Annotated in this window: 47 protein-coding genes, 2 tRNA genes, 1 other RNA gene, 1 pseudogene and 1 other annotated feature (1 of these 52 running past the window's edge); of the genes and pseudogenes, 14 read left to right on the top strand and 37 right to left on the bottom strand. The window is 54.3% G+C overall.

The features are described 5' to 3' along the window. Positions 1–115 precede the first annotated feature (115 nt). Positions 116–205 carry a cytochrome bd-I oxidase subunit CydH gene (gene cydH, locus JJB97_RS18700; RefSeq protein ID WP_399197975.1) on the bottom strand — a complete coding sequence of 30 codons (90 nt, stop codon included), beginning with the start codon at positions 203–205 and terminating at the stop codon, positions 116–118. A 288-nt stretch (positions 206–493) separates the two neighbouring features. On the opposite strand from cydH, the gene purR reads away from it, so the two are divergent. Beyond that, positions 494–1,519, top strand: coding sequence for an HTH-type transcriptional repressor PurR (purR, locus tag JJB97_RS02835; RefSeq protein ID WP_238712285.1), 1,026 nt, complete (start codon positions 494–496; stop codon positions 1,517–1,519). A gap of 10 nt (positions 1,520–1,529) precedes the next feature. Here purR and punR read toward each other — a convergent pair whose 3' ends face one another. After that, positions 1,530–2,441: a DNA-binding transcriptional activator PunR gene (gene punR, locus JJB97_RS02830; protein ID WP_238712284.1), complete on the bottom strand. Its 912-nt coding sequence runs from the start codon at positions 2,439–2,441 to the stop codon at positions 1,530–1,532. Positions 2,442–2,546: 105 nt separating this feature from the next. Here punR and punC point away from each other — a divergent pair, with 105 nt between their 5' ends. After that, complete coding sequence (punC, locus tag JJB97_RS02825) at positions 2,547–3,707, top strand: purine nucleoside transporter PunC (RefSeq protein ID WP_238712283.1); 1,161 nt, start codon at positions 2,547–2,549, stop codon at positions 3,705–3,707. A gap of 322 nt (positions 3,708–4,029) precedes the next feature. Next, positions 4,030–5,178 (top strand): cyclopropane fatty acyl phospholipid synthase, encoded by a 1,149-nt coding sequence (gene cfa, locus JJB97_RS02820; RefSeq protein WP_238712282.1) that lies wholly within the window; start codon positions 4,030–4,032, stop codon positions 5,176–5,178. A 260-nt stretch (positions 5,179–5,438) separates the two neighbouring features. On the opposite strand, the gene JJB97_RS02815 is transcribed toward cfa, so the two are convergent. Then, complete coding sequence (locus tag JJB97_RS02815) at positions 5,439–6,101, bottom strand: riboflavin synthase subunit alpha (protein ID WP_238712281.1); 663 nt, start codon at positions 6,099–6,101, stop codon at positions 5,439–5,441. A 213-nt stretch (positions 6,102–6,314) separates the two neighbouring features. On the opposite strand from JJB97_RS02815, the pseudogene mdtK reads away from it, so the two are divergent. From mdtK to JJB97_RS02800, 3 genes and pseudogenes are all read left to right on the top strand, one after another. Further along, positions 6,315–7,688 (top strand): annotated as a pseudogene (gene mdtK / locus JJB97_RS02810) (MdtK family multidrug efflux MATE transporter). Positions 7,689–7,889: 201 nt separating this feature from the next. Further along, positions 7,890–7,966, top strand: a tRNA-Val gene (locus JJB97_RS02805). A 4-nt stretch (positions 7,967–7,970) separates the two neighbouring features. Beyond that, positions 7,971–8,047, top strand: a tRNA-Val gene (locus JJB97_RS02800). A 223-nt stretch (positions 8,048–8,270) separates the two neighbouring features. Here JJB97_RS02800 and JJB97_RS02795 read toward each other — a convergent pair. The 10 genes from JJB97_RS02795 to tssB all read right to left on the bottom strand — a co-directional run bounded on the left by JJB97_RS02795 (position 8,271) and on the right by tssB (position 20,885). Beyond that, on the bottom strand, positions 8,271–9,683 hold the full coding sequence (locus JJB97_RS02795; protein ID WP_238712280.1) for a VasL domain-containing protein: 1,413 nt from the start codon (positions 9,681–9,683) through the stop codon (positions 8,271–8,273). Then, entirely contained in the window at positions 9,680–10,120 is a 441-nt protein-coding gene (tssE, locus tag JJB97_RS02790) for a type VI secretion system baseplate subunit TssE (protein WP_317980781.1), read from the bottom strand. The genes JJB97_RS02795 and tssE overlap by 4 nt, the downstream gene beginning before the upstream one ends. A gap of 18 nt (positions 10,121–10,138) precedes the next feature. Beyond that, a complete protein-coding gene (tssA, locus tag JJB97_RS02785) occupies positions 10,139–11,740 on the bottom strand; it encodes a type VI secretion system protein TssA (RefSeq protein WP_399197969.1) in 1,602 nt (533 codons plus the stop codon). Positions 11,741–11,809: 69 nt separating this feature from the next. Further along, positions 11,810–14,440, bottom strand: a complete 2,631-nt coding sequence (gene tssH / locus JJB97_RS02780) for a type VI secretion system ATPase TssH (protein ID WP_238712279.1) — start codon at positions 14,438–14,440, stop codon at positions 11,810–11,812. Between the two features lie 164 nt (positions 14,441–14,604). Continuing rightward, entirely contained in the window at positions 14,605–15,096 is a 492-nt protein-coding gene (locus tag JJB97_RS02775; protein WP_238712278.1) for an Hcp family type VI secretion system effector, read from the bottom strand. After that, complete coding sequence (locus JJB97_RS02770) at positions 15,097–16,806, bottom strand: OmpA family protein (RefSeq protein ID WP_238712277.1); 1,710 nt, start codon at positions 16,804–16,806, stop codon at positions 15,097–15,099. It abuts the gene before it with no gap. Beyond that, complete coding sequence (tssL, locus tag JJB97_RS02765; RefSeq protein WP_238712276.1) at positions 16,807–17,463, bottom strand: type VI secretion system protein TssL, short form; 657 nt, start codon at positions 17,461–17,463, stop codon at positions 16,807–16,809. Beyond that, positions 17,460–18,797 (bottom strand): type VI secretion system baseplate subunit TssK, encoded by a 1,338-nt coding sequence (tssK, locus tag JJB97_RS02760; protein ID WP_238712275.1) that lies wholly within the window; start codon positions 18,795–18,797, stop codon positions 17,460–17,462. Before tssK ends, tssL begins: the two co-directional genes overlap by 4 nt. Positions 18,798–18,807: 10 nt before the next feature. After that, positions 18,808–20,358 (bottom strand): type VI secretion system contractile sheath large subunit, encoded by a 1,551-nt coding sequence (gene tssC / locus JJB97_RS02755; protein ID WP_238712274.1) that lies wholly within the window; start codon positions 20,356–20,358, stop codon positions 18,808–18,810. Between the two features lie 29 nt (positions 20,359–20,387). Continuing rightward, positions 20,388–20,885: a type VI secretion system contractile sheath small subunit gene (tssB, locus tag JJB97_RS02750; protein ID WP_238712273.1), complete on the bottom strand. Its 498-nt coding sequence runs from the start codon at positions 20,883–20,885 to the stop codon at positions 20,388–20,390. Positions 20,886–21,785: 900 nt separating this feature from the next. Between tssB and pykF the strand changes: the two genes are divergently transcribed. Then, positions 21,786–23,198 carry a pyruvate kinase PykF gene (gene pykF / locus JJB97_RS02745; protein ID WP_238712272.1) on the top strand — a complete coding sequence of 471 codons (1,413 nt, stop codon included), beginning with the start codon at positions 21,786–21,788 and terminating at the stop codon, positions 23,196–23,198. 310 nt (positions 23,199–23,508) lie between these two features. Next, positions 23,509–23,745, top strand: a complete 237-nt coding sequence (locus tag JJB97_RS02740) for a major outer membrane lipoprotein (RefSeq protein ID WP_002908860.1) — start codon at positions 23,509–23,511, stop codon at positions 23,743–23,745. A 57-nt stretch (positions 23,746–23,802) separates the two neighbouring features. On the opposite strand, the gene ldtE is transcribed toward JJB97_RS02740, so the two are convergent. The 10 genes from ldtE to ydiJ all read right to left on the bottom strand — a co-directional run bounded on the left by ldtE (position 23,803) and on the right by ydiJ (position 35,564). Next, positions 23,803–24,837: a L,D-transpeptidase LdtE gene (ldtE, locus tag JJB97_RS02735; RefSeq protein ID WP_238712271.1), complete on the bottom strand. Its 1,035-nt coding sequence runs from the start codon at positions 24,835–24,837 to the stop codon at positions 23,803–23,805. A 140-nt stretch (positions 24,838–24,977) separates the two neighbouring features. After that, positions 24,978–25,403 carry a cysteine desulfuration protein SufE gene (gene sufE / locus JJB97_RS02730; protein WP_238712270.1) on the bottom strand — a complete coding sequence of 142 codons (426 nt, stop codon included), beginning with the start codon at positions 25,401–25,403 and terminating at the stop codon, positions 24,978–24,980. Positions 25,404–25,416: 13 nt separating this feature from the next. Further along, positions 25,417–26,637 (bottom strand): cysteine desulfurase SufS, encoded by a 1,221-nt coding sequence (gene sufS / locus JJB97_RS02725; protein WP_238712269.1) that lies wholly within the window; start codon positions 26,635–26,637, stop codon positions 25,417–25,419. After that, positions 26,634–27,920 carry a Fe-S cluster assembly protein SufD gene (gene sufD / locus JJB97_RS02720; RefSeq protein WP_238712268.1) on the bottom strand — a complete coding sequence of 429 codons (1,287 nt, stop codon included), beginning with the start codon at positions 27,918–27,920 and terminating at the stop codon, positions 26,634–26,636. The genes sufS and sufD overlap by 4 nt, the downstream gene beginning before the upstream one ends. Further along, positions 27,895–28,641: a Fe-S cluster assembly ATPase SufC gene (sufC, locus tag JJB97_RS02715; protein WP_238712267.1), complete on the bottom strand. Its 747-nt coding sequence runs from the start codon at positions 28,639–28,641 to the stop codon at positions 27,895–27,897. Before sufC ends, sufD begins: the two co-directional genes overlap by 26 nt. 22 nt (positions 28,642–28,663) lie before the next feature. Then, entirely contained in the window at positions 28,664–30,145 is a 1,482-nt protein-coding gene (gene sufB / locus JJB97_RS02710) for a Fe-S cluster assembly protein SufB (protein WP_238712266.1), read from the bottom strand. 3 nt (positions 30,146–30,148) lie between these two features. Then, entirely contained in the window at positions 30,149–30,523 is a 375-nt protein-coding gene (sufA, locus tag JJB97_RS02705) for a Fe-S cluster assembly scaffold SufA (RefSeq protein ID WP_238712265.1), read from the bottom strand. A 352-nt stretch (positions 30,524–30,875) separates the two neighbouring features. Further along, positions 30,876–32,066, bottom strand: a complete 1,191-nt coding sequence (locus tag JJB97_RS02700; protein ID WP_238712264.1) for a hypothetical protein — start codon at positions 32,064–32,066, stop codon at positions 30,876–30,878. A gap of 28 nt (positions 32,067–32,094) precedes the next feature. Next, positions 32,095–32,511 (bottom strand): 1,4-dihydroxy-2-naphthoyl-CoA hydrolase, encoded by a 417-nt coding sequence (gene menI / locus JJB97_RS02695; protein WP_238712263.1) that lies wholly within the window; start codon positions 32,509–32,511, stop codon positions 32,095–32,097. Next, positions 32,508–35,564 carry a D-2-hydroxyglutarate dehydrogenase YdiJ gene (gene ydiJ, locus JJB97_RS02690; protein ID WP_238712262.1) on the bottom strand — a complete coding sequence of 1,019 codons (3,057 nt, stop codon included), beginning with the start codon at positions 35,562–35,564 and terminating at the stop codon, positions 32,508–32,510. The genes menI and ydiJ overlap by 4 nt, the downstream gene beginning before the upstream one ends. Positions 35,565–35,778: 214 nt before the next feature. On the opposite strand from ydiJ, the gene ydiK reads away from it, so the two are divergent. Together ydiK and rprA are read left to right on the top strand one after the other, a co-directional pair. Then, on the top strand, positions 35,779–36,882 hold the full coding sequence (gene ydiK, locus JJB97_RS02685; RefSeq protein ID WP_238712261.1) for an AI-2E family transporter YdiK: 1,104 nt from the start codon (positions 35,779–35,781) through the stop codon (positions 36,880–36,882). 181 nt (positions 36,883–37,063) lie between these two features. Then, positions 37,064–37,170, top strand: an RNA gene (gene rprA / locus JJB97_RS02680) — antisense sRNA RprA. 160 nt (positions 37,171–37,330) lie between these two features. On the opposite strand, the gene ppsA is transcribed toward rprA, so the two are convergent. Continuing rightward, positions 37,331–39,709 (bottom strand): phosphoenolpyruvate synthase, encoded by a 2,379-nt coding sequence (ppsA, locus tag JJB97_RS02675; RefSeq protein ID WP_238712260.1) that lies wholly within the window; start codon positions 39,707–39,709, stop codon positions 37,331–37,333. A gap of 330 nt (positions 39,710–40,039) precedes the next feature. On the opposite strand from ppsA, the gene ppsR reads away from it, so the two are divergent. Continuing rightward, the gene (gene ppsR / locus JJB97_RS02670; protein ID WP_238712259.1) at positions 40,040–40,873 is read left to right on the top strand and encodes a posphoenolpyruvate synthetase regulatory kinase/phosphorylase PpsR; all 834 of its coding nucleotides are present in this window, start codon (positions 40,040–40,042) and stop codon (positions 40,871–40,873) included. A 158-nt stretch (positions 40,874–41,031) separates the two neighbouring features. Beyond that, a complete protein-coding gene (locus JJB97_RS02665; RefSeq protein ID WP_238712258.1) occupies positions 41,032–42,084 on the top strand; it encodes a 3-deoxy-7-phosphoheptulonate synthase in 1,053 nt (350 codons plus the stop codon). 470 nt (positions 42,085–42,554) lie between these two features. On the opposite strand, the gene JJB97_RS02660 is transcribed toward JJB97_RS02665, so the two are convergent. The 12 genes from JJB97_RS02660 to thrS all read right to left on the bottom strand — a co-directional run bounded on the left by JJB97_RS02660 (position 42,555) and on the right by thrS (position 52,963). Further along, a complete protein-coding gene (locus JJB97_RS02660) occupies positions 42,555–43,019 on the bottom strand; it encodes a C40 family peptidase (protein WP_238712257.1) in 465 nt (154 codons plus the stop codon). 80 nt (positions 43,020–43,099) lie between these two features. After that, positions 43,100–43,849 (bottom strand): vitamin B12 ABC transporter ATP-binding protein BtuD, encoded by a 750-nt coding sequence (gene btuD, locus JJB97_RS02655; RefSeq protein WP_238712256.1) that lies wholly within the window; start codon positions 43,847–43,849, stop codon positions 43,100–43,102. Between the two features lie 3 nt (positions 43,850–43,852). Further along, positions 43,853–44,401 (bottom strand): glutathione peroxidase, encoded by a 549-nt coding sequence (locus tag JJB97_RS02650; protein ID WP_238712255.1) that lies wholly within the window; start codon positions 44,399–44,401, stop codon positions 43,853–43,855. A 31-nt stretch (positions 44,402–44,432) separates the two neighbouring features. Then, entirely contained in the window at positions 44,433–45,410 is a 978-nt protein-coding gene (gene btuC, locus JJB97_RS02645) for a vitamin B12 ABC transporter permease BtuC (protein WP_238712254.1), read from the bottom strand. 366 nt (positions 45,411–45,776) lie between these two features. Next, entirely contained in the window at positions 45,777–46,076 is a 300-nt protein-coding gene (gene ihfA / locus JJB97_RS02640; protein WP_238712253.1) for an integration host factor subunit alpha, read from the bottom strand. A gap of 4 nt (positions 46,077–46,080) precedes the next feature. After that, positions 46,081–48,468: a phenylalanine--tRNA ligase subunit beta gene (gene pheT / locus JJB97_RS02635; protein ID WP_238712252.1), complete on the bottom strand. Its 2,388-nt coding sequence runs from the start codon at positions 48,466–48,468 to the stop codon at positions 46,081–46,083. Between the two features lie 15 nt (positions 48,469–48,483). Continuing rightward, positions 48,484–49,467 (bottom strand): phenylalanine--tRNA ligase subunit alpha, encoded by a 984-nt coding sequence (gene pheS, locus JJB97_RS02630; RefSeq protein ID WP_238712251.1) that lies wholly within the window; start codon positions 49,465–49,467, stop codon positions 48,484–48,486. A 62-nt stretch (positions 49,468–49,529) separates the two neighbouring features. After that, positions 49,530–49,652 (bottom strand) — a sequence feature (Phe leader region). Further along, on the bottom strand, positions 49,603–49,647 hold the full coding sequence (gene pheM, locus JJB97_RS02625; RefSeq protein WP_106120997.1) for a pheST operon leader peptide PheM: 45 nt from the start codon (positions 49,645–49,647) through the stop codon (positions 49,603–49,605). It overlaps the preceding feature by 45 nt. Positions 49,653–49,791: 139 nt before the next feature. Continuing rightward, positions 49,792–50,148, bottom strand: coding sequence for a 50S ribosomal protein L20 (rplT, locus tag JJB97_RS02620; RefSeq protein ID WP_238712250.1), 357 nt, complete (start codon positions 50,146–50,148; stop codon positions 49,792–49,794). A gap of 47 nt (positions 50,149–50,195) precedes the next feature. Further along, positions 50,196–50,393: a 50S ribosomal protein L35 gene (rpmI, locus tag JJB97_RS02615; protein ID WP_001124225.1), complete on the bottom strand. Its 198-nt coding sequence runs from the start codon at positions 50,391–50,393 to the stop codon at positions 50,196–50,198. Positions 50,394–50,488: 95 nt separating this feature from the next. After that, positions 50,489–51,031: a translation initiation factor IF-3 gene (gene infC, locus JJB97_RS02610; RefSeq protein WP_238712290.1), complete on the bottom strand. Its 543-nt coding sequence runs from the start codon at positions 51,029–51,031 to the stop codon at positions 50,489–50,491. Between the two features lie 3 nt (positions 51,032–51,034). Continuing rightward, entirely contained in the window at positions 51,035–52,963 is a 1,929-nt protein-coding gene (gene thrS / locus JJB97_RS02605; protein ID WP_238712249.1) for a threonine--tRNA ligase, read from the bottom strand. 365 nt (positions 52,964–53,328) lie between these two features. Here thrS and ghoS point away from each other — a divergent pair, with 365 nt between their 5' ends. Together ghoS and JJB97_RS02595 are read left to right on the top strand one after the other, a co-directional pair. Next, complete coding sequence (gene ghoS, locus JJB97_RS02600) at positions 53,329–53,616, top strand: type V toxin-antitoxin system endoribonuclease antitoxin GhoS (protein ID WP_238712248.1); 288 nt, start codon at positions 53,329–53,331, stop codon at positions 53,614–53,616. 104 nt (positions 53,617–53,720) lie between these two features. Beyond that, a complete protein-coding gene (locus JJB97_RS02595; RefSeq protein WP_238712247.1) occupies positions 53,721–54,581 on the top strand; it encodes a fructosamine kinase family protein in 861 nt (286 codons plus the stop codon). An 82-nt stretch (positions 54,582–54,663) separates the two neighbouring features. On the opposite strand, the gene JJB97_RS02590 is transcribed toward JJB97_RS02595, so the two are convergent. Next, positions 54,664–54,713: the end of a YniB family protein gene (locus JJB97_RS02590; RefSeq protein WP_238712246.1), read on the bottom strand. 487 nt of this gene lie beyond the right edge of the window; 50 of the gene's 537 nt are visible here — the last part of the coding sequence; its start codon lies off the right edge, out of view; its stop codon occupies positions 54,664–54,666.

Here is a 54,713-nt window from a genome sequence, read left to right as displayed (position 1 = left end):
ATCAAAAACAGGCAATTACACAATTTTAATTACAGTCTCTTCAACGCCCATATCAAAACCGGTAACTCTCAACCTTTCAAAGCTATGTGTCAGTTCGCGCCGCGCCTGATACAAATTAATGCATTACTGCAGTGAGCGCACCGGTAACGATTACGCCAAGTGCGACTACCGTTGTTATCACAGCATATTTCAGATCAGAGCCCATCATTCTTCTCCTGGTTTTACTTATACAATGTATAGTCAGGTCAGTTTCCCATAAAAACCCGCAAAAATCTTTCCGGAAATGATCCTTCAGACATTTTTCCTCTTTCCCTTTTCGTAAAGATAGGACAGAATCCCCCGCGAATTTATTACGCGCCGCCTGGTTAATCCCTCCGCCGTATGTCGCCCTTCCGTCATTTCAACAACTTTTTCGTTGTGTGGGGAAGTGCGAAGGCAAACGTTTAACCATCGAGTATTCAGGAGATTACGTCATGCTCTGGAGCGAAAGCTAATGGCAACGATTAAAGATGTAGCCAAACGCGCAAACGTTTCCACCACAACTGTTTCACACGTGATTAACAAGACGCGATTTGTGGCGGAAGAAACCCGCAATGCGGTGTGGGCGGCCATTAAAGAGCTGCACTACTCTCCCAGCGCCGTGGCGCGCAGCCTGAAGGTGAATCACACCAAATCTATCGGGCTGCTGGCGACTAACAGCGAGGCCGCTTACTTTGCCGAAATCATCGAATCAGTGGAACAAAGCTGTTTTGAAAAAGGCTATACCCTGATTCTGGGCAACGCCTGGAATAATCTGGAAAAGCAGCGCGCTTATCTGTCGATGATGGCGCAAAAGCGCGTCGACGGGTTGATGGTTATGTGCTCGGAGTATTCAGAGCAGGTTATTGCCATGCTTGAGGAATATCGCCATATTCCTATGGTGGTTATGGACTGGGGCGAAGCCAAAGCCGATTTCACCGACTCGGTTATTGATAACGCCTTTGAAGGCGGCTATATGGCGGGCCGCTACCTGATAGAACGGGGGCACCGCGACATAGGCGCAATCCCAGGCTCGCTGGATCGCAACACCGGCTCAGGCCGCCTGGCGGGTTTCATGAAAGCCATGCAGGAAGCGAAAATCACGGTTAACGACGCATGGGTGGTTCAGGGCGACTTTGAACCGGAATCGGGCTATCGCGCTATGCAACAAATATTGTCTCAGCCCCATCGCCCTACTGCCGTATTCTGCGGTGGGGACATTATGGCAATGGGCGCGCTGTGCGCTATTGATGAAATGGGTCTGCGTGTACCGCAGGATATTTCGCTTATCGGCTACGATAATGTGCGTAACGCGCGTTATTTCACCCCGGCGCTGACCACTATCCATCAGCCAAAAGACTCGCTGGGCCAGACCGCCTTTGAGATGTTGCTTGACCGCATCATCAATAAGCGCGAACAGTCTCAGACTATCGAAATTCATCCACGTCTGATAGAGCGCCGCTCGGTAGCCGACGGCCCGTTTCGCGATTATCGGCGCTAATCCAGCCCGCTCAGGCGGGCTCGCGTAGCCATTCTGCATTCAACGTTTCGCTGTCGCCCAGATAATTGAGCAGCCAGGCCAGCGCGGGCGACGATCCATCCTGCCGCCATGTCAGACAGCAGGCCGCGTCGGGAAAAGGGTTCTCCAGGCGCAGCGCACGCCATTCACCGCTGACGACCCGTGAATGCGCAATGTGCGCCGGCACCATACCTACGCACAGACCGGCACTCAGGCAATCGGCGGCGGTTGCCCAGTCCGGCACAACCATCCGACGCTGATTATCCAAAAGCCAGGTGATGCGCCGCGGCAGAGAACGCGAGGTATCCTCCAGCACCAGCGCAGGCCACGCGCGTAGCCGCTCATCGCTGAGCACGTCTTCTTCATGCGCCAGCGGATGTTGATTTGCCACCACACAATACCAGCGCAGCAGCCCCATATCGCGAAAAGCGTAACGCCCGCTAACGGGGATGGCCTGCGTTGCGCCGATCGCGGCCTCCACGCGTCCGTCACTCAGCGCATCCCATACGCCGTTAAATACCTCCTGCGCAACGCGCAGCTCAACATCCGGAAACTGTCGATAGAAATCGAGTACCAACTGACGGGTACGCTCAGGCTTAACGATATTGTCCACGGCGATGGAAAGATGGCCGCACCAGCCGTTAGCAATCTGCTGGCACTGCTGACGCGTGGCCTGCATTTTTTTGATAACACTACGCCCTTCTTCCAGAAAAAACCTGCCTGCCGCGGTCAGTTCCACGTCTCTGTGTCGCCGCTCAAACAGCGTAACCGCAAGCCACGCCTCAAGCTGACGTACGGTATAACTTATAGCGGAAGGCACCCGATGCAGCTCCTGCGCCGCCGCGCTAAAGCTGCCGTTGCGCGCCACGGCATCCACGACATCAAGCGAATATTCTGACCACATTTTCTGCCTGCAAAATTTTTGAACCCATCCGGCAAATATTAGCGTTTCACAACGATAAACTCACCCTCTACACTCGGCGCGACGTTAAACAAGAGAAAGAAAACTATGCGATCCCCCTTTAACGGCTTTTTACTGTGGCTGGCCGGGCTGAGCGTGCTGGGCTTCCTGGCAACCGATATGTATCTTCCCGCATTTGCGGCAATTCAACAGGATCTTAAGGCCAGCCCCGGAGCCGTTAGCGCCAGTTTGAGCCTTTTTCTTGCCGGTTTTGCGCTGGCGCAACTTGTCTGGGGGCCGCTTTCCGATCGCTTTGGCCGCCGCCCCATTCTGCTGGCCGGGCTTGGGCTGTTTGCAGCAGGCTGTCTGGGTATGATGATGGTTAAGGGGGCCGCCGGGATGCTGGTGCTGCGCTTTGTGCAGGCCGTTGGCGTTTGCGCCGCGACGGTAAGCTGGCAGGCGCTGGTGACCGATAGCTACCCCGCCAGACAGGCCCGGCGAATTTTCGCCACTATTATGCCGCTGGTTAGTCTGTCTCCCGCGCTCGCCCCACTGCTTGGCAGTTGGCTGTTAGCGCATTTCCAGTGGCGGGCTATTTTTCTGGCGCTGTTTGGCATTACGCTTATGCTGATGCTGCCAACGCTTAAGCTCAAGCCCCTTCAGGCTACGCCCTGCGAAGGCAAACGCATTCGTTTTATTACCCTGCTGCATAACCGGGTATATTGCGGCAATGTGCTTATCTACGCCGCCTGCTCCGCCAGCTTTTTTGCGTGGCTTACCGGTTCGCCTTTTCTGCTGCATGACATGGGTTACGGCCCTTCAGCTATCGGCCTGAGTTATATTCCACAAACGCTGGCTTTCCTGGCTGGCGGCTATGGTTGCCGCAGCCTGCTGGAACGCCTCAGCGGCCCGCGTCTGCTGCCGTGGTTATTAGTCGCTTACGCGCTTAGCACGCTGGCGACCTGGGGCGTTGCGCTGTCCGGCTATGCGAACCTGACGCTGCTGTTGATTCCATTTTGCGCGATGGCCCTGGCAAACGGCGCAATTTATCCCATCGTAGTCGCCTCAGCGTTGCTCCCCTTCCCACAGGCAACCGGGCGTGCCGCCGCACTACAAAATGCGCTTCAGCTTGGCTTATGTTTTCTGGCAAGCCTGATTGTGTCCTGGCTTGCCGACACGCCGCTGGAAGCCACTACCAGCGTGATGGCCGGTATGGTTATTCTGGTTTTTGCTGGTTACATCCTGCAAGGCCGTCACCCCGCTAAATAAGCAGATATGCGCGCTTAAAAAATAACGCAGGCAATTATTCACTTAAATGTAGTTAGCTGCCTAACAGTTAACGCTTGAATCGCTTTTTACCCGGGCCTATACTCAATCCAGCTCCGGGTAACTATCATAAAACGAATCAGTAACGGGAGCGCCTGCGCTCCCGTTTTTGCCTGTTCAGGGGTCACCCCCCTTTTTTCATTTTTTCTGTCACTTACACATGGATTACCGTGAGATTTCTCACATTCAAAAAATAGCGTCTACGCTCTTCGGGAACGTTTGCGTTTTAAGTGGATCGGCTCAAAACAGAGATGATGGAGAAGCTATGAGTTCATCGTGTATTGAAGTAGCCAACATACGAGATAATGAATGGTATCGCATTGCTAATGAAATGCTCGAACATGCTGGCATAAAAATAAACGGTTCCGCCCCCTTCGATATTCAGGTCAGACATCCCAATTTTTTCAAACGCGTATTGCAGGAAGGTTCGCTGGGGTTGGGTGAAAGTTATATGGACGGCTGGTGGGAATGTGAACGTCTGGATATGTTTTTTACGCGCGTTTTACGCGCCGGGCTGGAAAAAAAACTTCCTCGCCATTTCAGGGATACCCTGCGTATTCTCACCGCTCGCCTGATGAACCTGCAAAGCCGCAAACGTGCCTGGATCGTTGGCAAAGAGCACTACGACCTCGGCAACGATCTGTTTTCCCGCATGCTCGATCCCTATATGCAATACTCCTGCGGTTACTGGAAAGACGCTGATAACCTGGCGGACGCCCAGCAGGCCAAGCTGAAAATGATCTGTGAAAAACTGCAACTGGCGCCTGGTATGAAATTACTGGATATTGGCTGTGGATGGGGCGGCCTGGCGCAATACGCTGCGCGCCACTATGACGTTTGCGTACACGGCGTCACCATCTCCGCCGAACAGCAGGCGCTGGCGCAGTCGCGCTGTAGCGGGCTGGATGTCACTATTTTGTTGCAGGATTATCGCGATCTCAACGCTCAGTACGATCGCATTGTATCCGTGGGCATGTTTGAGCACGTAGGCCCCAAAAACTATCAGACCTATTTTTCCGTCGTCGCTCGCAATCTGAAGCCCGACGGCCTTTTTCTGCTGCACACTATCGGCTCAAATAAAACGAGTAATAACGTCGATCCGTGGATCGATAAATATATTTTCCCCAATGGCTGTTTACCTTCGGTAAAACATATTGCCGGGGTCAGCGAAAAACACTTTGTGATGGAAGACTGGCATAACTTTGGCACAGACTACGACACAACGCTAATGGCCTGGCACCAGCGTTTCCTACAGGCCTGGCCTGAGATCGCCGGCAATTACAACGAACGCTTCAAACGCATGTTCTCATATTATCTGAACGCCTGCGCCGGGGCCTTTCGGGCCCGCGATATTCAACTCTGGCAGGTAGTCTTTAGCCGCGGTGTTGAAAACGGTTTGCGCGTGCCGCACTAAATGAGTATTCCCCCTACCTGAAGTCCGAAGATAAAGAGGGCTTCGGGTGAACGGGTAAAGCGGCCTGATTTGCACGCGTCTGCGAAAGCCTAAAGGCTGCGTTGCTTCGCGGTGCGTTCGCCGGTTTCAGAGGCCGCCAGCCCCAAACTGTAAGCCTGTTGATCAAATGGCCCGATCGTCCGGGCCTCAGGATGACATAGCGCTTTTGCCTTACAGGAAGCGTCATTCACAGACATGCTTAACTGACGCGAATCGTTTTTTTATTCCTGCCAGGGGCCAGGCTGCTGACCTTTTTGCTCAGCCTGCGCCGGCGTTTCCCGTTTCTCCAGCACACGTTCTACCGTATCGACAATAGCCTGCGTATGCGGATCAATTTCGATATTCACCCGCTGCCCCAGTTTCTTATTACCAAGGGTAGTGCGCTGTAGCGTTTCTGGGATCAGATGCACGCAAAAGCGCGTAGCGGTCACCTCTCCCACCGTCAGACTAATACCGTCAATGCCGATAAACCCTTTATGCAGAATATATTTCATCTGCGCGACGTCAGCAGGTTTAAACCAGATTTGGCGATTGTGCTCAGATGTCAGGATCTTTACAATTTCGGCAGTGGTCATAATATGGCCAGACATCAGATGGCCGCCGATCTCGTCGCCAAACCGTGCCGCACGTTCAATATTAACGATATCGCCGGGGCAAATATCGCCAAGGTTAGTGACACGCAGCGTCTCTTTCATTAAATCGAAACTCACGTAATTTTCGTGGATGCCCGTAACGGTCAGGCAACAGCCGTTGTGCGCCACCGATGCGCCAGTTTCCAGCCCCGGCAATAGCGCATCGGGCATTTGGATAATATGGGTGCGAAAATGGGGGTGTTCATCAACAGATACGACAGTCGCCGTACCCTGCACGATACCAGTAAACATAAAGACTCCTGCATGCCGACGGACGGCGTAAGACATTCTTCCCGCAAGATAACAGTAGAAAAAAAAGGTTGCCAGCGGCAAAGTACAACCAGGTATGATTTCTCCAGCTTTGACGCTACAATAACCGAATAAATCCCCCGATTTCTCTTTTTGCTGCCATTACAGGGCGGCTTCTTTATTTTTCAAATAACAACAACATAGAAAGGTATTCACGTGCAGAAGTATTTTACAGAAGCGCGTCAGCTACTGGCGCTGGCGATTCCGGTCATTCTCGCGCAGATTGCCCAAACGGCGATGGGGTTTGTCGATACGGTAATGGCTGGCGGCTACAGCGCTACCGACATGGCCGCTGTCGCGATCGGCACGTCAATATGGCTACCGGCCATCTTATTTGGTCACGGGCTGTTACTGGCCCTGACGCCCATAGTGGCCCAGCTCAACGGCTCCGGGCGCCGCGATCGTGTGGCGTCCCACGTGCGCCAGGGGTTCTGGCTGGCGGGCGTAGTCAGCGTTATCATTATGATCGTACTGTGGAATGCCGGGTATATTATACGCAGTATGCACAATATTGACCCCGGGATGGCTGACACGGCCGTGGGTTATCTGCGCGCGCTGCTTTGGGGAGCGCCTGGCTATCTGTTTTTTCAGGTTGCGCGCAACCAGTGCGAAGGGCTGGCGAAAACCAAGCCGGGCATGGTGATGGGATTTATCGGCCTGCTGGTAAACATTCCTGTTAACTATATTTTTATTTACGGCCGCTTTGGTATGCCTGAATTAGGCGGCGTAGGCTGCGGGGTTGCAACTGCCGCAGTGTACTGGGTTATGTTTGCCAGCATGCTTGCCTAGATTAAACGCGCCCGTTCAATGCGCGATATCCGCAACCACAGCCGCTTTGGCAAACCTGATTACGCGCTGATACTGCGCCTGACTCAACTGGGATTGCCCATTGCGCTGGCGCTGTTTTTTGAAGTTACGCTATTCGCCGTTGTCGCGCTGTTGGTATCACCGCTGGGCATCATTGACGTCGCCGGACATCAAATTGCGCTCAATTTCAGTTCGCTGATGTTTGTATTGCCGTTATCGCTGGGCGCAGCCGTCACCATTCGCGTGGGTTTTCGCCTGGGCCAGGGCTCAACGCTGGACGCGCGAACCTCGTCATGGACCGGCATCGGCGTGGGCGTTTGCTTCGCGACCCTGACCGCGCTCTTTACCATCGTAATGCGCAAGCCCATAGCCCTGCTCTATAACGACAACCCGGAAGTGGTTACGCTGGCTTCGCAGTTGATGCTGCTGGCGGCGATTTATCAAATTTCAGACTCCATCCAGGTTATCGGCAGCGGTGTATTGCGCGGATACAAAGATACACGTTCTATTTTCTTTATCACTTTTATCGCTTACTGGGTTTTGGGATTGCCTTGCGGCTACGTGCTGGCGCTAACCGATATGATTGCGCCTCGTATGGGGCCGGCAGGCTTCTGGATGGGTTTTATCATCGGTCTGACATCGGCGGCCATTATGATGGCGCTGCGGATTCGCTGGCTCCAGCGCCAGCCGTCTGGCGTAATACTTCAGCGTGCCGCGCGTTAACTGGCCACAGGCCGCTTTCCGGCGGCCAATTTTACAGCATACTGCGCAGATGCTCAGCAATTGCGTGAAATAAGGAAGAAAATTGTCACTTACCCCTTGCCAGCAACCAGTGGTGTCGTTAATATTCGTTCCCGCTGTCACCCGCAGCCGTTGCGTTCANGGTGTCGTTAATATTCGTTCCCGCTGTCACCCGCAGCCGTTGCGTTCATAGCTCAGTTGGTTAGAGCACCACCTTGACATGGTGGGGGTCGTTGGTTCGAGTCCAATTGAACGCACCATAGTGCGTCCGTAGCTCAGTTGGTTAGAGCACCACCTTGACATGGTGGGGGTCGGTGGTTCGAGTCCACTCGGACGCACCATTTTTCCGGGTGCCTTTGCCTCTCTTTTGCAACATATCCCCTGTACCGATACCGCTTTCGCGCCCGCGCTGCATGATGAAATAACGCAGGCCGGCATCACGCCGGGAACGTTCCTTCTCTTCTGCTACAGTATGCAAAGCTGCGGCGCTCTGTATGTTTCATTTCAGGCAAGGGCTGAATAATATTATCGCTTCCAGCCCGCCCCGTTACGGTATGGCAAAATTCATTGTTCTGATAAATCGCGAGGCTGCGCGGGCGCTTTTTCAGTGAGCAGCGCATAGCGGTTCAGTAGTTGTTCAAAGCGATCGTCAATTTGTTTACGTAACGCAACGGCGCTCTCTCCTTGCGCCTGCTGCACCGCCAGTTGCCGAAGTAACTCTTCCAGCGGCGGCGTCTTATCCAGCGCCTGACGGATATCGAAAACCGCCGTTTTTAACTCCGAGCCGGTAAGCCAGCGCCCACGGCGCTCATCCAGCGCGTTAAGCCGCTCAGTTAATCTCGCCAGCCGTTGCTGCGCCAGATTCCAGTTCTCAAGGGCGGCGGCAGGGAGCGCCAGCGATTCACGCCGCTGGCGCTCGCGCGCACGGAGCGTCGCGACAGCGGGAGTATCCGGCCACAGCGCATCGGCCTGTGACAACAGCGCATCCCCTTGAGTCTGCCGCCACAGCGCAGGGAGGCCGGCAAGAAACGTTAGCTTTTTATTGAGCGCCATAAGCCAGTCTTCACGGGCATTTTCCAGCGCTTTCGGCGTAAGCGATTTTTGAAACCGCTGCGCATCAGCGCTACCATTCACTACCGGAAGCAGCGCAACATTATCAAATAAGGCCTGAGCTGGCGCAGGCCGCGCCAGCCACCAGACGGCGGCGCCAGTCGCCGCAGCCAGCAACAACGCACAAATAAAACCGGCCATAAACCCGGCGCGCCGGTTCGGCGCCGGCGCGGCGGCGTCGCCTGCCCGCCCTGCATCCGTCATACTCTTTTTCGTTGGCGCGCGCGCCTTACGCGTTTGAGGCAATATTACCGGGGGCGCCTTTTTCACAATCCCTCTGGCTGAAACAGTATCCACAACGCAGGGCGCTCTTTCTGGCGCCGCTTCCTGCGTAATACCCTTTGAGGCGTCAGTCTGCTCAAGCGTCGCCGCAGCCTGCTGCAGCCAGCTCTGTATTTGCTCAAGTCGACTAAGCTGTTTTAGCTCCAGCAACTCCAGCGCATTGCACAGCCGGGCAACGCATGCTTCAGTACGATAAATTAACGGCAAATCCGCATAGCTCAACGTAAGCGCGCGCAGTCGTTGCAACACACTGCCGGTCAGCCAGCTCAGCAACTCCATCCGGGTATGGGTCTGCTGCGGCCACATTTGCATCCAGTGGCCGCAAACCAGCACATCGATAATGCTCAATCCTTCATGTAACCCGGCCAGACCCGCGCGGTGACCGCGGGCCACCGCGTAAAAAACCGCCGTACGCAGGTCAACGCCATTTTTGCTGAATAAAGCCTGACAGCATTGCTCAACGCGACGCCAGTCCACATCCGGGCGGGCCGGGTGCGTCAGTTTTGCCATTTCATCGCGAATCTGGTCGGTTTCAGCGTAACCGCGCGGGTCGCCTGCGACCGAAATTGTTTGAGCGTCCATCATATACTCCTGGCGTCCATATAGCCCTGTTGCCGGAGATGACGAATGAGCAGACGCCCTTCCGGCAAAAATTCAGTGCCATAGCGCACCAGTCCATACTGATGCAGCTCGGCATCAATGGCATAGCGAAGGTGTCCCGGCTCGGTTTGCGGCAACAGCACAACGTCAATACGCTTAAGGCGCGGTTCATAACGGAGTAAAACATCTGACAGGATGCTCATTAACTGATGCGCCGTACCCGGCATGCCCTGAATAATTTTTGTCATGTCCGGCAAACCATAATCCGGCAAATGTTTAAGACTGCCGGCGCGGGTATTGAGTATTCGCTGCATATTGTCCAGCACCGACAATATCAGTTGATTAGCCTCACTGACCTCATCAAGCGACAGACCGCCTGAAAAACTGCCGGTCAGCATTTCGTAAAGTGAAGGTTGCGGCACGGTTGCCCCCAGTCAAAGTTAATACAGCACGGCGGCCCGCACCGGGTCGAGCGCGGTAAGCTGCGCCAGCAGCGCCTCCATCTGGCGTGCGATTGCGGCTTTGTCGGCTTCGCTGCGCTGGGATCGTATACGCAGTAAACGCAAACGCCTTGCGCGTACCTCAAACAGGCGATCCGGCTCCCAGTCCGCCAGGCTCAGCGCCGTCGCGCTACCGTCCAGTTCCGCCAGTAAATGGAGCGCCATATCGTTCTTGCCAAACTGTTCGCACAGACGCGCCATCAGCAGACGCAACAACCACTGGTTGCGTGCGCCGCTAACGCCCGGTCGCGCCTGGAGCCAGGCCAACGCGCTTTCAATACCGTCGCTGTCGGCCTGCGCCAGCGCTTCGGCCTCCAGCGCAAGAATATCGTCACCGGCGTTTGTCACCGCCTGCGGGGCGATGCCGTCGAGCAAACCGCTTTCATCCTCAAGGACAAAACGCAACAACCACTCGCGCGTGACTTCATCAGCAAAGGGGGTCCCGTCTTCCCACGCCAGTTTTTCCAGTCCCGGCAGCCGCGTTAGCAGAATTTTTAAATCCTCGCGAATAATATCCGCCCAACCGTCGGCCGGCGGTGCGGATTTACTCAGCGCCTGGAACAGATACCACTGTAGATCTAACCAGAAGTGATTGACGCCCTCAGCAAAAATACGATCCGCCTGTTCAAGTAATTCACCCCAGCTTTGCTGACGCCACAGGCGCTTAAGAAGTGCGCGGTTATCGCTGCGCGGCGCGGCAAGGCGGGTTCGCCCGGCGCAATCCTGCGGCGGCAGTTGATGTACGGTATCCCAGCGCACAGCGGTAATAATTCGATGCGCCGCCAGCCATCCCTGCGGCTGCGCCCGCAGATAGTTCGCCAGCGCCCGCGTCTGATCGAGCAATTCACGCCCGGAGCGAATACTTTCAACCGGCGGTGCCGCCCCTGGCGCAGGCTGTGCAGGTGGCGCAATGCCATCATAGCGCGGCGCCACGGCATCCGCGCCGCCAGCCCGCGCCAGGCGCGCTTCCAGCGCTGTACTTAGCGCCCCCAGTTCGGGGCGCGAAGCATCCGGCCAGCTTTCAAATACAGACTCAATTCCCGCAAGAGACGCCAGTATGCGCTCAAACGCCGGCCTGTCCACCTCGGGATAGAGCTGCAGGCTGTCGTGGACTTTCGCCCCGGCAAGCCACTCCAGCGCAAGCCTGCGGCTATTGGCGCGCGAGGGCAGCAGCGCTTCGCCATAGCGCTCCAGCAACCCATATAGCAACGCCAGCCCTTCAGCCAGCCCTTCTTCGCCATCCTGATGCAGGCGCGCCCAGGCGTAATAGGTGACAACGCGCACATCTTTTGCTCGCGTTGTCAACACTGTTTCAGCCAACTGGCAGATAAGCCCTGTATCAATGCCTGACAGTCGGTTGACCTCTTCACGCATGCGCTGAAAATCGTCATCATACCCCGGGTCGTCACCGACCGGCTGCTCCGGCGTCACTGGCAACAGCCATTTTTCCCACAGCGCCGTTTGCTCGCCGGCCAGCACCATTGCGCGTTCACTGCCTTCGCTGAAAAAACGCTGGCAAAGCATCGCTAATGTACCGTTCATAACCTTATCTCCTGGCCCAACAACCGGCGACGGCGCTCTGAAGAAGCGTCAGACGCGTTTTGACTTACGTTATACAAACTCCAGCACAATTCCGTTCTCATCCTCCCAGTCCAGGCGCAGCGAGGCATTACGCAAAGTATCGCGCTGCCGGGAAAGCAACTGCTGGCCAAGTACCGGCAGGATTTGCTGATTCAGCAAACTGTCGATATTACGCGCGCCGGTATCCGGCAGCAGGCAAGCATTGACCAGTGAATCAAACAGGCTATCGGTGAATTGCGCGCGTATGCCGTAGTGGCGCGACAGGCGCTTGCCCACCTGCGCGAGCTTCATCTCAACGATAGCGCGCATTGCCTCGCGGCAAAGCGGGCGATAAATTACCGTCTGGAAGCGGGCCAGCAAGGCAGGCTGGAAGCGATCGCGAAGCATCGGGCGCAGCAGCTCATGCAGCTCAGCGTCGGTCGCGTCCGGTTTTTCTTCCAGTAGCTGCATCAGATGATCGCTGCCAAGGTTAGAGGTCATCAGAATCACGGTGTTACGAAAGTCAATTTCCCGTCCTTCGCCATCGCGCATGAAACCGCGATCAAAAACCTGATAAAAAAGATTCATCACATCACGATGCGCCTTTTCCACTTCATCAAGCAACACCACGCTGTAGGGACGCTTGCGTACCGCCTCCGTAAGCACGCCGCCCTGCCCGTAACCAACGTATCCCGGCGGAGAACCTTTAAGCTGGGAAACGGTATGCGCTTCCTGATATTCCGAAAGATTTATAACAATTAGCGATTTTTCGCCGCCGTATAGCGTATCCGCCAGCGCCAACGCGGTTTCTGTTTTCCCAACGCCGCTCGGCCCTACCAGCAAAAAGACGCCCTGCGCCCCGGATTCCGGCGTCAGGCCCGAACAGGCAGCGCGCAGGCGTTGCGCCACTGCGCTCAGCGCCGCCGGCTGCCCCACAACGCGACGCTCCAGCTCCTTTTCAAGCGTAAGCAGTTCACTCTGCTCATCTTTTAACAGCGAGGACAACGGAACGCCGGTCCAGTCGGCAACCACGCTTGCTACGGTGCGCGCATCAACGTCAAGCATCAGTGACGGTGAAATACCCTGCAGCGTCACCAACTGCTGGCTTAAATCTTTCAATTGCTGGCTTTGCGGTTCGCTCTGACGCAGCGCCAGTATTTTTTCCGCCAGCACCTTTTCCTTCTGGTATTTTTCCTGTAACGCTTCCAGTTCAAGCACAAGCTCGTGGCGACGATCGGAAAGATCAGCCAGACGCTCCTGGCCCGGTGGGATAATAAACTGGCTGTCTTCTTCGATTGCCTGCTGCTCCATTACCAGCGCCGTAATCTGCGCCTGGGTTCCGACGAGTGAGGAAGGTCGGGTATCCAGGCTCATGCGAACGCGCGCGGCGGCGGTATCCAGCAGATCAACCGCCTTATCCGGCAACTGGCGGCCTGTCAGATATCGGCGTGACAACGTCACGGCGGCCTTAACGGCAGAATCGGTGATATGTACGCCATGATGAGCGGCATAGCGTGATTTCAGGCCGCGCAGCATCAGGCAGGCAGCCTCGTCGTTTGGCTCATCCACTTTTACCATCTGGAAACGACGTTCCAGCGCCGCATCCCGCTCGAAATATTGTTTGTATTCGCTCCAGGTTGTAGCAGCAATAGTGCGCAACTCACCGCGCGCGAGCGCGGGTTTAAGCAGATTCGCGGCATCCGCGCCGCCGGCCTGATTACCTGCGCCGATAAGGGTATGCGCCTCATCAATGAATAGCAGAATCGGCTGCGGCGACTGTTGCACCGCAGCAATCACGTTTTTAAGGCGCTGTTCAAATTCGCCTTTGACGCCGGCGCCCGCGGACAACAGCCCAAGGTCAAGGACGCGCACGGCGACCGGTCGTAAACTCTCCGGCACGTCGCCCTCAACAATACGCAACGCCAGGCCCTCTACCAGCGCCGTTTTTCCAACCCCCGGCTCACCGACAAGAATTGGGTTGTTTTTACGCCGGCGAGAGAGAATATCAACCATCTGGCGAATTTCATCATCACGGCCGAATACCGGGTCTACCTGCTGCGCCCGCGCTTTAGCGGTGATATCCTGGGTAAATTTATCCAGCGCGCTCTGTAGCGCCGCACTCAAGCCCGCGCCCGCTTCTGGCGATACCGCGTCAGGCTCCCTGCCGACATCTTCAATCGCCATCGGCGCATCTTCTATTTTTTGCACCTGCGGACGCTCATCGGAAGTGTTGTCCAGCAGTGGGCGCAGGCGTTCAAGCTGAGCCCGGCTCAGGCTCAGCAGCGGCCACAGGCTGTCGCAGGCCAGCAACGCAGGGTTATCGACCAACGCAGCCAGCAGGTGACGGCTGCGAATCTGCGTATCGTTATCCTCAAGTGAAGTCACCAGCCATGCCTGGCGGATTAACGTCATTAGCTGAGCGGAAAGCTGCGGTCGGCTGCGCACCGTTCGCGGCAGCTTTTCCAGCCATTCCAGCAATGCCTGCCACAGGCCGTCCATATCCCAGTCGTACCGACGGGCCAGTACAGTAATATCCCCTTCGCCGTGTTCCAGGAGTTTAAGCAACCAGTGCTCAATACGAATTTCAGCGTGCGCGCGCGTCTGGCACAGGGAAGCGGCAGCTTCCAGCGCGCTGGCGCAAAAAGGATTAAGCCGACGTAATAAAATTGCCTGGTTTTCCATAATATTTCTCTTTCCAGCTTTGTGTTTGCGGCATGATTGTGTGTGTAGTTATAAGTTACAAGGTTGAGCGTTATGCTTATCCATCATTCTTTGTTAAGCGCGCTTGCCGCTTAACAAAAAAGACGAAAAAAGCAGACGCCGGACGTCTGCTTTATAAAACCCACTCAAGCGGTTACGCGTTCATTCCAGGAATCGGAATGAATAATGTTGCCATCTTTATAGGTCCAGGTAATTTTTTCGTAGCGAAGTTCGACTTCTTCCAAATGGTTGTGCTTTTCTTTAGACGGATCTTTTACGTCGTACATAACCGGCGCAACTTTCACCACTTTTACGTTTTCCAGTTTGGTGTTGAAATACTCAACTTCCTGGCCTGCATCATCGATTTTGTACCACTTAAATTCAGCGGCTTTCAGCGTTTGACCTGTGGTAACCGCTTTATAAAGATAGGGGCTGGATGCGTCGATCTCTTTTGTAAATTTAAACGGCGTATGTACTCTTGTGCCCGTCAACTTACCGGTATTGTTATCCGTAGGAATATAAAGATTATGTTGCTGTGCGACGACTTCAACGCTGCCTTCACGATCTTTTACATCAACAGAACCTTTGATATCCGCTCCGCCGTCATCCTTGAGCCAAAGGTAAACAGGAATAGCCATTTATTTCTCCTTGATTAATGTTGAGTCTTCACCTTTTTGCGGTGAAGTAGGTTCAACCCTGTTCTGACAGGCATCCGCCTGCGGCACAAGGCTGATCTCGACGCGGCGGTTAAGCTTACGCCCTTCCGGCGTGTCGTTCGATTCAACGGGACGACTGTCGCCATACCCCTGAACCGCAAAACAACCTGGCGAAACGTCGCTGGTCGCCAGCATCCAGTCGCGCACGGCTTCAGCGCGACGTAGAGAAAGTTGTTGATTCGTTCTGGCATCGCCAGTGTTATCGGTATGTCCGGATACCACAATCAACCAGCCCGGGCGCGCTTTAATATTTATCAGCGCATCAACGAGAATTTTGGTGGAACCCTGAATCAACGTCGATTTGCCTGTATCAAACAGCGCCATACTGTCCAGACGCACGGTGTCAGGCGCCGCCTGGACGATAACCGGCGCAGGCGGTGGCGGCGGCGACCAGCTATTCATGACGCTACGCACCAGCACAAGCAGGCGCCCGCCCTGAAACATGCCCAGCGAATAACTGACCGGCGCGCCTTCGCGCTGCCATTCATCCAGAAGGCGCGCATCGTCGCGCAGTCGGTTTTGCGCCAGTTGTTTCGGTTGCAACATATCCCCCTTCATGCGTTCAAAAAGCTGGATATGATCGCTGACATTGCGAATAAGCCGCTGGTTATTGATGTATGTCGCCAACATCGCAAGGATCAGAAAGCCCCCCAGCAGCAACCCCGCCAGGCCGCACTGGCGCTCGGCGCGGCTCAGGCCTGAACGCGCAGGAAGTACGGACAGCAGAGGATCGGGGAAAGGCAGCTCTCCCCCTTTTTCTTCAGCCTTCGGCGCCAGCGAGGTAATACCCGCCACGCTGCGTTGCCAGTCGTTCCCGGCTTGTACGGCAAAAGAAGAAAGATGCCATATCCACATCCACGGAAGGAGCGGTTTTGCATCGCTACCGGATGTGCTGAATACGGACAATATGCGCGAGGCAGTCCAGGCGACGGCGCCGTTAAGCCACAGCGTCTGGCTTAAGCGCGACTGGCGAGAAATAGGCTGCGCGCCCCAGTCACTTAAAGGGACCCCCACTTTGCAATCGCGCCAGATTTGCATTTCTTTGTAACCCGCAAGCCGCGTAAACCAGCGGGCATCGCTGGAATAATCCGCATCCGGCGGGTTGATATAACAACATCCCCAAACCGGCAAATCGGCCGTCAACCAGTGGCGGCTGAGCGATATTGCCCTGTGCCAGGCATGCATCTGCTGCATAAAGGCATCGCCATCTTTATGCAGCTCAGGCGCAATGGCCATCATTATCGATATCTGCCATAACAGGCCCGGGCGCGTTACGGACAACCTTTGGGCCATCAGTAACAGGTTTTCCGGATCCGAAATGCGCAGATACCAGCCTCGTTGCGTTTCCCGGGTTTTATTTTCGCCAAATAAAAGTTCATCGTCGCCGCAGACCAACACCACCGCCCCGCAAAACGATTCAGGCGGCAGCCAGGCGTCGTCAAGCCCGCAAGCCGCTTTGCGAAGCTTTCGCATATGCTGCCATCGCCAGGCTATCCAGCCGCCGGCAAGCAACAGCGCCAGCGCGCTCAGCGTCCACTGAGAGCCGCGTGATAAGGGCCAGAATCCCCAGAAAAGCAAAAGCGCTAACGCCGCGCTAAAAAACCCCGGCCATACCTGGCTGAGTATTCGCATTTACGCCATCCCTGTTAATTGTGAAACCAGGTCCTGCAATGTTGATGAAAGGAAAAACCACAGCGCCGCGAGTATGATTACGCCGCCAATCCAGCCAAACCACCATCGCGTGCGCCCCGTGCCTTTTTTGGCCGGCGCGGCAATGATGGGGATATCCGTTGTCATAGCAAAAGGGGGAACCTGCTGGCTTAACGCCTGCACTACGTCTTCGCGCCTTTCATCGCCCTGTTCGCGATAACGACCCACAAAACCAAGCGCCAGCGCACGATAAAAACAGGTCAGCGCCGCGATATCCGGCGCCGGAGAACGCAGTTGTACTTTGATACGCTCCCACAGCTCTTCGCCGGCATTCAGCGTGTTAAAATATTTCGCCTGCAGCGGCGATGACAGCCATTTCTCCGAACCGCTGTCATGCTGTTTGCGATTGAGCACGCTTTCATCCAGCAGCGCGCACTGGGTGTAGATCATCTGCTCAATGCTCGCCTCGCTAAAGCCCGCTTCTGCAAGTTCCTGTCGGACTTTGTCAACCCAGCCGCAGGCGCGACGATAAACGGCCTCGCCATCATCGATAGCCTGGCCGTTACGTAATTGACTGACCATCAGCCAGGTCGGCCAGAAGATACGATCGATCTGGGTGGTAATGTTTTTTTCATTCATGTACGCAATACCGCAAACAGTTCCAGCTTAACTTCGCCCAACGATCCCGGAACGTAAAATGCGCAATTTCCGGCGTCCAGCATGCTCTTGCCCGCAGGCGTGGCGATATCCAGCGCAAAATACTGGTTTTCCAGCCGCAGCGGTATCGCTGCGGGAACGTGTGATAGCGGCTTAAGCGGTACGCCGTTTAGCGCCACATTGACCACATCTGCGACCTCTTCGCGGCTGCCTGCTTTACACAACAGCGGAAACTGAGTCTGAAGCAAGTGCGCAGGCATCGACGAGCGCACTGAAAGATAGAAATCGGCTTCCTCACGCAGCCTGGCGTCATGCAGATCGCCGCGCCAGAAGCTTCCTTCACGCAACAGATCAATTGCGATAACGCGCGACGGCAGACAGGTTTCCAGCAAATCAAATAAGAGCGAGATAAGCGGCCCAAAGACCTGTTCCGGCGCATCATGACGGTACAGAGGAATGGCGTCGCCGTCGCGATCGAGCGAAAATGTCAGCAGCCCGCCCGCCAGGCGAGCCAACTCACGCCAAAGCAGTTCAGGATGCCTGCCTGGACTTTGCAGCAATTCCCGCAGCACCGGTTCAGCGCTGTTGAGCGTATTTAGCAGCCAGAAGAGCGAAACATCGGCAACGGCAAAATCAGCCATCCGTTCGTTACTTTCCCGGCGCATATTCATCAACCGCTGGCGACGGGCGCGTATGCGATGCAGCAGTTCGGTTAGCGCATCCAGCAGCCAGGGGCTGGCCTTTAGCGTCATCAGCGGAGGAATAAACGTAGTATCCAGTCCCCACTGCCCCTGGGCATCGCGCGTCAGGCGCGCAACCGGGCAGGTTAACCAGGCGTCATTTTCCTGATGAGCGAAACGCAGCGTTGCCGCCTGGCGCAACACGGCAATTTCAGTACGCTCAAACCCGGCAAGCTCCTGTACGGAAATCCATTCGCGCTTCCAGCGGCGTGGGCGTTCGCCTTCGCTACCTTCGTCGAGATTACCGCCGTTTGCGCTCAATAGCGCCAGCGCCAGTACCACCTCGACGCTCTCCCGATCGCCAGCACCAGCAAGGTCGAGCGTCGGCGGCAAATTATCCGCCTGCTCGCTGTCAAACAATGAACCATCGGGAAACCTGACAACCATTTTTAAGGGGTGCAGGCGCGAAACGGCAAGCGCCCCCGGGTCGAACGCCGCCTCTACCACGCCCCACGGCGATGCTATCGACAGCCTGGCGACGGCGTCCGCAACATAAGCATCCCAGCGCGCTTGCTGCTGGAACTGTTGCGGGGCCAGAAAGGCCCCATCAGTCCATAAGGGACGATAGATTTTCATCCCCGCCTCCCTATGCTTTCGCCTTCGGCATCTGGGAAACAAGCGACAGATTAACGTCCATACCCTCTACCTGGAAGTGCGGAACAGCATACAGCTTCACGCGGAAGAAACCCGGGTTGTCTTCAATATCTTCAACCACAACTCTGGCATCGCGCAATGGGTGTGATGCCTGTAAATCATCCCCCGGATCGGTCATTTCAGTAACCAGCCCACGCACCCAGTTGTTCAGCTCAAGCTCCAGCAGACGGCGATCTTTCGTGGTGCCAATATTTTCACGCTGAATGAGCTTAAGATAGTGCGCAATGCGCGACAGCAGGAAGATATAGGGCAAACGGGCGTTAATACGGCTGTTCGCCGTAGCATCCGGCGTATCGTACAGCGCCGGTTTTTGCGCCGAGTTTGCAGAGAAGAAGCAGGCATAATCACGGTTTTTGTAGTACGACAGCGGAATAAAGCCCAGATTCGCAAATTCGAACTCACGCGTTTCCGGAATCATGACTTCAGACGGAATTTTCACCTGATTGCCGGTACCCAAATCGTAGAGATGGATTGGCAAATCGGTCACAGCGCCGCCGGCCTGAGGACCACGAATCTGTACGCACCAGCCGTTCTTAATAAAGCTACGCACCATATTGGCCGCAAAGGCGAAAGCCGCGTTAGTCCACAGGTATTTCTCGTGGTCAGGCCCTTTCACTTCTTCTATATAATTAAAACTACGCACCGGCACGGTATCCGGCCCATAAGGCAGACGCCCCAGCACACGCGGCATAGTCAGCCCGATATAGCGTGAGTCATCCGTATCGCGAAACGATTTCCACTTAATATATTCCGCCCGATCAAAATAGTTGCCAATATCCTTGATTGCCGAAACCTCTTCCATACTCTCTTTCAGGAAGAATTTCGCGCCAACCGCGCCGACAAACGGCATATGGGCCGCCGCAGAAACTTTGGATATATTGCGCAACAGCGCGACGTCCTGGGCGCTGGCATCAAATTCATAATTTGAAATGACCGCCCCGATAGGCTCGCCGCCTGGCGTGTCATATTCGGCAATATAGGTATGGCGATAGAGGCCGCTTTGGATAATTTCCGGGCAATCTTCAAAATCCTGACGCAAATCTTCTTTAGAAACATCCAGCAGTTCTACTTTTACGTTCGCGCGAAAATCAGTGCGATCCACCAGGAATTTCAGACCGCGCCAGGCCGATTCCACTTTTTGAAACTCGGGATGGTGCATTACGGCATCCAACTGACGGCTGATCTGCTGATCCAGCTCCGCAATATGGTGGTCAAGCAGCGTTTTATCCAACCGTTCGACTTTCTGCCCGGACTGTTTCAGACGTTCAAGGAAAACCTGAACGGCTGCCGTTACGCGCTCATCAGCGCTGGTTTCGGATAGTGCGTTATTATCCTGGAAGGCATTCAGATCGGCCAGCTCGGCAACCGGCGTCAGATTAATTTTATTGAACAGGGATGCATACACGCCATCAGCGGCACCCTTCTCCAGCACGGTCGCACTCTGCCCGGAGGCCATAGTTTCAGTATCGACAGACATCAGCAATCTCTCTCTTCAAAATCCATGTAAAAGAATCAAACTTCTTTTGGCGCGATAGCATTCAGCTCGCGACGCAGTTCGTCGCTTAGCGCCGGGTCTTTGAGGATATTTTCCAGCTCTTTGCGGAAGGTGACGTTATCAAGCAGGTTTGATTTCAGATCGCGCAATAAATTGCGCATTGCCAGCATGGCGCGCAGCTGTGGAAGCTGGCGCGCAACCTGTTCCGGGTGGAAATCCTTCATCGAGGAGAAAGTAAGATTGACGTTAGTTTCGCTGCCGTCTGCGGCAAGGGTATCCGGCACGGCCAGGGTAACAGAGGGGCTAAACTCAGTGAGAACATTATCGAAGTTATTTTTATCAACGTTCACTTTTTCACGCTCGGCCAGCGGGCGTTGTTCCTGGCCGTTGCTAAAGTCGCCGGTGACCAGCAGTTTCAGCGGCAGTTCAACCTTTTTTTGAGCGCCGCCCGTATGCAAATCTAACTTGATATTAACGCGGGCCTTAGGTATTTCGGACTGAAAACTTTGTGACATAGTAGCTATCCCTAACGAAATCTATTTTGATTACATACTATCGCCAGATGGCTGGCGCCTGCTAATAATGCGACACAGGATCATTTCCAAAAAACGGCTAAAAAATTATTATATCCAGTGATAGTACAGAAAATCCCACCCCCAAAAATAAATGCCGTTATTTTCAGAAGTATTGTATGGCGAACCAGAGAATCAGACTTAGCTACACGAATGCGGTAACAATCGGCAACAATGAGCTATTTCAATGGCCTGGATATAAAATACAGATAATTCAAGGCCGCGACAAGCCTTTTAATCGATATTCCCGGCATGAACGACAACAAATGTTTTTACTATTAAAACCGGCAAAAACGTTCTGTTTTTTCTACAAAAAAGATAAAAAGCGTGATTGATAACCAGTAATCAACGTCTCATTAAATTCATTATATAAATATATGCACGTTCTTATATTCACCAAATAAATATATTGATATGCGTAAAATTCTTATAATTTAAACATAGCAGCTAACTTCGCTGAGCGACATTTCACACGCAATTATTTATATTTCACCCATAGACTTGGCTATTTTTCACCCTGCGAATTCGTAGCAAATCTGCGCATCTGAGCACTGAAACACTGTTTTTAATTTCTTTCCCCCTTGAAACTGCTTATACTACGGTCAGTACGGACTTGAATGGTTTCAGCACATTGAATTACGCTTTCCTCCCTCTTTATAACAGAGATGCTCGTCGCCGCGGCGCCCGCCGGGCAAACATTCTTCTGCACGCTTTATCTCTGTCACCTATCCTTGAGGGTGCGGCGCCTCGACTTACTCAATACCGATTCCGGCTTTGGCGCGGCCATCCGGGCGCGCTAAAGCCCAGTTTTCCCAACCTTCACAACTTAAGATTAAGACTGTCATGAAAAAGACGAAAATTGTTTGCACCATCGGCCCGAAAACCGAATCTGAAGAGATGCTGTCCCGGTTAATGGACGCTGGCATGAACGTCATGCGCCTCAACTTTTCCCACGGTGACTATGAAGAGCACGGACAGCGCATCAAAAATCTGCGCAACGTCATGGCGAAAACAGGTAAGAAAGCAGCAATCCTGCTGGATACAAAAGGACCTGAAATTCGCACCATGAAACTTGAAGGCGGAAAGGATGTTTCACTCAAAGCGGGGCAGACTTTCACCTTCACCACGGACAAAACCGTTATCGGTAATGGTGAAAGCGTTGCCGTTACCTATGAAGGCTTTACGAACGATCTTTGCGTAGGCAACACCGTACTGGTGGACGACGGCCTGATCGGTATGGAAGTTACGGCCATCGAAGGCAATAAGGTCGTTTGTAAGGTTTTGAACAACGGCGACCTGGGTGAAAACAAAGGCGTTAACCTGCCGGGTGTTTCCATCGCCCTGCCGGCACTGGCGGAAAAAGATAAAAAAGACCTGATCTTCGGTTGCGAACAGGGTGTGGATTTTGTTGCGGCTTCCTTTATTCGTAAACGTGCCGACGTTGTTGAAATCCGTGAACATCTGAAGGCTAACGGCGGCGAGCACATCCAGATCATCTCTAAAATTGAAAACCAGGAAGGCCTCAATAATTTTGATGAAATCCTTGAGGCATCCGACGGCATCATGGTCGCCCGCGGCGACCTGGGCGTAGAGATTCCGGTTGAAGAAGTGATTTTCGCGCAAAAGATGATGATCGAAAAATGCATCCGTGCGCGCAAAGTCGTCATCACCGCGACCCAGATGCTGGATTCTATGATCAAAAACCCGCGTCCGACCCGCGCTGAAGCCGGCGACGTCGCAAACGCTATCCTCGACGGCACCGACGCGGTTATGTTGTCTGGCGAATCGGCAAAAGGAAAATATCCGCTGGAAGCCGTGACTATCATGGCGACCATTTGCGAGCGCACCGACCGCGTAATGCCAAGCCGTCTGGACTACAACCATGACAATCGCAAACTGCGCATTACTGAAGCCGTATGCCGCGGCGCCGTTGAAACTGCTGAAAAACTGGAAGCGCCGCTTATCGTAGTTGCGACCCAGGGCGGAAAATCGGCTAAATCCGTGCGTAAATACTTCCCTAACGCCACCATTCTGGCGCTGACTACAAATGAAATTACCGCCCGTCAGTTGGTGCTGAGCAAGGGCGTGGTCGCGCAACTGGTAAAAGTAATCGCCTCCACCGATGATTTCTACCGCCAGGGCAAAGAAGCCGCGCTGGCAAGCGGCCTTGCGCGCAAAGGCGATATCGTTGTTATGGTTTCCGGCGCGCTGGTGCCAAGCGGAACAACAAATACCTCTTCCGTTCACGTTCTCTAATAATAATGTAAATAATATTTTTAATTTAAAGGCATCCTGCGGGATGCCTGTTTTATTTTTGCGTAGGCCTTAATGGGTAAAAAAGCAAATTGGTTTTTACTATCCAGGAAAGGCAAAAAGCAAGATTAGTCCGATGAAAGAATACTGTTTTAACAAGGGTTTTTATGCTATTTGCGGCAAGTCGCTGCTTCTTTGAGCGAATGATCAAATTTAAGCTTAATCCCACCAAAAAAATATTCTCAACCTAAAAAAGTTTGTGTAATACTTGTAACGCTACATGGAGATTAACTCAATCTAGAGGGTATTAATAATGAATCGTACTAAACTGGTACTGGGCGCGGTAATCCTGGGTTCTACTCTGCTGGCTGGTTGCTCCAGCAATGCTAAAATCGATCAGCTGTCTTCTGACGTTCAGACTCTGAATGCAAAAGTTGACCAGCTAAGCAACGACGTGAACGCAATGCGTTCTGACGTTCAGGCTGCTAAAGATGACGCAGCTCGCGCTAACCAGCGTCTGGACAACCAGGCTCACTCTTACCGTAAGTAAGCGTTCTGGTAATAAAAATGGCGCATACAGTATGCGCCATTTTTTTATTTCCGTATTTTATTGCACTGATGAATTAACGCTATCACTTATCAGCGCGCCTTCCGATATTTCTTTTTTGTTTTCTGTACGCTTCACATTTTGCAGCAGCGCCGTTGAAGGCGATACGCTCGCCCCCTTATTCACCTGTACCGGATACCCCGCACGCCTGACTAACGCCCTGTCTACCTGCCCCTTGTCACTGTTGGGATGATCGATAAAACGCGCAAAACCTGCGTTAATAGCAACAGGCATGGTCTGCGGATTATCCGCAGTACTGGTGGAAAGCGGCTGATGGATCTCCACATAACGTCTGCCATCCGGCTCAACGGAGAACTTCACCGGTTGATTCACTATTTGTACGCGCGTTCCCCAACTTGTCTGGCTAAACAGCGTTTTTATATCCGCCGCCCGCAGGCGAATACAGCCGGAGCTGACGCGCATGCCTACGCTTCGCGAAACGTTAGTGCCGTGAATCAGGTATTCGCCCCCACCCTGTTCCAGACGCAACGCATAACGCCCCAGCGGATTATTCGGCCCGGCCGGAACCACCGCCGGTAATGTAATTCCCTGCGCCAGCGAACGAGCGCGCATATTTGCCGTTGGCGTCCAGGTGGGATTAGGTATTTTCTGGCTAACGCGCGTCACCATTTCCGGCGTTTCTCGCCCCAACTGACCAATACCAATAGGATAAACTTCAACACGGTTCTGGCCGGGCGGATAATAATAAAGGCGTAGCTCAGCAAGATTAATAACAATACCTTCATGCGGCGTATCGGGTAACAACATCTGGGATGGAATAATTACTTCACTGCCGGGCTTCGGCAAATAGGGATCGACGGTATTATTTGCTTCCAGTAAAAGTAAAATACTGGTGTTAAACTTTGCCGCAATGGACTCCAGATTCTTCCCATTATCCGGTACAATATAGCTTTGATTCTGTCCAATTAGTCGGCCTCCGGCAGGCGGCAATGTATAAGTGACCGCAAGCGCGGCCTGGCTGCCCGCCAGAGCACAGATAATGCTGGTAAGAACAGACGAGAACACGCGTTTCATACTGAACACTCCTGTATTCACCGGCACACCGCCGGAAAGCTGAAAACACGCGGCACGCTCATCGCGCACCGCGCTTAACAGGATAGAAACTGTTCTTTTTAGTTTAGGACGTGTGTGGCAATTAGCCACAGCGCCTGCGATCAGGCGCCGGAAGTAAGCTGGAGGGCTTTTGTACGAATAGCGCGGATCATGGCCTCCAGCCCCTGGGAGCGTGACGGCGTGAGATGGCTGGTTAGCGCCATTTTTTCAAACCACTGACGGACGTCAAATTCAACGATATCGCGCGGCATCATCCGATCAAAAAGAATAAACACGATGGCAATCAAGCCCTTAACAATCGCAGCATCGCTGTCGCCTTTAAGCTGCATCAGGCCGTCAGCGTCCAGACGCATATCTATCCACACCTGACTCTGACAACCCTGGATAAGATTTTCAGGCCGATATTTATCCTTATCAGGCAGCGCAAGCCGCTGACCCAGTTCAATAATATAGAGATACTTCTCTTCCCAGTTAGCGCAACGGGAAAAGTTGCGTAATAGTTTCTCTCTGTCCGGCAGCGCAGCCATCGTTATCTCCTGATTACCCCAGTAAACGGTGGATACGAATCAGGCCGGCAACCAACCTGTCCACCTCTTCTTCGGTGTTGTACATGGCGAAAGAGGCCCGACACATCGCCGGCACGCCATAAAACGCCATGACCGGCATGGCGCAGTGATGGCCGGTTCGCACGGCGATGCCGTAGTTATCAAGAAAGCTGCCAACGTCGTAAGCATGGTGTTTACCGAGGTTGAACGCAATTGTGCCGCGTCTTTCCTGCGGGCCATAAAGCGTCAGCTCAGGCACCGTCTCCAGCGCGTTTAGCGCATAGCGCATCAGCGACGTTTCGTACGCATCGATGTTATCCAGCCCCAGTTGCGTCACATACTCCAGCGCGGCGCCGAAACCGATAATACCGCCGGTATTGGGCGTGCCCGCTTCAAAGCGACCGGGCGCTGGCGCATACGTTGTGCCTTGCGTCAGACTGACGGTCGCAATCATTGATCCGCCGCCTTCCCAGGGCGGCATCGCCTGGAGTATTTCTTCACGCGCCCAGAGTACGCCAATGCCGGTAGGACCATAGATTTTGTGACTGGAAAATACGTAAAAATCACAGTCCAGCGCCTGAACATCCACAGTATGGTGCATGATAGCCTGCGCACCGTCCACTAACACCTTCACCCCAGCCAGGCGCGCGCACGCTATCATCTGCTGTAGCGGATTTTCGGTGCCGAGCACGTTTGATACCTGCGTTATCGCCAGCAGGCGCGTACGCTCATCCATTAAGCGCGGAAAAACGTCGAGCTGGAGCGTGCCGTCCGGTTTTAGCGGAATCACGCGCAACTCAGCGCCGGTACGCTGGCAAAGCATCTGCCAGGGTACGATATTCGCATGGTGCTCCATTTCGCTGATGATAATATTATCTCCGGCCTCAACGTGGCGGTTCCCCCAACTGTTAGCCACCAGGTTAATTCCTTGCGTCGTTCCGCGTACAAATACAATCTCATCCGGCGTGCGTGCGTTAATAAAGCGCGCGGCGGCGACGCGAACGTTTTCCATCTGCGCGGTCGCCTGCGCGCTGAGCGTATGAATGCCGCGATGAACCGCAGCGTAACCCGTGCGATAGAATGTCGCCTCTGCTTCTATAACCCGCTCCGGGCGCTGAGCGCTGGCAGCGCTGTCCAGGTAAGCCAGCGGATGGCCGTTTACCTCCCGGTTCAGGATCGGGAAATCCGCACGAACCTGCTCAACAGAAAAACTCATGCTTCACCTCCCGCAAAGCGCCGGCCAATACGCGCCAGCACCTGTTGCTTCAGGCTCTCATCACAAATAGCGTCCGTAAGCTCGGCAGCAAACGCAAAAATAATCATCCGCTGGGCCGCATCCTGACCAATACCGCGCGAGCGCAGATAGAACATCTGCTCATCATCGATGCGCCCAACAGTGGCGCCGTGACTGCACTTTACATCATCGGCATAAATTTCCAGTTGCGGTTTAGTGTCCACTTCCGCCAGCCTGCCAATCAGCAGGTTGTTATTGGTCATCTGGCCATCTGTTTTAATTGCGCGCTGCGCTACGGTAATCAGGCCGTTGAACACGGCACGGGCGCGATCGCGGACAATAGCTTTATGAAGCTGGCGGCTGTTACAGTAGCCTTTATTATGTTCAAGCCAGGTGCGGCTATCGCAGACTTCGCCGTCCACCGGCAGCGACAGGCTATTGATGCGCAGCGTAGCGTTTTCTCCGTTAAGCCGGGTGCTGGTATTATGCCGCAGCACGCCTGCGCCCAGTAGATAACTGCTGCTGTGCGCCGTTGCGTCCTGGGCAACGCGCAAGTCGTTATGAGCGAAGTGGTAGCAGGCGGCGTTTTCAAACGCCAGTTTATAGTGGTTAAGCGTGGCGTTTGTCCCAACACTTACGGTCAAACGCGCGCCGGTAAAATGGGTAGCGTTATCAAGGCTCACGTAATGCTCAATAACGGTCGCCTGTGCGCCCTGTTCCAGTTCAAGGTGGTGGCGATAATGCGCAGTTTTCATCTCCTCGCCCATACTGCCGCTGGCAATGTGCATCAGCAGCAGCGGCCTGCACGCCCGGGTATTACGCGCCAGGCGAATATGGGTCACGCTGTGACTAAGGCTTTCGGTAAGATGTAAAAAAATCTCCGACTGCACCGGCGGCGCCAGCGCCTGACGCTTGTGATTTATCTCCACGCTAAAGCCGCTGCCGTCCGGGGAGTCACTCAACGTCGGGGCGAAATGGCCGTCCACAAACACCAGCCTTAGCGCATCCACCTCAAGCGCCAGCGCATCGCGCTGCGCCGCTTTTAGCGGCAGTGCTGACGGCGGCATCACAAACCGGTGTGCCAGCAGCTTCTCCAGCGACGTAAAGGTATATTTCCAGTTCTCATGCTTACGTCCGGGCAGACCAAGCTGCAGCAACTGCTGCATATGTTGTCCGGCCTCACTCTGGTATTCGCCGCCCCGGGTTTCAAACAAACGACGCCACTGCGCCAGCGCATCGCTACTGCTGTTCAGTAAGCCAGCCATAGCCCTGCTCCTCCAGTTGTTTGACCAGCGTAAAATCGCCGGATTTAACAATCCGCCCCTGATACAGCACATGCACATAATCAGGCCTGATATACTCCAGTATGCGCTGGTAATGCGTCACGACAATAAACGCGCGATGGCCGTCACGCAGCGTGTTAACGCCTTTAGCGACAATTTTCAACGCGTCGATATCCAGCCCGGAGTCGGTTTCATCAAGTATGCACAGCGCTGGCTCCAGCACCGCCATTTGCAGAATATCGTTACGCTTTTTCTCCCCGCCAGAAAAGCCGACATTGACCGAGCGGGTAAGCAGGTCCGCCGGCATTTTCAGCATATCTATTTTTTCCGCCATCAGATCCTGAAAGTCGAAGCGATCAAGCTGCGCCTGACCACGGTATCCACGCACCGCGTTAAGCGCCGTTTGCAAAAAGAATTGATTGCTGACGCCTGGAATCTCAACCGGATACTGAAACGCCATAAAGACCCCCTCTCCGGCGCGCGCTTCGGGCGCCAGCGCCAGCAGATCTTTACCCTTAAATAACACTTCGCCGCCGATCACCTCATACTCTTCACGCCCAGCAAGCGTTGCCGACAAGGTGCTCTTTCCGGAACCGTTAGGGCCCATAATGGCGTGGACTTCACCGGGGCGCACGTCAAGATTTACCCCACGCAGGATAGGATTACCTTCTACGCCCACCTGTAAATTTTTGATACTTAACATGCTGATTCCTTAAGGGAAGAGCTTACCCAACGCTGTGTTCAAGGCTAATAGCCAGAAGTTTTTGTGCTTCCACCGCAAACTCCAGCGGAAGTTCAGAGAAAACATCCTTACAAAAACCGTTAACAATCATGGAGATGGCATCATCTTCACTGATGCCGCGCTGTAGGCAGTAGAACAGTTGATCCTCACCGATACGCGAAGTGGTAGCCTCATGCTCAAGCTGAGCGCTGTTGTTACGACATTCCACGTAGGGGAACGTGTGCGCGCCGCAATCAGGGCCAATCAGCATCGAATCGCACTGGGTGAAATTACGCGCGTTGGCGGCGGTCGGCATAATTTTAACCAGCCCGCGATAGCTGTTCTGGCTGTGTCCGGCGGATATACCCTTCGAAATGATAGTTGATCGGGTATTTTTACCAATGTGGATCATTTTCGTACCGGTATCCGCCTGCTGATGACCGCTGGTCAGCGCCACGGAAAAAAACTCGCCGACGGCGTTATCGCCACGCAGAATACAGCTTGGGTATTTCCACGTAATAGCCGAACCGGTTTCCGACTGCGTCCACGACATTTTGCTGTTTTCCCCTTCGCACAACGCACGCTTGGTCACAAAATTCAGGATCCCGCCGCTGTTGTGATTGCCGGGAAACCAGTTTTGTACGGTGGAATACTTCACTTCGGCATTTTTATGAATGATAACCTCCACCACCGCTGCGTGAAGCTGATAACTTTCGCGCACCGGCGCCGAGCAGCCTTCGATATAACTCACATAGCTTCCCTCATCCGCTATCAGAATCGTGCGCTCAAACTGGCCGGTTTTTTCCGCATTGATGCGAAAATAGGTCGATAGCTCCATCGGGCAGCGCACGCCTTTCGGTATATAAATAAAGGTGCCGTCAGAGGCCACTGCGGCATTGAGCGCGGCGAAAAAGTTATCATTGGAGGGGACAACCGTGCCGAGATAGTTGCGCACCAGGTCAGGATGATCGTGGATCGCTTCACCAAACGAGCAAAAAATGATCCCAAGCTTCGCCAGTTTTTCACGGTACGTGGTGGCAACGGAAACGGAGTCAAAAATTGCATCCACCGCCACCTCTTTGCCTTCGCGTACCGGCACCCCAAGCTGGTTAAACGCCTCTTCGACTTCTTTGGTCAGAAACGCGCTTTCTCCGGTTTGCTGTACCGCGCCAGGCTGCGAGGCGCAGGCGTCATCGCAGTTTCCGCAAGACGGCGCCGAGTAATAGCTGTAGTCCTGATAATTAAGTCGGTCATAATTCGCCTTCAGCCAGTGCGGCTCTTCCATTTTCGTCCAGGCATGAAAGGCGTTCAGGCGAAACGCAAGCATCCATTGCGGTTCATTGCGTCGGGCTGAAATAGCGCGTACCACCTCCTCGCTGATGCCTTTAGCCAGTTCGTCAGTTTGCAGGCGCGTGAAAAAGCCTTCTTTATAGTTCAGGCTCCCACTCCAGGTTCGTACATCGTCTGTTTCTGTATCTCGGGACATAGTCTATTCCGCCTGAATACCAAAGCTCTCACCACAGCCGCACTGGTTTTGCGCTTTGGGATTATGAAATTTGAATACCTGATTCAGACCATCGCGAACGTAATCCACCTGCGTACCGTCAATAAACGGCATCGCCTCAGGGGAAACATACAGTTTTGCACCGTCGCGTTCGTAGATCAGATCGCCTGCTGTCGGTTCACTGACGGTATTAAGCACGTAGCCAAAACCGGCGCAACCGGTCTGCTTCACGCCAAGACGCAGGCCCAGCACGCCCTGTTTTATACTCAGTTCACGAATGTGCTTCGCTGCTGTTGCCGTCAGGGTCAGCCCCTTCCAGGCAAAATCTTCAGGATTAAATGTTCCTGCATGCAGTTCCATAGCGTTACCTCACTGGTCGTCGCAAAAAGGGCCGTTAGATCTATGGTAGTGATAACAATTATCACTTCAACCTGAGAGAATCAGGGGAATTAGCTTCAATGCGTTTCTGAGCGCGGATTTTATAAGAATAGACCCTGCAACAAGGGCTGTCGGAAGAGACGTAAAAACAGCATCGCTATGATTCATAAACACAAAAAATAGCGTTATCATGCTGCGCTATTTTATGCATAAAAATGTATTGATAATGCCTATTTTTAATATAGCTGACTGGCGCGCCTGGCGCAGAAAAGCTGCGCATGCAGAGCGGATTTAACCCAGGATGCAGGCAATGTTCTGTCGTGTTATGCCCGTGCTACCAGTCCATATTCGCCGCGCGATCGAACTTCTCTGTCAAATGCTCAACGAGGACTTTCATTTTCGCCATTGACTGCATTGCATGCGCATAGGTGCCATCGCTGGCATGCGTCAGAATCGTCGGCAACCCACTTTCCAGCAGATAAAACATGGCCGGCGCATAGACGGAATTTTGCAAACAGGTAATAAAACGCTCAATCAGGCTTATCACTTCATCTTCGTCAAACGCCAGCTCCCCGCTGAGTGAATATTTTCCAGGCTTACCATATAAAGGAAGGTTTACCGGCACGGCGCCCGTCTGCGAGTGAAACGAGAATGCCTCCCGGTTTTTGCCAAACGCGCCATGAGCAATAACATTGCGTAGCTGGCGACGAACGCAAATCAATTCATCATAAAATAATTTAATGTCCGGCTGGCGGGTATCCAGCGCGCGGTTAAATTTATCCTGCCAGTCCGCCTCCGCCAGACTCGCGACCTCCTCGCCGCGACCGCATCCCTGCGCCACAATAGCCAGATGAACAAACAAATGCTCCGTCCAGCTAAAAAAGGCTTCAATCGCCGACAAGGCCAGCCAGTTAGCCCGCTGCCTGAAGCGCTGCGCCCGCGCCAGTTGCTTCATCGCCTCAGTAAAGGTATGCGAGATATCATCATCCGCCACGCGCGCCGGCCGCCGCTGTGCGCGCAGCATTCCGGCGCAGGCTTTACGATACAGACGCAGAAGATAATCATAGCGCCGGTATAAACTGGCGCAGTGGTTAGTGACATTAAGCTTTGAGGCGGCGACGGCGCCTGCGGCCCGCCATGCAAACCAGGGGCGCGCGGCCTTTACCGCGCTAAACAGCGCGCGTGCGATTTCAGCGGCATCGCCCCGGCTGCCGCTGTGTGAAAAAATACCCAGCCCCATTTTTCTGTATTCGATGTGATACAGAGTTTCCCGCAGTTCAACGGGAAACGACCATGCCACTTTTTCATCCTGCCCAAGGTCGGCAAATCCCAACAGTTCCTTCAACACAAAGAACACCAGGTAGTATTCAGGCAGCTCGCCAGCACGGTATAATCTTTCGCCGGAAAAAGCATAAACGTTATAAGGCATGTGCCGGGGGCTGGCCTGCCTGACGTTGCCCAGCGCATTTCTGACCCGCGTCCTGAGCAGCTCCATGTCTTCAGGAAGCGTTAATTTTTTGTTCATGACCTTAACCTGTCACAGCCTGCGCGCGTTATGACGATATCACCGCCGTCGTCAACCGCGACGAGCAGCACATACGGCCCTGCGCGTCAAAAATATCAATCTGCCATACCTGATGACGCCGTCCGGTATGCAGCGCGCGGCAGATGCCGCGCACCAGCCCCTCGCGCACCGGACGCAGATGATTGGCATTCACCTCAAGCCCCACCACTTTCTGCTCGCCCTCAGTACACAGCCAGCCGGCCACCGAGCCCAGCGATTCGGCAAGCGCGGCAGAGGCCCCGCCATGCAGCAGGCCAAACGGCTGGCGAGTGCGATTATCCACCGGCATTGTCGCTTCAAGCTCATCGTCACCAATGCGCACAAACGTAATCGCCAGCAGGCCGACCATACACTCCTGGCTGAAGGCGTTGATCGCCTCCAGCGACACGTCACGCTTCCAGATCATTCCACTATCTCCAGTAATGCCTGTAAAGGATGGCGAATGCCGTTACCTTCAATGCGCTTTATCTGGCTGCGGCACGAGTAACCGGTCGCCAGGCAACGTTGGCGCGGCAATCGCTGTAACGCCTGGTGCCACGATAGCTCATAAATACCCAGCGAATGAGCCAGGTTTTGCGTCTCATGACCGTAAGTGCCTGCCATACCGCAGCAGCCCACGCTGATATTTTCAAGCATGGCGCCAAAGCGGGCGAAAATAGCACGCCACTGAGCGCCGGCGCCCGGCAGCGCCGTCTGCTCGGTACAATGACCAAACAAATACCAGGGTTCCCCGCCGCTGAGCGCCGGCTCACGCTCAGCAAGCGCTGCGCTAAGCCATTCATGCACCAGTTGAACATGAAAATCGCCGCGCGCATCGCCCAGCGTCTGGCGATATTCGTCCCGATAACACAGCACCAGCGCCGGATCGACGCCCACCATCGGCATTCCAAGCTTCGCCACGCGGTTGAGGAAATCCGAGGTTCTGCGCGCAGTGCGGGCAAAGCGTTGCAGGAAGCCTTTAATATGCTGCGCTTTTCCGTTCGGCGAAAACGGCAGCAACACGGGCCTGAAACCCAGCTTATCCGCCAGTTTCACCAGATCCGCCACAACCTGCGCCTCGTAGTAGCTGGTAAAAGGATCCTGCACGATAAGCACCGTTTTTTCACGCAGGGGCGTATCCAGCGCCTCCAGTTGTTCCAGCGTCATATTTGCTGAAGCATGCCCCGCCAGTTGGCGTACAAGCGAAGGTGAGGAGAGCGGCGGCAAATCAACCATACCGATACGCTTCTCAGTAAAATTGCGCACCCAGGGCTGGGCCAGAAAGAAATTGAACGCGCGCGGCGCGCGCGCCATCACCGGCGCATAGCTCTCAACCGTCGCAACCAGATGGTCACGCGCCGGACGCAAATACCGCGTATGATAAAGCTGCAAAAAGCGCGAACGAAATGACGGCACGTCAATTTTAATCGGACACTGCGTTGAACACGCTTTACAGGCCAGGCAGCCAGACATGGCAATTTTCACCTCATGGGAAAAATCATATTCTCCCCGGCTGGCGTACCAACTGTTTCGGCTACGCTCAATCAGGCCGCGCAGGCTCATGCTACGCTGCGCCAGCGCGCTTTCCAGCGCCAGCGGATCAACGTTACGATCGGCCAGCAAACGCAGCCACTCGCGCACCAGCGTCGCACGCCCTTTAGGAGAATGGATGCGCTCACCGGTGATTTTCATCGACGGGCACATCGGGCTTTTCACATCAAAGTTGAAACACAGCCCATTGCCGTTACACTCCATTGCGCCACGCCAGGCAGTACGCACCGTCAATGGGATCTGCCGGTCATATGTGCCGCGTTTAGTCGCGTCCACTTTCATCATTGGCGCATCCATCCCCGCCGGCGGGCAAATTTTGCCGGGGTTCAGACGATTATGCGGATCGAATGCCGCCTTAATCTGGCGCAGTTCGTCATAAAGCGCGTCGCCGAAAAACGCCGGGCTATACTCTGCGCGAAAACCTTTGCCGTGTTCACCCCACAGCAGGCCGCCGTATTTTGCAGTCAGCGCCACCACGTCGTCGGAAATGCGTTTCATCAACGCCTCTTGCTGCGGATCGCACATATCCAGCGCCGGGCGCACGTGCAGCACGCCGGCATCCACGTGCCCGAACATGCCATAGTTCAGGCCGTGGCCGTCCAGCAACGCGCGAAACTCAGCAATATAATCCGCCAGGTGCTGCGGCGGCACACAGGTATCTTCGGCAAAGGGGATGGGTTTTGCCTGCCCCGGCGCATTGCCAAGCAGCCCCACCGCTTTTTTACGCATGGCATAAATACGCTCAATACCCGCCGGATCGCGGCATACCTGCCAGCCAATAATACCGCCGACGCCCTGCGCTATCAGCGCATCAAGACGTTCGCAAAGCTGCTGCACCCGTGCGTCTATGTCCGCCTCATCGTCGCCGGCGAATTCAACAATGTTCAACCCCAGCATCTCTTTTGTCGGCACATCGGCGATAAGCTCGCGCACCGAATGCCAGATAATATCTTCGCGCGCCAGGTTCAGCACTTTCGAATCCACGGTTTCAACCGATAAAGCCTGCGCCTGTACCATAAAGGGCGCGTTACGCAGCGCAGAATCAAAGGAGTCGTATTTCACGTTGACCAGACGGCGCACGTTCGGCAGGCGGGTAATATTCAGCTTTGCTTCAGTAATAAATGCCAGCGTGCCTTCCGAACCGGTAAGAATGCGAGTTAAGTCAAAGCGCGACATGTCATCATTAAACACATGGCGCAGATCGTAACCGGTAAGAAAGCGATTGAGCTTTGGGAACTTATCAAGGATGAGCGCGCGCTGTTCCCGACAGCGCGACAGTACGGTGTGGTAGATACGCCCAATCATGCCGCTGTCACGTCCGATCTCCTGCGCCAGTTCAGTGGGCATGGGACGGGTATCAAGTATCTCGCCATCCAGCAACACGGCCCGCACCCCCAATACGTGATCGGAGGTTTTACCATAAGCCAGCGAACCTTGCCCGGACGCATCGGTATTGATCATGCCGCCAAGCGTGGCGCGATTGCTGGTGGACAATTCCGGCGCGAAAAAGAAGCCATAAGGCTTAAGGAATTCGTTAAGCTGGTCTTTAATCACGCCAGCCTCAACCCGCACCCACCCCTCCTGCGGGTTAATATCAATGATGCGCGTCATATGGCGCGACATATCAACAATAATGCCCTGATTCAGCGCCTGGCCGTTTGTGCCGGTGCCGCCGCCGCGTGGGGTAAAAACCAGCGAGGCGTAGCGCTCAGTGCTGGCAATTCTTGCCAATAAAGCAACGTCTGCCGTGGATCGCGGAAACAGCACCGCATCCGGTAATAGCTGATAAATGCTGTTATCCGTCGACATCATCAGGCGGTCTGCATAATGTGTTGCGATATCGCCGGTAAAGCCCTGTTGTTCCAGTTCCTGTAAAAAGCTGAGCACCAGTTGTACAAGCCCTGGCGCCTGAGACAGTTGTGGGATCATTTACGGTTGACCCTGTTAAGCGGTGAATGTTGTTATGAAGTTATGTTTGCGTATTGCTCCAGTCGTTTTACCATATTTTTCAACGCGCCGCTGCGGCAATTATCCGGTAGATTACACTGTGAAAATACGCTGAAATGCATCATTATTGCCGGATCGCCGTAGGGCGATACGCTTCCCGCGCCGACTTCCGGCATTCCCGGTTAGAAAGGATGTTATGTTAAAAAATCGTCATCCCGTGGATATCGCGCAGATTTTGCTGTCTGTGATGTTTCTGTTATTGATTATCACTGCCTGCCTGTGGATTGTAAGGCCTTTTATTCTGGGCTTTACGTGGGCTGGCACTGTCGTCATTGCCACCTGGCCGGTATTGTTATACCTGCAACGTCTGCTGTGGGGCCGTCGTTCGCTGGCGGTGCTGGTTATGACGCTGCTGCTGCTGATTCTGTTTATTGTGCCCGTTGCCCTGTTGGTTAACAGCATGGTTGACAACAGCGGCCCGTTAATAAAGTGGGCGACCTCCGGCCATATGGCGCTGCCGCGTCTTGAGTGGCTGAACGCCGTTCCCCTGGCAGGCGCTAAACTCTACAGTAGCTGGAACACGCTTATCGACAGCGGCGGTAGCGCTATTATGGCGAAGGTGCGCCCCTATATCGGTACCACGACAACATGGTTTATCGGCCAGGCTGCGCATATCGGCCGGTTCGTCATACATTGCGCCCTGATGCTGCTGTTCAGCGTACTGCTGTACTGGCGTGGCGAACAGGTCGCGCAGGGATTTCGCCATTTCGCCTTCAGGCTGGCGGCCAGGCGCGGCGATGCCGCTGTCGTATTGGCCGCACAGGCCATTCGCGCCGTTGCGCTGGGCGTGGTGGTAACCGCTCTGGTGCAGGGGGTATTAGGGGGCATCGGTCTGGCGGTTACCGGTATTCCTTATGCCAGGCTGCTAACGGTTGTTATGATCTTTAGCTGCCTGGTGCAACTTGGGCCGCTACCGGTACTGATTCCGGCCATTATCTGGCTATACTGGAGCGGCGATACCACATGGGGCACGGTGTTGCTGGTGTGGAGCTGCGTGGTGGGAACGCTGGACAACGTTATTCGCCCACTACTTATCCGTATGGGCGCCGACCTGCCGCTGGTACTGATTCTGACTGGCGTTATTGGCGGTATGATTGCCTTTGGCATGATTGGGCTGTTTATTGGGCCAGTCGTGCTGGCCGTATCGTGGCGCATTTACTCCGTATGGGTATCTGAGGCGCCGGAACCACAGTCTGCTGCGGCTGCACAAACGCCGAAAGTCTCTCAGGAAAATAAATGAGCAGATATAGAGAACTTTCTGACAAATGTTTAGATTGTCTTATGTAAGATACGCAAAATATAGTCACAGGGTGATGTATTGACCCTGATCAGCAAATTTTCTTCTTCAGAACCTTTATCTTTTTTTAACTATTGGGACAAATCCGATCGCAATTTAGGGTAAGATCTTCTAGTATATTTCCTCGGTTATAAATCATCTCCTTGATTTATAAACATGGTAATCCCCTGAGTGAACAACGAATTGCTGTGTGTAGTCTTTGCCCATCTCCCACGATGGGCCTTTTTTTATCTGCCGTACGCCGCATTTCGACTATTTCGCGCCCGTATTGTCATAACGGCCTGACAGACGAGCCGCCCTACGCGTAACGATTAACCTGCGCCTGAACACCCGTCGTCAGACGTAAAAATGCCAGCCTGACAAACGGCTGGCACTAAGAGCGTACATGTAATTACTTGTTCAACTCGGCCAGGCTTAGCCAGGTCTGGACCACGGTATCCGGATTCAGCGACAGGCTGTCTATCCCTTCCTGCATCAGCCAGGCTGCAAAATCTTCGTGATCAGACGGCCCCTGCCCACAAATGCCAACGTACTTACCCTGCTTTTTCGCCGCCTTGATCGCCATCGATAGCAGCGCTTTTACGGCATCGTTACGTTCGTCAAACAGTGCTGACACCACGCCGGAATCGCGATCCAACCCCAGCGCTAGCTGTGTCATATCGTTAGAGCCGATGGAAAAACCGTCGAAGTATTCAAGGAAGCGGTCTGCCAACAGGGCATTAGAGGGAATTTCGCACATCATCACCACCTTCAGCCCGTTTTCACCACGCCTGAGTCCCTGCCGTTCCAGTTCGTCGATGACGGCTTTTGCCTGCTCAACCGTGCGCACAAACGGAACCATGATTTCAACGTTAGTCAGCCCCATTTCGTTACGCACTCGTTTAACCGCCTCGCACTCCAGCGCGAAGCAATCACGGAAGCTTTCCGACACATAGCGGCCGGCGCCGCGAAAGCCCAGCATCGGATTTTCCTCTTCCGGTTCGTAACGCTCCCCCCCTACCAGATTGGCATATTCGTTAGATTTAAAATCAGACAAACGCACAATCACACGCTTCGGCCAGAATGCCGCGCCAAGCGTAGCGATACCTTCTGTTAACCGCCCTACGTAAAACTCTACCGGCGAATCATAGCCTTTCATCATGGCACGTATTTCGTTTTGCAGTGCCGGTTCCTGCTGGTCAAACTCCAGCAGCGCACGCGGATGCACGCCGATCATCCGGTTGATGATGAATTCCAGACGCGCCAGGCCTACGCCTTCGTTCGGCAGGCAGGCAAAGTCGAACGCCCGGTCCGGGTTACCGACGTTCATCATTATTTTCAGCGGCAGTTCCGGCATCGTATCGACGCTGGAGCTTTTCACGCTGAAGTCGAGCAGTTCGGCGTATACGTAGCCGGTATCACCTTCGGCGCAGGATACGGTCACCTTTTCACCGTCTTTCAGGCGCCCGGTAGCATCGCCGCAGCCTACCACGGCGGGAATGCCAAGTTCGCGGGCGATAATCGCCGCATGGCAGGTTCGTCCACCGCGGTTGGTGACAATCGCAGCGGCTTTTTTCATGATAGGCTCCCAGTCCGGATCGGTCATATCCGTTACCAGCACATCACCGGGCTGGATGCGGTTCATCTCGCTGATATCGTGAATCACCTTCACCGTACCCGCGCCGATGCGATGCCCGATAGCGCGCCCTTCGGCTACAATCCTGCCCTGCGCGTGCAGCGTATAACGCTCCATTACCTGGCCGCGTGAACGCACGGTTTCCGGGCGAGCCTGCACAATAAACAGTTTTCCGCTATGACCGTCTTTCGCCCATTCGATATCCATCGGGCGGCCGTAGTGCTGTTCAATCAGCACAGCCTGCTTTGCCAGCGCCTGCACCTCTTCCTGCGTAATACAGAAACGGTCGCAATCGCTTTGCGGCACATCTTCGATACGAACCTGCTTGCCATGCTCCTGCGTATCGCCATAAACCATGCGAATTTTTTTCGATCCCATAGTGCGACGCACAATAGCAGACAGGCCCTGCGCCAGTGTCGGTTTATGCACATAGAATTCATCGGGATTTACCGCGCCCTGTACCACCATTTCACCAAGACCCCATGCGCCAGTGATAAATACCACCTGGTCAAAACCGGACTCGGTATCAATAGTGAACATCACGCCCGACGCGGCAAGGTCAGAGCGCACCATACGCTGCACGCCCGCCGAAAGCGCCACGCCGCGATGGTCATAGCCCTGGTGAACACGGTAAGAAATAGCGCGGTCATTAAAAAGAGAAGCAAAAACGTGCTTCACTGCCGTCATAACGGCGTCGATTCCCTGAACGTTAAGGAAAGTTTCCTGCTGACCGGCAAACGACGCATCCGGCATATCTTCTGCGGTAGCGGAGGAGCGCACAGCGAACGATGCGTTATCGTCATCGGCGCAAAGCTGCTGATAGGCTTCACGAATAGCCTGTTCAAACTCTGGCTGGAAAGGGGTATCAATGATCCACTGGCGAATCTGCGTCCCGGCTTTCGCCAGCGCGTCAACGTCATCAACGTCGGTTTCATCAAGCAACTTATAGATGCGTTCATTTACGCCGCGGCTGTCAAGAAACGCGTTAAACGCATCAGCAGTAGTCGCAAACCCGTTGGGTACGCAAACGCCGACGCTTGAAAGGTTCGTGATCATTTCACCAAGGGAGGCGTTTTTGCCCCCGACCCTGTCTACATCATTCATGCCGAGTTGGTCATACCAAAGCACCAGCGGTGACGAGCCATTGTTGGACATCAAAACAATCCTTTTGTGATAAATGAATGGGCGCGAGAAACCTCTCACATTTGTTTTAGCCTGCCATAATTATCGGCTGCGTAAAAACGGTGAATCGTTCAAGCAAATAAAAAAACTGTTTTTTCAGACAGCCGCCCTGGCAGACTAACCTGTTGATAATAAAGTTAATCACTATTTTATTTGTGGTTTAACCATTCTGAATTAACTGAAAGAGCGAGTTCATTAATTTTAAAAACCGCATTTCATATTTATTCACAGGAGAGCGGTTTTTCATTTATGCAATTTGTTTTACTTTATAGTTTCACAACCTTTGTTTTCAGGAGCACGGCTATGGACAAAATTGTCGATCGACACGTATTTTATATTTCCGACGGCACCGCCATCACCGCGGAAGTGCTGGGTCATGCGGTGCTGTCACAGTTTCCGGTTACGGTTAATAGCCTGACTTTGCCATTCGTGGAAACCGAAAGCCGCGCCCGTGCCGTAAAAGAACAAATTGATGCTATCTGGCAACAAACCGGCGAGCGCCCACTGGTGTTTTTCTCTATCGTGCTGCCACAAATCCGCAATATCATCCTGGAAAGCCAGGGATTTTGTCAGGATATCGTACAGGCGCTGGTGGCCCCGCTTCAGAGCGAGCTGCGCCTTGAGCCTACGCCGGTCGCGCACCGCACTCACGGCCTGACGCCTGGCAACCTTAACCGCTATGACGCGCGCATCGCCGCCATTGATTATACGCTGGCCCACGACGATGGCGTTTCGATGCGCAACCTCGATCAGGCGCAGATTATCCTGCTGGGCGTATCGCGCTGCGGTAAAACGCCCACCAGCCTTTATCTCGCGATGCAGTACGGCATCCGCGCCGCTAACTATCCGTTCATCGCCGACGATATGGATAACCTGCGACTGCCCGCGACGCTAAAGCCGTTGCAACATAAGTTATTTGGGTTAACGATAGATCCACAAAGGCTGGCGGCTATACGTGAAGAGCGTCGGGAAAACAGCCGCTATGCCTCACTGCGTCAGTGCCGCATGGAAGTCGCGGAGGTAGAAGCGCTGTATCGCAAAAATCAGATTCGCTATCTTAACAGCACCAATTATTCCGTTGAAGAAATTGCTACAAAAATCATGGATATTGCAGGATTGAATCGCCGAATGTACTAGCAAACTAGTTTAATAGCGCAATATTCTGTGATAAGGTGCCTGATAACTGGCAGATGAACCTTTCGGAAAGTTTAAAATCAGCACAAATTGGTTTATCGTGATCGTCATCACTTCCCGGCACTTCGGCCGCAGCGAAGCCACCGATTTTGAGACACCGCATGAATAAAACAGACGAACTGCGTAGCGCACGCATCGATAGCCTGATAACGCCGGCAGAGCTGGCCAAACGCTGCCCGCTCACAACCACAGTCGCCGGGCACGTTAGCGCATCGCGCCGCCGTATTGAACATATACTTAACGGCGAAGACAAGCGGCTGCTGGTGATCGCCGGGCCCTGCTCCATCCACGATCCCATTGCTGCGCTGGACTACGCGCGACGCCTTGTTCCCCTGCGCGAACGCTACGGTAATCGTCTGGAAATCGTCATGCGCGCCTATTTTGAGAAACCACGTACCGTTGTAGGCTGGAAAGGGCTTATCTCCGATCCCGATCTCAACGGCAGTTGTCGTGTTAATGCCGGCATTGAGCAAGCGCGCCGCCTGCTGCTGCAGATAAACGAGCTTGGCGTCCCGACAGCTACCGAGTTTCTTGATATGGTGACCGGCCAGTTTATTGCCGATCTGATTAGCTGGGGCGCCATTGGCGCACGCACCACTGAAAGTCAGATCCATCGCGAAATGGCCTCGGCGCTATCCTGCCCTGTGGGTTTTAAAAACGGCACTGATGGCAATATCCGTATCGCCGTTGACGCCATTCGCGCCTCACGCGTCAGCCATATGTTCCTTTCGCCAGACAAAAACGGCCAGATGACCATATACCAGACCAGCGGCAACCCCTTTGGCCATATCATCATGCGCGGCGGCAAACGACCGAACTATCATGCGCAGGATATTGCCGCTGCTTGCGCCAGCCTGCGCGAATGGGATTTACCACAACATCTGGTGGTGGATTTCAGTCATGGCAACTGCCAGAAACAACACCGCCGCCAACTGGACGTCTGTGACGAGATTTGCCGGCAGATCCGCGCGGGCTCTCGCGCAGTCGCTGGCGTTATGGTGGAAAGCTTCATTGAAGAAGGCGCCCAGCCTGTTATCAGCGGCAAGCCGCTCATCTACGGCATGTCGGTAACCGATCCTTGCCTGAGCTGGCAACAGAGCGAAACGCTGCTTGCCAGGCTTGCCGATGCGGTTGACAGCCGCTTCTGCGCATAGTCGTCGCAGGCAGGCAAGTTCGCCTTACCGCGTAGCGCCGTGAACCCGGTACGGCGCTACCCGCGCCAGCGCGCTCCTTGCAAGGGCTGTAGCGTCGCTCAGACGCCTTCTGATAACCAGGCAAAAAACGATTTTTTGATTCTCCGGCATTGCGCGTTCCGAAGTCTGATGCCCGTCCCGGGAGAACAGGTTACGCCCCCCCTTTTTATCGTACGTTACTCAAGCCGTCGGCCCCAGTCCGGCGGCGATGGCCCCGGTCCTCATCGCGGTACGGTTCTCTCAGCGTGGCCCGATACGTTCAGTGACGCTCAATGGTGTAGTCCACCCGTTTGGTGAATTGTTGCAGCTCATGTCGGTAGTAATAGCGCTCGTTGTGAAAAAACCGGTGGGTTTGCGCGATTCGCATCAGCATGGCGTCACCTGCCGCCAGCGCAGGAGTTAAACGCAGACTGCGCCGGAGGGGGGGATTATCAGATTCGCCGCGCCTGCCAGAATTTATCACGCCAGTAAACGTTTTCCAGAGACGAACGTATCACGCCACGGCTGGTGGAGGCATGTATAAACTGATTGTCGGTATCGTAAATACCCACGTGCAGGCCGTTGCCGCCGCGCCCGGTTTTAAAAAACACCAGATCGCCTGGCAATAGATCTTCTTTATCAATACGGGTGCCTACCTGCGCCAGGCTGCGCGTCTCACGCGGCAAGTTCAGCGCAAAGCGGTCGCTGAAGGTCAGCGCTACAAACCCGGAACAGTCCACACCGCGACGGCTCATGCCGCCGTAGCGATAAGGCGTTCCTCGCCAGCTATTAAACTGATCCTTAAGTTGTGCAATCACCATGACAGGATCCGAAAGTCGCGCATTAGGAGGCGGCGCGCGATGGTGACTACAGCCCACCAGCACCAGCGTTGCCGTTAACAGTAACCACAGCCGCATGTCCTGTAAATCCTCTGGCATCCGTTATTATTGAGGCTAATGTAGCCCGCGCTTCGCTGCGCAGGCAAGCTTCGCGCATGTTACTGCGCCGTAATCAGCACGTTGTCGCCTTCAACCGCCAGCCGTCGGAACATTACACCATAAACAGGCGCTAGCTGCGCTGGCGTCAAAACCCAATCAGGTTCCCCCCGCGCTATCAATACGCCACGCGCCATCAGCCATACTTGCGCTGCATGGCGCAAACTGTAATTAAGGTCATGACTGCTCAGCACCACCGCTGCGCCAGCGCGGCACAGCGCCTGTAACTGCGTATTTAACGCCACCTGTTGCGCCACATCCAGGCTGTTCATCGGCTCATCAAGCAGCAAAAGTTTACCGCTGAGATCCTCGCCATCTCCCAACTGCAACAGTACCGCCGCCAGTCGCGCCCGCTGCCATTCACCGCCGGAGAGCGATGCAAGCGGGCGATCGAGCTTTTCCCCCAGTTGTAAGGCCTGCGCCCGATTCAACATCGCCCTGTCGTTCTCGCCGTCAAGCTGATGCAGACGCAAATAGCGCCAGAGCGGCATAGCAAACGGCGGCGTCTGCTGCTGGGCAAGCAGCGCGCGCCGCCGCGCCAGCGCAGCCGGCGGCCAGTCAGCAAGCAGTCTGCCGTCGAACAAAATGCGCCCTTCCGCGCGCAGCAAACCCGCCATTATCCCCAGCAGGGAGCTTTTACCCGCGCCGTTTGGACCGACAAGATGTAACAGTTCGCCACAGCGTACCTGTGCGGTAACTGACGCCACGCGCCCGCTTAATGCGACACTCTCCAGACGCAGCAACACAGGCACTAATCAGCCAGCCAGCGCCGCATCAACGGCCTGCGTCAGAACGGGAGCATCCGGCGCGCTGTCCGGTGAGAAACGCTGTACAACCCGACCATCACGCCCGATGAGAAATTTCTCAAAATTCCACAGAATATCCCCTTTCTCCTGCGGCGCGCGCCCTTTGCTGACCATGCGCGCATAAAAATCGCTACCCTGTGGAAATACGGCCTCAGGCGCTGCGGCAATCAGTTTTTGATAGAGGGGATGGCGCCGCTCGCCGTTAACCTCAATTTTACTGAACAGCGGGAAGGTGACACCGTAGGTCGTACTGCAAAAATGTTTAATCTCGCTATCGCTACCCGGCTCCTGCTCAAGGAACTGGTTGCAGGGGAAACCCAGCACGCTAAAGCCTTTCGCACCGCGCGCTTCCTGCAAGGCCTCAAGCTGCGCATACTGCGGCGTCAGGCCGCAACGGGAAGCCACGTTTACAATAAGCAACACGTTACCCTGCCACGGCATAAGCGTGGTGTTTTCGCCATCAATAGTGGTCACGGGGGTATTGAGAATCGACTGCATAGCACACTCCTGGTCGCATTTGGTGAATGGATTATTGCGTTTTTAACAATAGCCAGATAAATACTGGCGCGCCCAGCGTGGCAGTCACCACACCAACAGGCAGCTCCGCGGCGCGGAGCGCCTGGCGCGCAATAACGTCCGCCAGCAGCAGCGTCGTGGCGCCTGCCAGCGCGCTGGCAGGCAGTAGCGCGCGATGATCGCTCAGCCCACACAGTCGTAACACGTGTGGAATAACCAGCCCGATAAAACCAATGGCCCCGGCCAGCGCCACGCTAACGCCCACCAGCCAGCCGGTCGCGGCCACCAGCAAATTGCGCCACAGCCACAGCGGCAGACCAAGCTGGCGCGCCGAAATTTCACCGAGCGCCAGTAGATTTAGCGGGCCTGCGCAGCGGCACAACCCAGCCAACGCAGGTAAAAGGGCTATCATCAACCACCCCTGTTCCCAGCCCACGCCGCCGAAGCCGCCCATCATCCAGTACATAAGTTGACGTAAATCGAGGCTACTTGAGAAGTAAACCGCCCAGGTCATCAGCGCACTACAGATAATACCCAACGCCACCCCGGCCAGCAGCAGGCGACTGATGGAAAGCTGGCGGCGAGCAAAACGCAACAGCGCCAGCGTCGCCGTCAGCGCGCCCGCAATCGCACAAGCGCTGAGGCCCCAGCCAGGCAGCGCGCCCTGGCCAAGCAGTACGCCGCCGACCAGCGCCACCCCGGCGCCATTGGCAACGCCAAGCAATCCCGGCTCCGCCAGCGGGTTATCAAACAGCGTCTGCATAACCGTGCCGGTTACCGCCAGCGAAGCCCCCACCAGCAGCACCGCCAGCGTACGCGGCAGGCGTATCTCCCCAACAAACAGCCGCCCGGCATCGCTTAACCACGCCGCCGGACCAAACCAGCGTTCGCCCGCGCACAGGCTAAGCAGCACGGCGCCCAGCAGTAACGCTGCAAGGCAAATTAGCCAGCGGCGCTCCCGGCGGCGCTGTTGGGCAATAAATATCAGCATCGAATTTTCGCGTCATAAAGGCATAGGGGATGATTTTACGAACCGCTCCAGGTTCTGCAAAGCATTTACTACCTGCTTTTTATCGTAACCGGCAGGTCGGCGGTATTAACAAAACAACTGAAATAAAAAGCCTTAACGCCGGGGGAGTGGACAGATAAGTCGCCCCGTTTTCACACGCACTCGTTTCACGTTGCCGACCGGGTTACTTTGCGCTGTGGGGTAAAACCGACGCCGGGACGCAGGCAGGCGTCCCCACTCAATGATGAAAATGGCTTTCTGAAAACAGGAAATCCGCGCCACGCCTGACACAGCCCGGCTGGCGGGAAAGAAAAAGGCCGCACGAGGCGGCCTTTTTGGTTCTGTTGCTTAGTTGTTTTTCGGTGTAGCGGTTTCAACCCGGCTCTTCAGCTTCTGACCAGGCCGGAAAGTCACCACGCGACGTGCCGTGATGGGGATATCTTCGCCGGTCTTCGGGTTACGCCCGGGGCGTTGGTTTTTATCGCGCAAGTCAAAATTACCAAAACCAGAAAGCTTAACCTGCTCGCCATTTTCCAGAGCGCGACGGATCTCTTCAAAAAACAGCTCTACCAGTTCTTTGGCATCCCGTTTACTAAGCCCCAGCTTATCAAACAGGTACTCTGACATTTCAGCTTTTGTAAGCGCCATAGTTTCAATCCCTCAATGATGCCTGGAATCGCTCTTTTAGTGCCGCAACACATCTGGCAACGGTAGCGGCAATCTCCTCTTCTTCCAGTGTACGGTCGGTATCCTGAAGGATAAGGCTAATGGCGAGGCTCTTATAGCCCTCGGCAACGCCCTTGCCGCAGTACACATCAAACAAGTTTACGCCAACTACCTGATTTGCGCCAACTTTCTTACATTCGTTGATAATTTCTGCTGCGGGAACGTTTTCAGCGACCACAACGGCGATGTCACGGCGGTTTGCCGGGAAGCGGGAAACCTCCTGCGCCTGCGGTATACGGCGCTGCGCAATGCCTTCCCAAAGCAGCTCAAACACCAGCGTACGGCCGTTTAGATCGAGCCTGCGCTCCAGTTGCGGATGGATAACGCCTATAAATCCAATGTACTCGCCTTCTAAATAAATGGCAGCGCTTTGGCCAGGATGCAAGGCCGGATGCGCCTGGGCGCGAAATTCAAATTCAGATAATTTACCCGTCAGTTCCAGCACAGACTCTACGTCCCCCTTCAGGTCGTAGAAGTCAACCGTGTCTTTTGTCATATCCCAGTGTTCTTCGCTGCGGTTACCGCAGATGACGCCCGCCAGCATAAGATCCTGGCGAATGCCCAGGTCGGCCTGAGGATCGGGCGCGAAGCGCAAGCCGCTTTCAAACAAACGCACGCGGTTTTGCTGACGATTCTGATTGTATACCACCGCTCCCAACAGGCCGCTCCACAAAGAAAGCCGCATTGCCGACATTTCACTGGATATCGGGCTTGGCAGGATCAGCGCCTCCTGTTGCGGATGCAAAAGCTGCTGCACTTTAGGATCGACAAAGCTATAGGTGATGACTTCCTGATAGCCTTTATCCACCAGCATGTTTTTTACACGTTTCAGGGAAAGCGTCGCTTCACGATGGTTGCCCATCGTCAGACTTGCCCTTAGCGGCCGGTCGGGGATATTGTTGTAACCATAAACGCGGGCAACTTCTTCTATCAGATCTTCTTCAATCGCAATATCAAAACGCCAGGAAGGCGCAACCGCCGTCCATTCATCCCGACCTTCGGTAACGGCAAATCCCAGGCGACGCAGAATATCGCTGACCTGCGCATCCGGCACGGCGTGGCCGAGTAAACGATCGAGCTTGCTGCGACGCAGCGTAATGGTGGCCGGTTTTGGCAGCCCGGTTTCGCAGGTAATATCAATAACCGGCCCGGCCTCTCCGCCGCAGATATCGAGCAACAGGCGCGTCGCGCGCTCCATAGCCGTGTACTGGAGCGCCGGGTCCACCCCGCGCTCATAGCGATGCGAAGCGTCGGTATGCAAACCGTGGCGGCGCGCGCGACCGGTAATGGACAGCGGATCAAAAAAGGCGCACTCCAGTAACACATTACGCGTTTCGCTATTTACGCCGGAATGTTCGCCGCCAAAAATGCCCCCCATCGCCAGCGCTTTGCTGTTATCCGCGATAACCAGCGTATCCGCGTTCAACTGCGCTTCGCTGCCGTCAAGCAGAGTCAGCTTCTCGCCTTCTTTGGCCATACGCACCACGATACCGCCGTCGATGCGATCTTTATCGAAAGCATGCATCGGCTGGCCCAGCTCAAGCAGTACGTAGTTAGTCACATCCACCACAGCATCAATGGCGCGAATTCCGCAGCAGCGCAGTTTTTCCCGCATCCACAGCGGCGTGGGCGCGGACACATCAATACCCTTGACGACGCGCCCCAGATAGCGCGGACACGCCTGCGGCGCGTCAACGCGAATCGGCAACGTATCGGCAATGGTCGCCGCAACAGCCGGTATCTCCGGCGCGTTCAGCGAAAGCTGGTTTAGTACCGCCACATCGCGCGCCACGCCCATAATGCCTAAGCAGTCGGCGCGATTCGGCGTTACGCTGATTTCAATCGTATTGTCATCAAGCTTCAGATAGTCGCGGATATCGACGCCAACCGGCGCATCCTGTGGAAGTTCAATAATGCCGCTGTGATCGTCAGAAATGCCCAGTTCAGAGTAAGAACACAGCATCCCCTCAGAAGGTTCGCCGCGAAGCTTCGCCGCCTTAATTTTAAACTCGCCCGGCAACAGCGCGCCAACGGTAGCAACCGCTACCTTCAGACCCTGACGGCAGTTCGGCGCACCGCAGACAATATCAAGCAGGCGATCGCCGCCAACGTTGACTTTCGTGACGCGCAGCTTATCTGCGTTAGGATGCTGCCCACACTCAACCACTTCGCCGACAACCACGCCGTTAAATGCGCCCGCGACCGGTTCTACGCCGTCCACTTCCAGCCCGGCCATCGTGATTTGTTCCGACAGCGCCGCGCTGTCCAGCGCCGGATTCACCCATTCGCGTAACCACAGTTCACTGAATTTCATTACCTTATCCTGCCCTTATTTAAACTGTTTGAGGAAACGCAGATCGTTTTCGAAGAACGCGCGCAAATCGGTCACGCCGTAGCGCAGCATGGTCAGGCGCTCCATACCCATACCAAAAGCAAAGCCGGAATACACTTCCGGGTCGATGCCTACGTTGCGCAACACGTTCGGATGCACCATGCCGCAGCCCAACACTTCCAGCCATTTACCGTTTTTCCCCATCACATCCACTTCAGCAGACGGTTCGGTAAACGGGAAATAGGAGGGACGGAAACGCACCTGCAAATCTTCTTCAAAGAAGTTGCGCAGAAAGTCGTGCAGCGTACCTTTAAGGTTGGTGAAGCTAATGTCAGTATCGACAATCAGGCCTTCCATCTGATGAAACATCGGCGTATGGGTCTGGTCGTAATCGTTACGATAGACGCGACCCGGCGCAATAATGCGAACTGGCGGCCGCTGGTTTTTCATCGTGCGAATTTGCACGCCGGATGTCTGCGTGCGCAGCAGACGCGTCGCATCAAACCAGAAGGTGTCATGGTCCGCGCGCGCCGGGTGATGCCCCGGGATATTGAGCGCATCAAAATTATGATAATCGTCTTCAATTTCCGGGCCGGTAGCTACGGTAAAACCCAGTTTGCTGAAGAAACTCTCAATACGGTCTATTGTACGGGTCACAGGATGCAGGCCGCCGTTTTCACTACGGCGCCCCGGCAGGGAGACATCAATGGTTTCCGCAGCCAGACGCGCATTTAACGCAGCGCCTTCCAGCTCGGCTTTGCGGGCGTTAAGCGCCTGCTGAACCTGCTCTTTCGCTTCGTTAATAACCGCGCCGGCAGCGGGACGCGCCTGGGGCGGCAGTTCGCGCAGGGTCGTCATCTGAAGCGTCAGGCGCCCTTTCTTGCCCAGATATTCAACACGCACGTTATCCAGTGCGGCGACATCCTGAGCCTCATTGATGGCCGCCGTTGCGCTGGCAACCAGCTCTGCGAGATGTGACATGGTTTTCCTCTTATGCCGGCCAGAAGGCCGGAGCCATTGGTCTGTATGCAAAATTGTCGGGTAAAAAAAAGGCCTCCATAAAGGAGGCCTTCAGCGTACTTTTCGTTTCTTTTCTTACGCGCGAAGTCTCCAGAGTCAGGCGCTAAAGTAAAAAAAGAAGCGGAAAATAGCAGCGTTCATGCTTGCAGTTACCTTACAGTGCGGGTTAAACGGGTTCTATTGAACGGGTTACGCTACAAAAAGTCAATAAATTGATTCAGTTGTTCGCCAAACGATCCGATCAAGCGCGTAAAAAGAGGGAGCACGCTCCCTCTTTTTACCGGCTTACGCCAGTGCTGCTTTCGCTTTTTCAACCAGGGCGCTGAACGCCACTTTGTCGAATACGGCGATGTCAGCCAGGATCTTACGGTCAATTTCAACAGACGCCTTTTTCAGGCCGTTGATGAATTTACTGTAAGACAAACCGTTCTGACGGGCGGCAGCGTTGATACGTGCAATCCATAGCTGGCGGAACTGACGCTTACGCTGACGACGGTCGCGGTAAGCATACTGACCAGCTTTGATAACAGCCTGGAAGGCAACGCGGTATACGCGAGAGCGCGCACCATAGTAGCCTTTGGCCTGCTTCAGAATTTTTTTATGTCGTGCACGTGCAATCACACCACGTTTTACGCGAGCCATGTGCTCTCTCCTGTATCTATTCTTTTAAAAAGTTAAAAAACGTTAGCTTATGCGTACGGCAGGCACGCAATAACCAGACCCAGATCGCCTTTGGAAACCATTGCTTTCGGGCGCAGATGACGCTTACGCTTAGTCGCTTTTTTAGTCAGAATATGACGCAGGTTAGCGTGCTTGTGCTTAAAACCACCTTTACCGGTTTTTTTGAAGCGCTTAGCAGCACCGCGTACGGTCTTAATTTTTGGCATCTTTTTTACTTCCACTTCGCATTGTTGATAAACGAAACGCAGGCGAACAAAACACCTGCGAGGCGTGAGCCTCGCAGGGTAAGTTACTTGAAGGCCTACTGTTTCTTCCTGGGGGCGAGCACCATGATCATCTGGCGGCCTTCGATCTTCGTTGGGAAGGATTCGACCACGGCCAGTTCACTCAGATCGTCTTTGACGCGGTTAAGCACCTCCATACCGATCTGCTGGTGGGCCATCTCACGCCCGCGGAAACGCAGGGTGATTTTGGCCTTATCGCCTTCTTCAAGAAAGCGAATCAGGCTGCGGAGTTTTACCTGATAGTCGCCTTCATCAGTACCAGGGCGGAATTTAATTTCCTTGACCTGGATAACCTTTTGCTTCTTCTTCTGTTCTTTAGAAGTTTTGCTCTTTTCATAGAGGAACTTGCCGTAATCCATGATACGGCACACGGGCGGCTCGGCGTTAGGGCTGATTTCGACGAGGTCGACACCGGCCTCTTCAGCCTGTTCAATTGCTTCACGCAGGCTGACAATACCAATCTGCTCGCCATCCAGACCTGTCAAGCGAACCTCTTGTGCGCGAATTTCGCCGTTAATACGATTCGGTCGCGCTGTTTGAACTCGTTTTCCGCCTTTAATACCTTATTCCTCCAGTTGGTGAAGATTGCGGCTGCGAATCTCTTCCTGCAGCTTTGCAATAACGTCGTTAACGTCCATGCTGCCGAGGTCTTTACCACGGCGTGTACGCACCGCTACTTTGCCGGCTTCGACTTCTTTATCGCCACACACCAGCATATACGGAACACGACGAAGAGTATGCTCGCGGATTTTAAAGCCAATCTTCTCGTTTCTCAAGTCTGCTTTTACGCGAATACCCGCACTTTGCAATTTACGCACCAGTTCTTCAACGTATTCAGACTGCGCATCGGTGATATTCATCACGACAACCTGCACAGGCGCAAGCCACGTTGGGAAGAAACCGGCGAACTCCTCAGTGAGGATACCGATAAAGCGTTCCATAGAACCCAGTATTGCACGGTGAATCATCACCGGCACCTGGCGTTCGTTGTTTTCTCCTACGTAGGACGCGTTCAGACGCGACGGCAGCGAGAAATCAAGCTGCACCGTGCCGCACTGCCATGCCCTGTCCAGGCAATCGTGGAGAGTGAATTCAATTTTCGGACCGTAAAATGCCCCTTCGCCCGGCTGGTATTCGAACGGAATATTATTCTCTTCGAGCGCCACGGCGAGATCCGTTTCCGCACGATCCCACATATCGTCAGTTCCGATACGCTTTTCCGGACGCGTGGACAACTTCACCGCTATTTTTTCAAACCCAAAAGTGCTGTACATGTCATAAACCATACGGATACAGCTATTCACTTCATCGCGCACCTGGTCTTCGGTACAGAAAATATGGGCATCATCCTGAGTAAAGCCGCGTACGCGCATCAGGCCATGCAGCGCGCCCGACGGTTCGTTGCGATGACAACTGCCGAATTCGGCCATGCGCAGCGGCAGGTCGCGGTAAGACTTCAGGCCCTGATTAAAGATTTGCACGTGACCCGGGCAGTTCATCGGCTTGATGCAATATTCACGGTTCTCAGACGAGGTCGTAAACATGGCGTCCTTGTAGTTGTCCCAGTGGCCGGTTTTTTCCCACAGCACGCGGTCCATCATGAACGGACCTTTCACTTCCTGATACTGGTATTCTTTAAGTTTAGAACGGACAAACACTTCCAGCTCGCGAAAGATAGTCCAGCCGTCGTTATGCCAGAACACCATGCCCGGCGCTTCTTCCTGCATGTGGTAGAGATCAAGCTGCTTACCAATTTTACGGTGATCGCGCTTCGAGGCTTCTTCCAGACGTTGCAGATAAGCCTTAAGCTCTTTCTTATCAGCCCACGCAGTGCCATAGATGCGCTGGAGCATTTTATTGTTGCTATCGCCGCGCCAGTATGCGCCCGCCGTTTTCATCAGTTTGAAGTTATGGCAAAAGCGCATATTCGGCACGTGCGGCCCGCGGCACATATCAATGTATTCTTCGTGATGATACAAGCCCGGTTTATCATCGTGGCTTACATTTTCATCGAGAATAGCGACCTTATAATTTTCACCGCGCTCAACGAACGTTTTACGGGCTTCTTCCCAGGTCACTTTTTTCTTGATGACGTCATAATTCTTCTCTGCCAGTTCGTGCATCCGCTTTTCAAGCCGATCGATATCTTCCTGAGTCAGCGTGTGATCGATATCCACATCATAGTAGAAACCGTTGTCGATCACAGGTCCAATAGCCATTTTAGTTTTCGGCCACAGTTGTTTAATGGCATGGCCAAGCAAATGCGCGCAGGAGTGGCGAATAATCTCCAGCCCTTCGGCGTCCTTTGCGGTAATAATGGCAAGCGTTGCATCCTGTTCAATCAGATCGCAGGCATCCACCAAACCGCCGTTAACGCGACCGGCGATACAGGCTTTACCAAGTCCCGGGCCAATGTCCAGCGCCACATCCATAGGGCTGACGGCATGGTCGTAGGAACGCTGACTACCATCAGGAAGAGTAATAACAGGCATTAAATAGTCCTTATTTGCAGTGGTGAGCCATACGCAAGCTCACATACAAAGTATTTCTGTAAAATAAATAGCGGCCTCTTGCCCTCTCGCCAACAATCGCGAGTCAGGCTGTGAAGCCGGTTAACCGGCGTTGTCGTTTCTACAACATACGTAACCGCAGAGAATAACACGTTTATATTTCCCTGTCGCCCTGACGCGCCAGGCTGCGCTTTGCCCCCTCGCCCGAATAATTTATCCCTGGCAAACTTTTTTACGGCGGCAACGTTTGCCGCCGGTAAGCTGGGCATTTCTGCGTAGATAAAATCGCCAGCCAGACTATGCTGTTTATTCCGGGAAAATAATATGGGATAACAACGAGGTAAATCATGAGCAGCGCAGAAGTCACCCGTTACATTATCGCCATTACGCATCAGGCCACTGCCCTGACGCCGACAAATGAGCGTAATAACGAACTGACCCGCGCCGGTTTTACTTCTGCCTTCACGGATGAAAAAGGCAAACAAAACGAATTCGGCCCCGGCGCCTGGGGGTTAATCAGCGCGCTTCCTTCCCTGGGCGTCGAAGCGCTGGCGCGCGGCCCTGTAAACTGGCGCCGGGCGAAGAGCCGCAGGTTAGTATTTACCGTTGAGCAATGGCGTAAAAAGCAACATTAACGCCGAAAAATCAGCCAGTTCAAGGTCAAAAGTTGTGCGGCGGTTCCGGTTTTAACTACAAATAATGTGCCACGATTGATCTTATCATGCGGGAGAAAACAATTATGTGGCAAACCATCGATCGTCTGCTGAGCGAGCAATCAGGTAAGGGAGAATCCACCCAGCGCGTCGCCCTTACGGGAGGCGAAATCCACGCGGCCTGGCGGGCGCAATTTAACGGACAGGACATCTTCGTTAAAAGCGATACTAAAGAAATGCTCCCCTGCTTTACTGCCGAAGCCGATCAACTGGCGCTGCTGGCGCGCAGCAAAACCGTACAGGTGCCAAAGACGCTGGCAGTAGGCAGTACGCGCGACGAAAGCTTTATCGTACTGGCATACCTGCCGCCACGCCCGCTTGATGCCCATAACGCCTTTCTGCTGGGCCAGCAGCTTGCCCACCTCCACCAGTGGAGCGATCAGCCGCATTTCGGCCTTGATTTCGACAATCATCTCGCCACCACGCCGCAACCCAACAGTTGGCAGCGGCGTTGGTCAACTTTTTTTGCCGAACAGCGCATTGGCTGGCAACTGGAACTGGCAGCGGAAAAAGGCCTGGCTTTTGGCGATATCGACGCAATTGTAGACGCTATACACAGCCTGCTGGCAAATCACCAGCCGCAGCCTTCGCTGCTGCACGGCGATCTGTGGTCAGGCAACTGCGCGCTTGGTCCGCTCGGCCCCTTTATTTTCGATCCAGCCTGCTACTGGGGCGACCGCGAATGCGATCTTGCTATGCTGCCGCTGCATCGGGAACAACCGGCACAAATCTATGACGGCTATCAGTCAGTCACGCCGCTGCCGGACAGCTTCCTCGAACGCCAGCCAATTTATCAGCTTTACACGCTATTAAATCGCGCCCGCCTGTTTGGCGGTGAGCATATTACGCTGGCGCAGCGCACGCTCGATCGCGTGCTGGCGGCCTGAACGTGTAAAGCGGTCGCAAAGCGCTGCGTTCACGTCATCCCTGTACGCTTTGCGCTCGCGCTTAACCGGCCCGCCTGCGCCTTTAAAGAAAACCCAGCAAGTGAAAGAAAAGGTAGCCCAACACAATTAATA

Source organism: Tenebrionibacter intestinalis (genome assembly GCF_016632365.1).
In the GTDB taxonomy this organism is placed as follows: Bacteria; Pseudomonadota; Gammaproteobacteria; order Enterobacterales; family Enterobacteriaceae; genus Tenebrionibacter; species Tenebrionibacter intestinalis.
Note: the sequence above shows the minus strand (reverse complement) of the source record. Positions and strands in the feature narration are given on the sequence as shown.

What these genes read in the sequence shown, in the direction of transcription:
- JJB97_RS02775 (WP_238712278.1), bottom strand. Translation starts at nt 15,096, where the DNA reads ATGGCTATTCCTGTTTACCTTTGGCTCAAGGATGACGGCGGAGCGGAT.
- punR (WP_238712284.1), bottom strand. Translation starts at nt 2,441, where the DNA reads ATGTGGTCAGAATATTCGCTTGATGTCGTGGATGCCGTGGCGCGCAAC.
- menI (WP_238712263.1), bottom strand. Translation starts at nt 32,511, where the DNA reads ATGATCTGGAAGCGTGACGTGTCGCTGGAGGCGATCAACGCCTTCAGC.
- cydH (WP_399197975.1), bottom strand. Translation starts at nt 205, where the DNA reads ATGGGCTCTGATCTGAAATATGCTGTGATAACAACGGTAGTCGCACTT.
- thrS (WP_238712249.1), bottom strand. Translation starts at nt 52,963, where the DNA reads ATGCCTGTTATTACTCTTCCTGATGGTAGTCAGCGTTCCTACGACCAT.
- JJB97_RS02740 (WP_002908860.1), top strand. Translation starts at nt 23,509, where the DNA reads ATGAATCGTACTAAACTGGTACTGGGCGCGGTAATCCTGGGTTCTACT.
- JJB97_RS02595 (WP_238712247.1), top strand. Translation starts at nt 53,721, where the DNA reads ATGTGGCAAACCATCGATCGTCTGCTGAGCGAGCAATCAGGTAAGGGA.
- tssH (WP_238712279.1), bottom strand. Translation starts at nt 14,440, where the DNA reads ATGGAAAACCAGGCAATTTTATTACGTCGGCTTAATCCTTTTTGCGCC.
- sufA (WP_238712265.1), bottom strand. Translation starts at nt 30,523, where the DNA reads ATGGAACTGCATGCAGGAACATTTAATCCTGAAGATTTTGCCTGGAAG.
- ldtE (WP_238712271.1), bottom strand. Translation starts at nt 24,837, where the DNA reads ATGAAACGCGTGTTCTCGTCTGTTCTTACCAGCATTATCTGTGCTCTG.
- ppsA (WP_238712260.1), bottom strand. Translation starts at nt 39,709, where the DNA reads ATGTCCAACAATGGCTCGTCACCGCTGGTGCTTTGGTATGACCAACTC.
- JJB97_RS02770 (WP_238712277.1), bottom strand. Translation starts at nt 16,806, where the DNA reads ATGCGAATACTCAGCCAGGTATGGCCGGGGTTTTTTAGCGCGGCGTTA.
- tssK (WP_238712275.1), bottom strand. Translation starts at nt 18,797, where the DNA reads ATGAAAATCTATCGTCCCTTATGGACTGATGGGGCCTTTCTGGCCCCG.
- rplT (WP_238712250.1), bottom strand. Translation starts at nt 50,148, where the DNA reads ATGGCTCGCGTAAAACGTGGTGTGATTGCACGTGCACGACATAAAAAA.
- ihfA (WP_238712253.1), bottom strand. Translation starts at nt 46,076, where the DNA reads ATGGCGCTTACAAAAGCTGAAATGTCAGAGTACCTGTTTGATAAGCTG.
- sufS (WP_238712269.1), bottom strand. Translation starts at nt 26,637, where the DNA reads ATGAGTTTTTCTGTTGAGCAGGTTCGTGCGGATTTCCCGATCCTGAAC.
- sufC (WP_238712267.1), bottom strand. Translation starts at nt 28,641, where the DNA reads ATGTTAAGTATCAAAAATTTACAGGTGGGCGTAGAAGGTAATCCTATC.
- pheT (WP_238712252.1), bottom strand. Translation starts at nt 48,468, where the DNA reads ATGAAATTCAGTGAACTGTGGTTACGCGAATGGGTGAATCCGGCGCTG.
- cfa (WP_238712282.1), top strand. Translation starts at nt 4,030, where the DNA reads ATGAGTTCATCGTGTATTGAAGTAGCCAACATACGAGATAATGAATGG.
- pykF (WP_238712272.1), top strand. Translation starts at nt 21,786, where the DNA reads ATGAAAAAGACGAAAATTGTTTGCACCATCGGCCCGAAAACCGAATCT.
- pheS (WP_238712251.1), bottom strand. Translation starts at nt 49,467, where the DNA reads ATGTCACATCTCGCAGAGCTGGTTGCCAGCGCAACGGCGGCCATCAAT.
- sufE (WP_238712270.1), bottom strand. Translation starts at nt 25,403, where the DNA reads ATGGCTGCGCTGCCGGACAGAGAGAAACTATTACGCAACTTTTCCCGT.
- punC (WP_238712283.1), top strand. Translation starts at nt 2,547, where the DNA reads ATGCGATCCCCCTTTAACGGCTTTTTACTGTGGCTGGCCGGGCTGAGC.
- tssL (WP_238712276.1), bottom strand. Translation starts at nt 17,463, where the DNA reads ATGAATGAAAAAAACATTACCACCCAGATCGATCGTATCTTCTGGCCG.
- ydiJ (WP_238712262.1), bottom strand. Translation starts at nt 35,564, where the DNA reads ATGATCCCACAACTGTCTCAGGCGCCAGGGCTTGTACAACTGGTGCTC.
- JJB97_RS02665 (WP_238712258.1), top strand. Translation starts at nt 41,032, where the DNA reads ATGAATAAAACAGACGAACTGCGTAGCGCACGCATCGATAGCCTGATA.
- purR (WP_238712285.1), top strand. Translation starts at nt 494, where the DNA reads ATGGCAACGATTAAAGATGTAGCCAAACGCGCAAACGTTTCCACCACA.
- tssB (WP_238712273.1), bottom strand. Translation starts at nt 20,885, where the DNA reads ATGTCACAAAGTTTTCAGTCCGAAATACCTAAGGCCCGCGTTAATATC.
- sufB (WP_238712266.1), bottom strand. Translation starts at nt 30,145, where the DNA reads ATGTCCCGAGATACAGAAACAGACGATGTACGAACCTGGAGTGGGAGC.
- rpmI (WP_001124225.1), bottom strand. Translation starts at nt 50,393, where the DNA reads ATGCCAAAAATTAAGACCGTACGCGGTGCTGCTAAGCGCTTCAAAAAA.
- ydiK (WP_238712261.1), top strand. Translation starts at nt 35,779, where the DNA reads ATGTTAAAAAATCGTCATCCCGTGGATATCGCGCAGATTTTGCTGTCT.
- btuC (WP_238712254.1), bottom strand. Translation starts at nt 45,410, where the DNA reads ATGCTGATATTTATTGCCCAACAGCGCCGCCGGGAGCGCCGCTGGCTA.
- sufD (WP_238712268.1), bottom strand. Translation starts at nt 27,920, where the DNA reads ATGGCTGGCTTACTGAACAGCAGTAGCGATGCGCTGGCGCAGTGGCGT.
- JJB97_RS02795 (WP_238712280.1), bottom strand. Translation starts at nt 9,683, where the DNA reads ATGATGGACGCTCAAACAATTTCGGTCGCAGGCGACCCGCGCGGTTAC.
- ppsR (WP_238712259.1), top strand. Translation starts at nt 40,040, where the DNA reads ATGGACAAAATTGTCGATCGACACGTATTTTATATTTCCGACGGCACC.
- JJB97_RS02650 (WP_238712255.1), bottom strand. Translation starts at nt 44,401, where the DNA reads ATGCAGTCGATTCTCAATACCCCCGTGACCACTATTGATGGCGAAAAC.
- JJB97_RS02815 (WP_238712281.1), bottom strand. Translation starts at nt 6,101, where the DNA reads ATGTTTACTGGTATCGTGCAGGGTACGGCGACTGTCGTATCTGTTGAT.
- tssA (WP_399197969.1), bottom strand. Translation starts at nt 11,740, where the DNA reads ATGAACGGTACATTAGCGATGCTTTGCCAGCGTTTTTTCAGCGAAGGC.
- JJB97_RS02700 (WP_238712264.1), bottom strand. Translation starts at nt 32,066, where the DNA reads ATGAACAAAAAATTAACGCTTCCTGAAGACATGGAGCTGCTCAGGACG.
- JJB97_RS02660 (WP_238712257.1), bottom strand. Translation starts at nt 43,019, where the DNA reads ATGCGGCTGTGGTTACTGTTAACGGCAACGCTGGTGCTGGTGGGCTGT.
- ghoS (WP_238712248.1), top strand. Translation starts at nt 53,329, where the DNA reads ATGAGCAGCGCAGAAGTCACCCGTTACATTATCGCCATTACGCATCAG.